The 57,671-nt window shown below is 52.2% G+C and carries 51 protein-coding genes, 1 tRNA gene, 1 other RNA gene and 1 pseudogene (2 of these 54 cut by a window edge); 36 read left to right on the forward strand and 18 right to left on the reverse strand.

Annotated elements, in window-relative coordinates; genetic code table 11:
* From endA to metK, 4 genes are all read right to left on the reverse strand, one after another.
* On the reverse strand, window positions 1–415 hold the 5' portion of the coding sequence (gene endA / locus SK35_RS04135) for a deoxyribonuclease I (RefSeq protein WP_008785767.1). 293 nt of this gene lie to the left of the window's left edge; only the first 415 of its 708 coding nucleotides appear in the window; its start codon is at window positions 413–415; the stop codon falls past the left edge of the window.
* Between the two features lie 94 nt (window positions 416–509).
* Window positions 510–1,007 (reverse strand): SprT family zinc-dependent metalloprotease, encoded by a 498-nt coding sequence (locus tag SK35_RS04140; protein ID WP_003825440.1) that lies wholly within the window; start codon window positions 1,005–1,007, stop codon window positions 510–512.
* A 76-nt stretch (window positions 1,008–1,083) separates the two neighbouring features.
* The gene (gene galP, locus SK35_RS04145; protein WP_008785766.1) at window positions 1,084–2,478 is read right to left on the reverse strand and encodes a galactose/proton symporter; all 1,395 of its coding nucleotides are present in this window, start codon (window positions 2,476–2,478) and stop codon (window positions 1,084–1,086) included.
* A 398-nt stretch (window positions 2,479–2,876) separates the two neighbouring features.
* The gene (metK, locus tag SK35_RS04150) at window positions 2,877–4,031 is read right to left on the reverse strand and encodes a methionine adenosyltransferase (protein WP_020996311.1); all 1,155 of its coding nucleotides are present in this window, start codon (window positions 4,029–4,031) and stop codon (window positions 2,877–2,879) included.
* A gap of 418 nt (window positions 4,032–4,449) precedes the next feature.
* Here metK and SK35_RS27045 point away from each other — a divergent pair.
* The 4 genes and pseudogenes from SK35_RS27045 to speB all read left to right on the forward strand — a co-directional run.
* Window positions 4,450–4,551: pseudogene (locus tag SK35_RS27045) on the forward strand (hypothetical protein); the annotation flags it as partial.
* Window positions 4,552–4,809: 258 nt separating this feature from the next.
* Entirely contained in the window at window positions 4,810–4,956 is a 147-nt protein-coding gene (gene yqgB, locus SK35_RS04160) for an acid stress response protein YqgB (protein ID WP_071692618.1), read from the forward strand.
* A complete protein-coding gene (gene speA, locus SK35_RS04165) occupies window positions 4,949–6,925 on the forward strand; it encodes a biosynthetic arginine decarboxylase (RefSeq protein ID WP_075551233.1) in 1,977 nt (658 codons plus the stop codon). Before yqgB ends, speA begins: the two co-directional genes overlap by 8 nt.
* 207 nt (window positions 6,926–7,132) lie before the next feature.
* On the forward strand, window positions 7,133–8,053 hold the full coding sequence (speB, locus tag SK35_RS04170) for an agmatinase (RefSeq protein WP_048215576.1): 921 nt from the start codon (window positions 7,133–7,135) through the stop codon (window positions 8,051–8,053).
* A gap of 99 nt (window positions 8,054–8,152) precedes the next feature.
* Here the strand turns inward: speB and SK35_RS04175 are convergent, their stop codons facing one another.
* The gene (locus SK35_RS04175) at window positions 8,153–8,911 is read right to left on the reverse strand and encodes a M48 family metallopeptidase (protein WP_003825452.1); all 759 of its coding nucleotides are present in this window, start codon (window positions 8,909–8,911) and stop codon (window positions 8,153–8,155) included.
* 279 nt (window positions 8,912–9,190) lie between these two features.
* Here SK35_RS04175 and tkt point away from each other — a divergent pair, with 279 nt between their 5' ends.
* From tkt to srsR, 8 genes are all read left to right on the forward strand, one after another.
* A complete protein-coding gene (tkt, locus tag SK35_RS04180; RefSeq protein WP_048215577.1) occupies window positions 9,191–11,182 on the forward strand; it encodes a transketolase in 1,992 nt (663 codons plus the stop codon).
* A gap of 492 nt (window positions 11,183–11,674) precedes the next feature.
* Entirely contained in the window at window positions 11,675–12,703 is a 1,029-nt protein-coding gene (gene epd, locus SK35_RS04185) for an erythrose-4-phosphate dehydrogenase (RefSeq protein ID WP_008785759.1), read from the forward strand.
* 39 nt (window positions 12,704–12,742) lie between these two features.
* Complete coding sequence (pgk, locus tag SK35_RS04190; RefSeq protein WP_003027032.1) at window positions 12,743–13,906, forward strand: phosphoglycerate kinase; 1,164 nt, start codon at window positions 12,743–12,745, stop codon at window positions 13,904–13,906.
* 88 nt (window positions 13,907–13,994) lie between these two features.
* Entirely contained in the window at window positions 13,995–15,074 is a 1,080-nt protein-coding gene (fbaA, locus tag SK35_RS04195; RefSeq protein WP_003027029.1) for a class II fructose-bisphosphate aldolase, read from the forward strand.
* A gap of 191 nt (window positions 15,075–15,265) precedes the next feature.
* Complete coding sequence (locus tag SK35_RS04200) at window positions 15,266–16,126, forward strand: small-conductance mechanosensitive channel MscS (protein ID WP_003825461.1); 861 nt, start codon at window positions 15,266–15,268, stop codon at window positions 16,124–16,126.
* Between the two features lie 192 nt (window positions 16,127–16,318).
* The gene (gene argO / locus SK35_RS04205) at window positions 16,319–16,954 is read left to right on the forward strand and encodes an arginine exporter ArgO (protein ID WP_003027005.1); all 636 of its coding nucleotides are present in this window, start codon (window positions 16,319–16,321) and stop codon (window positions 16,952–16,954) included.
* Window positions 16,955–17,047: 93 nt separating this feature from the next.
* Window positions 17,048–17,794 (forward strand): oxidative stress defense protein, encoded by a 747-nt coding sequence (locus tag SK35_RS04210; RefSeq protein WP_048215578.1) that lies wholly within the window; start codon window positions 17,048–17,050, stop codon window positions 17,792–17,794.
* A 123-nt stretch (window positions 17,795–17,917) separates the two neighbouring features.
* Complete coding sequence (gene srsR, locus SK35_RS04215) at window positions 17,918–18,814, forward strand: LysR family transcriptional regulator SrsR (protein ID WP_003026999.1); 897 nt, start codon at window positions 17,918–17,920, stop codon at window positions 18,812–18,814.
* Here srsR and SK35_RS04220 read toward each other — a convergent pair.
* From SK35_RS04220 to argP, 5 genes are all read right to left on the reverse strand, one after another.
* Window positions 18,811–20,277: an acetyl-CoA hydrolase/transferase family protein gene (locus tag SK35_RS04220; protein WP_048215579.1), complete on the reverse strand. Its 1,467-nt coding sequence runs from the start codon at window positions 20,275–20,277 to the stop codon at window positions 18,811–18,813. The genes srsR and SK35_RS04220 overlap by 4 nt on opposite strands.
* 24 nt (window positions 20,278–20,301) lie before the next feature.
* Window positions 20,302–21,087: a methylmalonyl-CoA decarboxylase gene (gene scpB, locus SK35_RS04225; protein WP_008785757.1), complete on the reverse strand. Its 786-nt coding sequence runs from the start codon at window positions 21,085–21,087 to the stop codon at window positions 20,302–20,304.
* A gap of 10 nt (window positions 21,088–21,097) precedes the next feature.
* A complete protein-coding gene (gene meaB / locus SK35_RS04230) occupies window positions 21,098–22,093 on the reverse strand; it encodes a methylmalonyl Co-A mutase-associated GTPase MeaB (RefSeq protein WP_048215580.1) in 996 nt (331 codons plus the stop codon).
* Entirely contained in the window at window positions 22,086–24,230 is a 2,145-nt protein-coding gene (gene scpA, locus SK35_RS04235; RefSeq protein WP_048215581.1) for a methylmalonyl-CoA mutase, read from the reverse strand. Before scpA ends, meaB begins: the two co-directional genes overlap by 8 nt.
* Before the next feature lie 233 nt (window positions 24,231–24,463).
* Window positions 24,464–25,357, reverse strand: coding sequence for a DNA-binding transcriptional regulator ArgP (argP, locus tag SK35_RS04240; RefSeq protein WP_003825477.1), 894 nt, complete (start codon window positions 25,355–25,357; stop codon window positions 24,464–24,466).
* Between the two features lie 170 nt (window positions 25,358–25,527).
* On the opposite strand from argP, the gene rpiA reads away from it, so the two are divergent.
* Complete coding sequence (gene rpiA / locus SK35_RS04245) at window positions 25,528–26,187, forward strand: ribose-5-phosphate isomerase RpiA (RefSeq protein WP_003825479.1); 660 nt, start codon at window positions 25,528–25,530, stop codon at window positions 26,185–26,187.
* 271 nt (window positions 26,188–26,458) lie between these two features.
* Window positions 26,459–27,691 (forward strand): phosphoglycerate dehydrogenase, encoded by a 1,233-nt coding sequence (gene serA, locus SK35_RS04250; protein WP_003825480.1) that lies wholly within the window; start codon window positions 26,459–26,461, stop codon window positions 27,689–27,691.
* Between the two features lie 119 nt (window positions 27,692–27,810).
* Here serA and SK35_RS04255 read toward each other — a convergent pair whose 3' ends face one another.
* The 3 genes from SK35_RS04255 to zapA form a co-directional block, all read right to left on the reverse strand.
* Entirely contained in the window at window positions 27,811–28,407 is a 597-nt protein-coding gene (locus SK35_RS04255; protein ID WP_003825482.1) for a 5-formyltetrahydrofolate cyclo-ligase, read from the reverse strand.
* A 19-nt stretch (window positions 28,408–28,426) separates the two neighbouring features.
* Window positions 28,427–28,610: non-coding RNA, 6S RNA (gene ssrS, locus SK35_RS04260), on the reverse strand.
* A 41-nt stretch (window positions 28,611–28,651) separates the two neighbouring features.
* A complete protein-coding gene (gene zapA, locus SK35_RS04265; protein WP_003026980.1) occupies window positions 28,652–28,981 on the reverse strand; it encodes a cell division protein ZapA in 330 nt (109 codons plus the stop codon).
* Window positions 28,982–29,148: 167 nt separating this feature from the next.
* On the opposite strand from zapA, the gene SK35_RS04270 reads away from it, so the two are divergent.
* The 8 genes from SK35_RS04270 to SK35_RS04305 all read left to right on the forward strand — a co-directional run bounded on the left by SK35_RS04270 (window position 29,149) and on the right by SK35_RS04305 (window position 39,354).
* A complete protein-coding gene (locus tag SK35_RS04270) occupies window positions 29,149–29,727 on the forward strand; it encodes a YecA/YgfB family protein (protein WP_003026978.1) in 579 nt (192 codons plus the stop codon).
* A gap of 24 nt (window positions 29,728–29,751) precedes the next feature.
* Window positions 29,752–31,077 carry a Xaa-Pro aminopeptidase gene (gene pepP, locus SK35_RS04275; protein ID WP_048215582.1) on the forward strand — a complete coding sequence of 442 codons (1,326 nt, stop codon included), beginning with the start codon at window positions 29,752–29,754 and terminating at the stop codon, window positions 31,075–31,077.
* The gene (gene ubiH, locus SK35_RS04280; protein WP_048215583.1) at window positions 31,074–32,252 is read left to right on the forward strand and encodes a 2-octaprenyl-6-methoxyphenyl hydroxylase; all 1,179 of its coding nucleotides are present in this window, start codon (window positions 31,074–31,076) and stop codon (window positions 32,250–32,252) included. The genes pepP and ubiH overlap by 4 nt, the downstream gene beginning before the upstream one ends.
* Before the next feature lie 115 nt (window positions 32,253–32,367).
* Window positions 32,368–33,570 carry an FAD-dependent 2-octaprenylphenol hydroxylase gene (gene ubiI / locus SK35_RS04285; protein ID WP_048215584.1) on the forward strand — a complete coding sequence of 401 codons (1,203 nt, stop codon included), beginning with the start codon at window positions 32,368–32,370 and terminating at the stop codon, window positions 33,568–33,570.
* 452 nt (window positions 33,571–34,022) lie between these two features.
* Window positions 34,023–35,117, forward strand: coding sequence for a glycine cleavage system aminomethyltransferase GcvT (gene gcvT / locus SK35_RS04290; protein WP_048215585.1), 1,095 nt, complete (start codon window positions 34,023–34,025; stop codon window positions 35,115–35,117).
* Between the two features lie 25 nt (window positions 35,118–35,142).
* Entirely contained in the window at window positions 35,143–35,532 is a 390-nt protein-coding gene (gene gcvH, locus SK35_RS04295; RefSeq protein ID WP_003026965.1) for a glycine cleavage system protein GcvH, read from the forward strand.
* Between the two features lie 127 nt (window positions 35,533–35,659).
* Window positions 35,660–38,533 carry an aminomethyl-transferring glycine dehydrogenase gene (gcvP, locus tag SK35_RS04300; protein ID WP_048215586.1) on the forward strand — a complete coding sequence of 958 codons (2,874 nt, stop codon included), beginning with the start codon at window positions 35,660–35,662 and terminating at the stop codon, window positions 38,531–38,533.
* A gap of 77 nt (window positions 38,534–38,610) precedes the next feature.
* Window positions 38,611–39,354 (forward strand): SDR family oxidoreductase, encoded by a 744-nt coding sequence (locus SK35_RS04305; protein ID WP_048215587.1) that lies wholly within the window; start codon window positions 38,611–38,613, stop codon window positions 39,352–39,354.
* Between the two features lie 93 nt (window positions 39,355–39,447).
* Here the strand turns inward: SK35_RS04305 and bglA are convergent, their stop codons facing one another.
* Both bglA and SK35_RS04315 read right to left on the reverse strand, forming a co-directional pair.
* Window positions 39,448–40,881, reverse strand: coding sequence for a 6-phospho-beta-glucosidase BglA (gene bglA / locus SK35_RS04310; RefSeq protein ID WP_008785745.1), 1,434 nt, complete (start codon window positions 40,879–40,881; stop codon window positions 39,448–39,450).
* Between the two features lie 120 nt (window positions 40,882–41,001).
* Entirely contained in the window at window positions 41,002–41,730 is a 729-nt protein-coding gene (locus SK35_RS04315) for a MurR/RpiR family transcriptional regulator (protein ID WP_008785744.1), read from the reverse strand.
* Window positions 41,731–41,782: 52 nt separating this feature from the next.
* Here SK35_RS04315 and yqfB point away from each other — a divergent pair, with 52 nt between their 5' ends.
* Together yqfB and trhA are read left to right on the forward strand one after the other, a co-directional pair.
* A complete protein-coding gene (yqfB, locus tag SK35_RS04320; RefSeq protein WP_008785743.1) occupies window positions 41,783–42,094 on the forward strand; it encodes a N(4)-acetylcytidine aminohydrolase in 312 nt (103 codons plus the stop codon).
* Between the two features lie 163 nt (window positions 42,095–42,257).
* Entirely contained in the window at window positions 42,258–42,920 is a 663-nt protein-coding gene (gene trhA / locus SK35_RS04325; protein WP_006686898.1) for a PAQR family membrane homeostasis protein TrhA, read from the forward strand.
* Window positions 42,921–43,051: 131 nt separating this feature from the next.
* On the opposite strand, the gene ygfZ is transcribed toward trhA, so the two are convergent.
* Window positions 43,052–44,035 (reverse strand): tRNA-modifying protein YgfZ, encoded by a 984-nt coding sequence (gene ygfZ, locus SK35_RS04330; protein ID WP_008785741.1) that lies wholly within the window; start codon window positions 44,033–44,035, stop codon window positions 43,052–43,054.
* Between the two features lie 257 nt (window positions 44,036–44,292).
* Between ygfZ and sdhE the strand changes: the two genes are divergently transcribed.
* Window positions 44,293–44,559 carry an FAD assembly factor SdhE gene (gene sdhE, locus SK35_RS04335; protein ID WP_003825514.1) on the forward strand — a complete coding sequence of 89 codons (267 nt, stop codon included), beginning with the start codon at window positions 44,293–44,295 and terminating at the stop codon, window positions 44,557–44,559.
* Window positions 44,540–44,947, forward strand: coding sequence for a protein YgfX (locus SK35_RS04340; protein WP_048215588.1), 408 nt, complete (start codon window positions 44,540–44,542; stop codon window positions 44,945–44,947). The genes sdhE and SK35_RS04340 overlap by 20 nt, the downstream gene beginning before the upstream one ends.
* Window positions 44,948–45,048: 101 nt before the next feature.
* Here the strand turns inward: SK35_RS04340 and fldB are convergent, their stop codons facing one another.
* Window positions 45,049–45,570, reverse strand: coding sequence for a flavodoxin FldB (fldB, locus tag SK35_RS04345; RefSeq protein ID WP_048215589.1), 522 nt, complete (start codon window positions 45,568–45,570; stop codon window positions 45,049–45,051).
* A gap of 113 nt (window positions 45,571–45,683) precedes the next feature.
* On the opposite strand from fldB, the gene xerD reads away from it, so the two are divergent.
* From xerD to lysS, 5 genes are all read left to right on the forward strand, one after another.
* On the forward strand, window positions 45,684–46,580 hold the full coding sequence (gene xerD / locus SK35_RS04350) for a site-specific tyrosine recombinase XerD (protein WP_003825519.1): 897 nt from the start codon (window positions 45,684–45,686) through the stop codon (window positions 46,578–46,580).
* 23 nt (window positions 46,581–46,603) lie between these two features.
* Window positions 46,604–47,317, forward strand: coding sequence for a bifunctional protein-disulfide isomerase/oxidoreductase DsbC (gene dsbC / locus SK35_RS04355; RefSeq protein WP_048215590.1), 714 nt, complete (start codon window positions 46,604–46,606; stop codon window positions 47,315–47,317).
* A gap of 5 nt (window positions 47,318–47,322) precedes the next feature.
* Window positions 47,323–49,056, forward strand: a complete 1,734-nt coding sequence (gene recJ, locus SK35_RS04360; RefSeq protein ID WP_048215591.1) for a single-stranded-DNA-specific exonuclease RecJ — start codon at window positions 47,323–47,325, stop codon at window positions 49,054–49,056.
* A gap of 91 nt (window positions 49,057–49,147) precedes the next feature.
* Window positions 49,148–50,246, forward strand: a protein-coding gene (gene prfB, locus SK35_RS04365; RefSeq protein WP_100194817.1) for a peptide chain release factor 2 whose coding sequence is annotated in 2 segments (ribosomal slippage) — window positions 49,148–49,222 and window positions 49,224–50,246 — 1,098 coding nt in all. Because the reading frame shifts where the segments join, the coding sequence is not laid out codon by codon here.
* Between the two features lie 9 nt (window positions 50,247–50,255).
* Window positions 50,256–51,773, forward strand: a complete 1,518-nt coding sequence (gene lysS, locus SK35_RS04370) for a lysine--tRNA ligase (RefSeq protein WP_005123357.1) — start codon at window positions 50,256–50,258, stop codon at window positions 51,771–51,773.
* A gap of 77 nt (window positions 51,774–51,850) precedes the next feature.
* Here the strand turns inward: lysS and idi are convergent, their stop codons facing one another.
* Entirely contained in the window at window positions 51,851–52,405 is a 555-nt protein-coding gene (gene idi, locus SK35_RS04375) for an isopentenyl-diphosphate Delta-isomerase (protein ID WP_048215592.1), read from the reverse strand.
* A gap of 166 nt (window positions 52,406–52,571) precedes the next feature.
* Between idi and actS the strand changes: the two genes are divergently transcribed.
* The 5 genes from actS to SK35_RS04400 all read left to right on the forward strand — a co-directional run.
* Window positions 52,572–53,330 carry an amidase activator ActS gene (actS, locus tag SK35_RS04380; protein ID WP_020996306.1) on the forward strand — a complete coding sequence of 253 codons (759 nt, stop codon included), beginning with the start codon at window positions 52,572–52,574 and terminating at the stop codon, window positions 53,328–53,330.
* A 79-nt stretch (window positions 53,331–53,409) separates the two neighbouring features.
* Window positions 53,410–53,483 (forward strand) — tRNA-Gly (locus SK35_RS04385).
* Between the two features lie 164 nt (window positions 53,484–53,647).
* The gene (locus SK35_RS04390) at window positions 53,648–54,832 is read left to right on the forward strand and encodes a tyrosine-type recombinase/integrase (protein WP_048215593.1); all 1,185 of its coding nucleotides are present in this window, start codon (window positions 53,648–53,650) and stop codon (window positions 54,830–54,832) included.
* A 224-nt stretch (window positions 54,833–55,056) separates the two neighbouring features.
* Window positions 55,057–56,166: a dsDNA nuclease domain-containing protein gene (locus SK35_RS04395; protein ID WP_039290551.1), complete on the forward strand. Its 1,110-nt coding sequence runs from the start codon at window positions 55,057–55,059 to the stop codon at window positions 56,164–56,166.
* A gap of 8 nt (window positions 56,167–56,174) precedes the next feature.
* A protein-coding gene (locus SK35_RS04400; RefSeq protein WP_048215594.1) for a hypothetical protein crosses the window boundary here: on the forward strand, window positions 56,175–57,671 show its 5' portion. 267 nt of this gene lie beyond the right edge of the window; only the first 1,497 of its 1,764 coding nucleotides appear in the window; the start codon lies at window positions 56,175–56,177; the stop codon falls past the right edge of the window.

Raw genomic sequence — 57,671 nt, forward strand, 5'->3', positions numbered from 1 at the left:
TGTACATGAAGTTAGCGCGATCGCCATTTACCTCACCCACAGCAGGTTGCAGGTTATGCATGTCGCTTTCCATTTTGCGATAGACCGGATCTTTGGCGCAGTTTTTACGCCCTCCGTCCTGCCAGCACTGACGCTGATGACCAAATTGCCAGGCGGGGACAACGTGTTCCCATTCAATTCGACTGGCGCGGTTTTCATTTTTTCGCACTTTATAGCCGCAGGATTCGAGGTCAACGACCCCTTTTTTGCCTTGCCAGTTAATTTTACAACCGCAGTAGAAATCGCCCGGCGCATCGGCGTTAACCTTGACGCCTGCTGCTTTTGCCTGAGAAAAACTGTTGATGCCTTCGGCTAAAACCGGGCCTGAAAACGCAGCGGCTAACAGGGCCGCAGCAAAAGAAAAATGACGGTACATCACAAACTCCGTGTCAAAACGAGCCCGCAACGTAGCGAAAGTTATTCCAGTATGCAATCAGTTAGGTCAGAAAAGTTCCTGATAATTCTGAAGATTATTCTGCAACCAGTGGTTCGCCGCAGTGAACACAGCGGTAGGTGGCCTCACCGCGCACAACGCGGTTATGGCGGCGGACGGTCAGTTGGTGCTCCTGACACTTACAGCGGTAAGTAAAGGTCTTGCGCTGCACCGATTGCAGTTCAAACTGATGCGTGCGCCGGGCCGGTACGCCCAGAACGCTTTCCATCATCCATTTCCACTCTTTCCCGTGTGGCGGCACGCGCCCAAAGTGCTTCCACACCAGTAAATGCGCCAGTTCATGGGGTACCACTTCATTAATGAATGCGTCGACGTTTTCCATCAGCAGGACGGGATTAAGGCGAATTTCATAGGTTTGTAGCCACGCAGTGCCCGCGGCGGTGCCGCGCTGTTGGTAAACCAGCTTTGGCTCCGGGTATTGGCGTTCGAGCTTGAGATTGGCCTGGGCGAGTTTTTCCCGCAGGCTACGCATAACGGCTTGCTGGATGGCGATAGGGAGACGGGAGGTTTTCATAACGCCAGAGGATAGTGCGACAGGGAAGGGACTGCAAGAGGAAGGCTTCCTCCGCAGGGGAGGAAGCCTTTGGTGATTAGTCGTGTGCGCCAATTTCGCGCAGTTTACGACCTTTCATCAGGTTACGCTCAATGTGTTCCAGAGAGACGTTTTTAGTTTCAGGGATCAGCCACAGAGTCAGGAAGATGAACAGTACGTTCAGGCCGCCGTATACCCAGAAGGTGTTGGCGCTGCCCAGTGAGTTCAGCATCGTCAGGAAGGTTGCGCCGACGATCATGTTGGCAATCCAGTTGGTTGCAGTAGAGCAGGTGATGCCGAAATCGCGGCCTTTCAGCGGCTGGATTTCAGAGCACAGTACCCAAATCAGCGGACCGGCGCTCATGGCAAAGCCAACGATAAACATCAGCAGCATCAGTACTGCGAAGTATTGTGCGGATGCCGAGTGAATACCCACGTGCATCATTGTACCCAGCACGCCCATACCAACAGCCATCACGATAAAGCCAAGGATCAGCGTAGGCTTGCGGCCCCAACGGTCAACCAGGCCAATGGCGATAAAGGTTGCCAGCACGTTGGTCAGACCGACGATAACAGTCCCCCACATCTGCTCGGTGGTGTTGGTGTAGCCCGCCAGCTCAAAGATTTTCGGTGCGTAATACATGATGACGTTCATCCCGGTGAACTGCTGCATCACCTGTAACAGAACGCCAAGGAATACTGCGCGACGGAAGTTGCTGTTTTCTTTAAACAACGCCCAGCCACTCTGCTTTACCTGCAGGCTTTCACGGATTTCATCCAGCTCGCGTTTGGCTTCTGCGCTGGTGTCACGCAGACGCAACAGGACGCGTTCGGCATCAACAAAACGACGTTTAGCTGCAAACCAACGTGGGCTGTCCGGCAGGAAGATAACGCCAACCAGCAGCAGCAGGGCAGGGATGATGATTACACCCAGCATCCAGCGCCATGCGCCGCTGTAGCTAAACGCTGTATCGGAAAGATACGCGCCCAAAATACCGATGGTGATCATCAGCTGATACATGGAGATCATGCTGCCACGAATCTTTTCCGGGGCAATTTCGGACAGGTACAGCGGCGCGGTATAAGACGCAACACCTACAGCCAGGCCGAGCAGCACGCGGGAAACCAGCAGGACTTCAACGTTTGGCGCAGCGGCGGAGAACAGTGAACCCGCAACAAACAAGATCGCACCGATCATCAGGCTTTTTTTGCGTCCCAGTTTGAAGGAGAGCCAACCGCTGCCGACAGCACCTACCGCCGCACCAAACATCATGGAACTCACCACCCATTCCTGAGTGTGCGGGGTAATTTGAAACTCGTCGGTGATGAACGGTAAAGCACCGGCAATAACACCGATATCCAGCCCAAAAAGTAATCCAGCCAGGGCTGCCAGAAAGCAGACAAAAAATGTCATGGCTTTGTTGGAACGCCCCGTTTTTTTATTGTCAGGCATGATGCCCTCCGGTTGGGTAGCTAGTTTTGTTGATGTTAAGGGTAGGTGAGTACGGGGTAAAAAAATGCGAATCACATCACATTAGTGTAATCGCTTACACTATCATTCATGCGGATTATTAGTTAATTCATTGAAAGTTAACATTATTTATTGGGATTAAATAATGTTTGTCGTCTGAATTTAAGACAATGATGAAAGATAATGTAACAGTGATGCAAGTGTGCTGGCTAAGAGATGTTAATTCAAGGTAGAGGGAAATATGGTGTGATGTAATCGCTTTCATTTTCATTTAAAGCAATAGTAATCAGCGCGGTTTGGTGATGGATGTGGGAGAGGAAATAGGTATAAAAAAAGACCAGCGCGAGGCTGGTCTTCATAAGCGTTAAGTCTGGTTTAAATTACTTCAGACCGGCAGCGTCGCGCAGCAACTGTGCTTTGTCGGTTTTTTCCCATGGGAAATGTTCGCGACCAAAGTGACCGTAAGCAGCGGTTTCTTTGTAAATCGGGTGCAGCAGATCCAGCATCTGAATCAGGCCATACGGGCGCAAGTCGAAGAACTCACGCACCAAAAGGGTCAGCTGCTCTGAAGGCACTTTTTCAGTACCGAACGTTTCCACCATGATAGATGTCGGTTCTGCCACGCCGATTGCGTAGGAAACCTGAATCTCACAACGGTCAGCCAGGCCTGCGGCAACGATGTTTTTCGCTACGTAACGGGCTGCATAGGCTGCGGAACGGTCAACTTTAGACGGATCTTTACCAGAGAATGCACCGCCGCCGTGACGCGCCATGCCGCCGTAGGTATCAACGATGATTTTACGACCGGTCAGACCGCAGTCGCCCATCGGGCCGCCGATAACGAAACGACCAGTTGGGTTGATGAAGAATTTGGTCGAAGCGGTCAGCCATTCAGTCGGCAGTACCGGCTTGATGATCTCTTCCATAACGGCTTCTTGCAGCGATTTCTGGTCGATATCTTCAGAGTGCTGAGTAGACAGAACAACCGCATCAATACCGACGATTTTGCCGTCGTCATACTGGAAGGTTACCTGGCTTTTGGCATCCGGACGCAGCCAGGATAAGGTGCCGTTTTTACGCACTTCAGCCTGACGCTGCACCAGACGGTGAGCATAGGTAATAGGTGCTGGCATCAGCACGTCGGTTTCGTTGGTTGCATAACCAAACATCAGGCCCTGGTCGCCTGCGCCCTGTTCCAGCGGATCGGCACGGTCAACACCCTGGTTGATGTCCGGAGACTGTTTACCAATCGCGCTCAGTACCGCGCAAGAGTTGGCGTCAAAGCCCATGTCGGAATGCACATAGCCAATTTCGCGAACCGTGTTACGGGTGATCTCTTCGATATCAACCCATGCGCTGGTGGTGATCTCACCGCCAACTAAAACCATACCGGTTTTGACGTAGGTTTCGCAGGCAACGCGTGCTTTTGGATCCTGTTCCAGGATTGCATCCAGCACAGCATCAGAGATTTGGTCAGCGATTTTGTCAGGATGCCCTTCTGATACGGACTCGGACGTAAAAAGGTGTTTTGCCATATTTAATTTCACCTAAGGAGAATTTGGTTAGCTCAAACTGTCGAGTGGAATAGTCATGTGTAGAAGATTCTACCATGAGTCTGCATATGACGGACACTGGCAGTCTGAGTGTTAATCGGTATAGATGGATTAACATCTGGACGGCTATTTTAGGACAGTTCTTCGCCTGATTTCCAGCTTTTTTTGATTGAGGTCGCATTGTACTGAAAATGTAACTGGAAATTTTTCCTGACGGTGCTGGCAATGTGCATATTTATCTTTTGCATTTTCGTACTGTTGTCGGTATAAAACGCGGCGCGCGGCTCATACAAAAGCACACGACGTTTTCATCGTGTTGCCACTTCCAGCCGGGTTAAAACTTTAGCTTTGGTTTGTGGGTTCGTTCCGTAAGGAGCAACCGTGGAGGTGATACGAGATAATGAACCGTTGTATTCTGCAGAATCTGTCGCACCGTTCTGGTGTACATATGTCCCCCGCAATCTGCATCTCTGCTTTGCATACCTGTCGATGTTATATACACAAAATCATTTATGCTGCGTCGAGGCGGCAAGTGAATGAGTCCCCTGAACGTACGAGTAGTACGTGACTGGGGCGAATGAGCGTAGCCAACAAAGAGGCTGCATGAAGGATGAAGTGTATACCCATCTCGGCGTATCTCAGGACTCAAGAGCCGGTAACGGTCACTAAGAACTGAACAAGGGCGCTCTTGGTAAACAAGAGTTTTCTCGTGGTTTCGCCGAACCGTCAGCATTAAGTTCGGTTACGTGTTTACATTGATATGAAAAAGAAACCGGTCGCACAGTCGGAGCGTCAGCACTATCTGCTGCAAATTCTGCCTGTATTTGGGTTGTTATCGCGTCTTCGGATTGCGATAGTAGTCAACTGTTTTACACTTGTTAATAAAATTGAGGTTCGCTATGTCTGACGACATTTCTTTGGGTTCGCCTTCGTCAGCAGGCGAACACGGTGTACTACGCTCCATGCAGGAGGTTGCAATGAGTTCCCAGGAAGCCAGCAAGATGCTGCGTACTTACAATATTGCCTGGTGGGGTAATAACTACTACGACGTCAATGAACTGGGTCACATTAGCGTGTGCCCGGATCCGGACGTACCCGAAGCGCGCGTTGACCTTGCTGAGTTGGTGAAAGCCCGTGAAGCGCAGGGCCAGCGTTTGCCTGCATTGTTCTGCTTCCCGCAGATCCTGCAACACCGTCTGCGTTCGATTAACGCCGCGTTTAAACGTGCCCGTGAATCTTACGGTTACAACGGTGACTATTTCCTCGTTTACCCGATCAAGGTCAACCAGCACCGCCGCGTGATTGAATCGCTGATCCACTCTGGCGAACCGCTGGGACTGGAAGCGGGTTCCAAAGCTGAACTGATGGCCGTTCTGGCCCATGCCGGAATGACCCGTAGCGTGATCGTGTGTAACGGTTATAAAGACCGCGAATATATCCGTCTGGCGCTGATTGGCGAGAAGATGGGCCATAAGGTCTATCTGGTCATCGAGAAGATGTCTGAAATTGCAATCGTGCTGGATGAAGCTGAACGCCTGAATGTCGTTCCGCGTCTGGGCGTGCGTGCGCGTCTGGCGTCGCAGGGCTCTGGCAAGTGGCAGTCCTCCGGCGGGGAAAAATCGAAATTCGGCCTGGCGGCAAACCAGGTGCTGCAACTGGTCGAAATTCTGCGCGAGCGCGGTCGTCTGGACAGCATTCAGTTGCTGCACTTCCACCTTGGCTCGCAGATGGCGAACATTCGTGATATTGCCACCGGCGTACGTGAATCGGCGCGTTTCTACGTTGAGCTGCACAAGCTTGGCGTCAATATCCAGTGCTTCGACGTGGGCGGTGGTCTGGGCGTGGATTACGAAGGTACCCGTTCGCAGTCTGACTGTTCCGTAAACTACGGCCTGAACGAATACGCCAACAACATCATCTGGGCTATTGGCGACGCCTGCGAAGAACACGGTCTGCCGCATCCGACGGTAATCACCGAGTCTGGCCGCGCGGTGACCGCGCACCATACCGTGCTGGTATCAAACATTATCGGCGTTGAGCGTAGCGAACACACAGAAGCAACGCCTCCGGCTGATGATGCGCCGCGTGCTTTGCAAAGCATGTGGGAAACCTGGCAAGAAATGCATGAACCGGGAACCCGTCGTTCACTGCGTGAATGGCTGCACGACAGCCAAATGGATCTGCACGATATTCACGTTGGTTACTCTTCAGGTACCTTTAGCCTGCAAGAGCGCGCGTGGGCTGAGCAGCTTTATCTGAACATGTGCCATGAAGTGCAAAAACAACTCGACCCGAGCAACCGTGCGCACCGTCCGATTATCGACGAGCTGCAGGAGCGAATGGCGGATAAGATTTACGTCAACTTCTCGCTGTTCCAGTCGATGCCGGATGCGTGGGGGATCGATCAGCTGTTCCCGGTAATGCCGCTGGAAGGGTTGAACCAGGTGCCTGAACGCCGAGCGGTGCTGTTGGATATCACCTGCGACTCTGATGGTGCTATCGACCACTACGTTGACGGTGATGGCATCGCGACCACGATGCCGATGCCGGAATATGACCCGGAGAACCCGCCGATGCTGGGCTTCTTTATGGTGGGGGCGTACCAGGAGATCCTCGGCAACATGCACAACCTGTTTGGTGATACCGAAGCGGTTGACGTGTTCGTCTTCCCTGACGGCAGCGTAGAAGTGGAATTGTCCGACGAAGGGGATACCGTGGCGGATATGCTGCAGTACGTGCAGTTGGATCCGAACACCCTGCTGACGCAGTTCCGTGACCAGGTGAAAAAGACCGATCTGGATACTGAGCTGCAGCAACAGTTTCTCGAAGAGTTTGAGGCCGGTCTGTACGGTTATACTTATCTGGAAGATGAGTAACGATAAATGCCTGCTGGCGCTACGCTTACCGGGCCTACGGAAGTAGGCCGGATAAGGCGAAGCCGCATTTGTGGCACTTACTTGAATCCGTACAAAATAACGGCGATAATTTGCCGTAAATATGCAGCTACCAAATCAATCCCTTCCTCGTCGGGCTTAACGACGCGGAGGGGATTTTTTTTCATCGATTTTTAAAGAGGTCAGTACATGAGCACCTTAGGTCATCAATACGACAACTCCCTGGTTTCTAACGCCTTTGGTTTTTTACGTCTGCCGATGAACTTCATGCCGTACGACAGCGACGCCGACTGGGTGATCACCGGTGTACCGTTTGATATGGCAACGTCTGGCCGCGCGGGCGGGCGTCATGGTCCGGCGGCGATCCGTCAGGTGTCCACTAACCTGGCGTGGGAGCATAACCGCTTCCCGTGGAACTTCGATATGCGCGAGCGCCTGAACGTGGTGGACTGCGGCGATCTGGTCTATGCCTTCGGTGATGCGCGTGAAATGAGTGAAAAACTGCAGGCTCATGCTGAGAAGCTGCTTTCTGCCGGTAAGCGCATGCTCTCCTTCGGCGGCGACCACTTCGTCACGCTGCCGCTGCTGCGCGCGCACGCTAAGCATTTTGGTAAAATGGCGCTGGTGCACTTTGATGCCCACACCGACACCTACGCTAACGGCTGTGAATTCGACCACGGCACCATGTTCTACACTGCGCCGAACGAAGGTCTGATCGATCCGAATCACTCAGTGCAGATTGGTATCCGTACCGAGTTCGACAAAGATAACGGCTTTACCGTGCTGGATGCCTGCCAGGTGAACGATCGCGGCGTAGATGACATCATCGCCCAGGTTAAGCAGATTGTCGGTGATATGCCGGTGTATCTGACCTTTGATATCGACTGTCTGGATCCAGCGTTTGCGCCGGGTACCGGTACGCCAGTGATTGGCGGTCTGACTTCCGACCGCGCGATCAAGCTGGTACGTGGTATGAAAGATCTGAACATCGTCGGGATGGACGTCGTTGAAGTGGCTCCGGCCTACGATCAGTCAGAGATCACCGCGCTGGCGGCGGCTACGCTGGCTCTGGAAATGCTGTACATCCAGGCAGCGAAAAAAGGCGAGTAAGTTGTTTTGCCGGATGGCGCTAACGCTTATCCGGCCTACAGCTGGTTGATGTTTGTAGGCCGGATAAGGCGTTCACGCCGCATCCGGCACGATTAACGGTTATTTGATCCCGTCGGCGCTCATGCGATCGCGAATATGTTGCGCACGTTCTGCGGATGCCGGGTGATCGTCAAACATTGAGCTTTGACGTCCAGCTTCCAGTTTGGCCAGTTTCTCAAAGCTGGTGGCTAAACCTGCCGGATTGATCCCGCGTTTGCGCAACAAATCATACGAGTAATCATCCGCCTCGGATTCCTGACGCTGGGAGAACTGCGAGTTCACCAGTTTCTCGCCAAGATCGCCCAATTGCGACTGTGACAGGCTGCCGACAATGCCGCCAGCTGACGCCGCCGCTGCACGTACGGCGTTTGTACCCAGCGCAACCTGCATGCCTTTTTTCACGTGGCCCAGCGCGACGTGGCCCATTTCATGGCCGATCACCGCTTCGACTTCGTTGTCGGTCATCATATCCATCAGGCCGCTGTACACGCGGATACAGCCGTTTGCCATGGCAAAGGCATTCACATCTTTCGCCATATAGACTTTGTAGTTCACCGGCTGGCCGTTTATGTTATCGCCAAGCGCGGCGGCGATTTTGCCAAGACGCGTTGCGTACTCGCTGCTGGCCGGAGCGATAGTAGCCTTGCTGTCCATATCTTTACAGGCCTGATCGCTCAGCGCTTTTACCTGAGCATCGCTCAGACTGTAGGCCTGAAAAGCCTCCGCGCCAGAAGAAAGCAGTCCGTTGGAGTCCATGTTCTGGCAGCCGGTCAATGCCGCAGCCATGCTCGTAGCAAGCAGTAAAGCGCGAATTTTCATTTTTTCTCTTCCGCACAAAGTCAGGATTATTCTAAAAATTACGTCGTTTGCAGGTGAACCGACGCTCGGCCTAAGTATAAAGAAAAGAACAATACGCGGGCGAGAAGATTGCGCAACTTGCGCGCATGATCCAGAGATTTCTGAAGCGGCAAAAGGATGCTCCATGTACATGACACGCGGCTTGGGTTACATTGTTGGCACTTTTTTCCGGCGTAGCCCAAAACGCGCTGTCGTCAAGTCGTTAAGGGCTCAGCCTTCATTATCCGATCTGGAGTCAAAATGTCCTCACGTAAAGAGCTTGCCAATGCTATTCGTGCGCTGAGCATGGACGCAGTACAGAAAGCCAAATCCGGTCACCCGGGTGCCCCGATGGGTATGGCTGACATTGCCGAAGTCCTGTGGCGTGATTTCCTGAACCACAACCCGACTAACCCGTCCTGGGCTGACCGTGACCGCTTCGTGCTGTCCAACGGTCACGGCTCCATGCTGATTTATAGCCTGCTGCACCTCACCGGCTACGATCTGCCGATGTCCGAGCTGCAGAACTTCCGTCAGCTGCACTCCAAAACTCCGGGTCACCCGGAAGTGGGTTACACCGCCGGTGTTGAAACCACTACAGGTCCTCTGGGTCAGGGCATTGCGAATGCAGTGGGTATGGCTATCGCTGAAAAAACGCTGGCGGCGCAGTTTAACCGTCCAGGTCACGACATCGTTGACCACTTCACCTATGCTTTCATGGGCGACGGCTGCATGATGGAAGGTATCTCTCACGAGGTATGTTCCCTGGCCGGTACGCTGAAGCTGGGTAAACTGGTTGCGTTCTACGATGACAACGGCATCTCTATCGATGGCCACGTTGAAGGCTGGTTCACCGATGACACCGCGAAGCGTTTTGAAGCTTACGGCTGGCATGTGGTTCGTGGCGTTGATGGCCACGATGCTGACGCCATTAAACGTGCAGTAGAAGAAGCACGCGCAGTGACCGACAAACCGTCCCTGCTGATGTGCAAAACCATCATCGGTTTCGGTTCTCCGAACAAAGCGGGTACTCACGACTCTCACGGTGCACCGCTGGGCGATGCAGAAATCGCACTGACCCGTGAACAGCTGGGCTGGAAATACGCGCCGTTCGAAATCCCGTCTGAAATCTACGCGCAGTGGGATGCGAAAGAAGCAGGCCAGGCAAAAGAAGCTGCATGGAACGAGAAGTTCGCTGCTTATGCGAAAGCCTTCCCGCAGGAAGCGGCTGAATTCACCCGTCGTATGAAAGGTGAAATGCCGTCTGACTTCGACGCAAAAGCGAACGAGTTCATTGCTAAGCTGCAGGCTAATCCGGCGAAAATCGCCAGCCGTAAAGCTTCTCAGAACGCGATTGAAGCCTTCGGTCCTCTGCTGCCTGAATTCCTCGGCGGCTCCGCTGACCTGGCACCGTCGAACCTGACGCTGTGGTCTGGTTCGAAAGCGATTAACGAAGATACTGCCGGTAACTACATCCATTACGGTGTGCGTGAATTCGGTATGACCGCTATCGCGAACGGTATCTCCCTGCACGGTGGTTTCCTGCCGTACACCTCCACCTTCCTGATGTTTGTGGAATATGCCCGTAACGCGGTGCGTATGGCTGCGCTGATGAAACAGCGTCAGGTCATGGTCTACACCCACGACTCCATCGGTCTGGGCGAAGACGGCCCGACTCACCAGCCGGTAGAGCAGGTTGCTTCTCTGCGTGTGACCCCGAACATGAGCACATGGCGTCCGTGTGACCAGGTTGAATCCGCCGTTGCGTGGAAATACGGTGTTGAGCGTCAGGACGGCCCGACCGCGCTGATCCTCTCCCGCCAGAACCTGGCACAGCAGGAGCGTACCGAAGAGCAACTGGCAAACATCGCTCGCGGTGGTTACGTGCTGAAAGACTGCGACGGTCAGCCGGAACTGATCTTCATCGCAACTGGTTCTGAAGTTGAGCTGGCTGTGGCTGCGTGGGACAAACTGACTGCCGAAGGCGTGAAGGCTCGCGTGGTTTCCATGCCGTCTACCGACGCGTTCGACAAACAGGATGCCGCTTACCGTGAGTCTGTGCTGCCGAAAGCGGTTTCCGCTCGCGTTGCAGTGGAAGCAGGTATCGCGGACTACTGGTTCAAATACGTGGGCCTGAACGGCGCAATCGTCGGTATGACCACCTTTGGTGAGTCTGCTCCGGCAGAGCTGCTGTTTGAAGAGTTCGGCTTCACCGTAGACAACGTTGTCGCGAAAGCAAAAGAACTGCTGTAATTTCGATTACAGGTGAAAACGGGTCGCTCAGGCGGCCCGTTTTTTTTTTGCTTTTCCGGAACGCGCCGCGCGTTGCGCAATCGCACGGTTCAGTCTGCTATCCAGACCGTCTGCGGCATCATTGAAGGGCTCCGGGACTCGGACCTCGCGCTGGTGATTAGATGCAGGTTAGGGGGCTTTCTGATTTAAATCAGGGTGTGTAACACGACAATGAAATAATTTTGCTACGGTTATTCGTCATTCTGGAATATGGAATAAATTTAGCGTTGAATGGCGTTAAAATGTGACGCAAGTCAGATAACTGTGTTCTGTTGCTGGACAATCATTCCTTTTATTCCTCGTTTCGCTTATTCTAGCTGAAGCGTTTCAGTCGATTAAATGTTCGACAATTAACCAATTAGTCGCAGTTTGCGACAGGTAAGGTTTCCCTGAGCGATTTGCTGCATTACTCTGTCTGCCACATCGTTTCTGAGAAATCCTTGCAGGAGACCTATGACCGTACGCGTAGCGATTAATGGTTTCGGTCGCATCGGACGCAACGTGGTTCGTGCTTTGTATGAATCCGGGCGTCGGGCGGAAATCACCGTGGTGGCAATCAACGAACTTGCGGATGCTGCAGGCATGGCGCATTTGTTGAAATATGACACCAGCCATGGACGTTTTGCCTGGGATGTTCGTCAGGAACGTGACCAGCTCATCGTTGGCGATGACGCTATCCGCATTCTGCATGAGCGAACACTCGATGCACTTCCATGGCGCGAACTGGGTGTCGACATCGTGCTGGATTGTACGGGGGTCTTCGGCAATCGCGAACACGGCGAGGCGCATATTGCCGCTGGTGCAAAAAAAGTGCTCTTTTCACATCCTGGTAGTCACGACATCGACGCAACCGTTGTGTATGGCGTTAATCAGGATCAGCTGCGCGCTGAGCACCGGATCGTTTCCAACGCTTCCTGCACCACGAATTGCATAATACCCGTCATTAAATTGCTGGATGATGCTTACGGCATTGAGTCTGGTACCGTCACCACGATCCACTCCGCGATGCACGATCAGCAGGTTATTGATGCTTATCATCCTGACCTGCGTCGCACGCGAGCGGCCAGCCAGTCGATTATTCCGGTTGATACCAAACTGGCGGCGGGCATCACGCGAATTTTTCCGCAGTTTAACGATCGTTTTGAAGCGATAGCGGTGCGTGTACCAACCATAAATGTGACGGCGATCGACTTAAGCGTGACGGTGAAAAAACCAGTAAAAGCCAGTGAAGTCAACCAGTTGCTGCAAAAAGCAGCACAAGGTGCATTTCATGGTATAGTTGACTATACGGAATTACCGTTGGTCTCTGTAGATTTTAACCACGACCCGCACAGTGCCATCGTTGATGGTACGCAAACGCGTGTGAGTGGCGCTCACCTGATCAAAACGCTGGTCTGGTGTGATAATGAATGGGGCTTTGCTAACCGTATGCTCGACACTACGTTAGCGATGGCTGCTATTGGTTTCAGGCTCGACGCTTGAGCGTCGACAAAACTTTATGAATCAACGAGAGGATTCACCATGTCTGTAATTAAGATGACCGATCTGGATCTGGCTGGTAAACGCGTTTTTATCCGTGCGGACCTGAACGTACCAGTTAAAGAAGGGAAAGTAACCAGCGATGCGCGTATCCGTGCTTCTCTGCCGACCATCGAACTGGCCCTGAAACAGGGTGCGAAAGTGATGGTAACTTCCCACCTGGGTCGTCCTACCGAAGGCGAGTACAACGAAGAATTCTCTCTGCTGCCGGTTGTTAACTACCTGAAAGACAAACTGTCTGCTCCGGTTCGCCTGGTAAAAGATTACCTGGACGGCGTTGAAGTCGCTGCCGGTGAACTGGTGGTTCTGGAAAACGTTCGCTTCAACAAAGGCGAGAAGAAAGACGACGAAGCACTGTCCAAAAAATATGCTGCGCTGTGCGACGTATTCGTAATGGATGCTTTCGGTACAGCTCACCGTGCACAGGCTTCTACTCACGGTATCGGTAAATTCGCTGATGTAGCTTGCGCAGGCCCGCTGCTGGCTGCTGAGCTGGATGCGCTGGGTAAAGCACTGAAAGAACCTGCTCGTCCGATGGTTGCTATCGTTGGCGGTTCTAAAGTTTCCACCAAACTGACCGTTCTGGATTCTCTGTCAAAAATCGCTGACCAGCTGATCGTTGGCGGTGGTATCGCGAACACCTTCGTTGCCGCTCAAGGCCACAACGTGGGTAAATCCCTGTACGAAGCTGACCTGGTTGACGAAGCTAAGCGTCTGCTGACCACTTGCGACATCCCGGTCCCGACTGACGTTCGCGTAGCGACTGAATTCTCTGAAACTGCACCGGCTACTCTGAAGTCCGTAAGCGATGTGAAAGAAGACGAGCAGATCCTGGACATCGGCGACGCTTCTGCACAGCAGCTGGCTGACATCCTGAAAAATGCGAAAACCATTCTGTGGAACGGCCCGGTTGGCGTGTTCGAATTCCCGAACTTCCGCAAAGGTACTGAAATCGTTGCTAACGCTATCGCAGACAGCGAAGCGTTCTCTATCGCAGGCGGCGGTGACACCCTGGCAGCAATCGACCTGTTCGGCATTGCTGACAAAATCTCCTACATCTCCACTGGCGGCGGCGCTTTCCTCGAATTCGTGGAAGGTAAAGTATTGCCAGCAGTAGCGATGCTCGAAGAGCGCGCTAAAAAGTAAGCATTTAATGGGCAGGGAAACCTGCCCAATTATTAGCGCGCTTTAGAGCGCGCGCCCTTTCCAAGGCCGAAGATACAGGATTCGTAATATGTCTAAAATTTTTGATTTCGTAAAACCAGGCGTAATCACTGGTGATGACGTACAGAAAGTTTTCCAGGTAGCAAAAGAAAACAACTTTGCTCTGCCAGCTGTTAACTGCGTGGGTACCGACTCCATCAACGCCGTTCTGGAAACCGCTGCAAAAGTTAAAGCGCCGGTAATCGTACAGTTCTCCAACGGTGGTGCTTCTTTCATCGCGGGTAAAGGCGTGAAGTCTGACGTTCCTCAGGGCGCTGCAATCCTGGGTGCTATCTCTGGCGCGCATCACGTTCACCAGATGGCTGAACACTACGGTGTTCCGGTTATCCTGCACACTGACCACTGCGCGAAGAAACTACTGCCGTGGATCGACGGTCTGCTGGACGCGGGTGAAAAACACTTCGCAGCAACCGGCAAACCGCTGTTCTCTTCTCACATGATCGACCTGTCTGAAGAGTCTCTGGAAGAGAACATCGAAATCTGCTCCAAATACCTGGCGCGCATGTCCAAAATGGGCATGACCCTGGAAATCGAACTGGGTTGCACCGGTGGCGAAGAAGACGGCGTGGACAACAGCCACATGGACGCTTCTGCACTGTACACCCAGCCGGAAGACGTTGATTACGCATACACCGAGCTGAGCAAAATCAGCCCGCGTTTCACCATCGCAGCTTCCTTCGGTAACGTTCACGGCGTTTACAAGCCGGGTAACGTTGTTCTGACCCCGACCATCCTGCGCGACTCTCAGGACTATGTTTCTAAGAAACATAACCTGCCGCACAACAGCCTGAACTTCGTCTTCCACGGCGGTTCCGGTTCTACTGCTCAGGAAATCAAAGACTCCGTAAGCTACGGCGTAGTGAAAATGAACATCGACACCGATACCCAATGGGCTACCTGGGAAGGCGTTCTGAACTACTACAAAGCGAACGAAGCTTACCTGCAGGGCCAGCTGGGCAACCCGAAAGGCGAAGATCAGCCGAACAAGAAATACTACGATCCGCGCGTATGGCTGCGTGCTGGTCAGGCAACCATGATCACCCGTCTGGAACAGGCTTTCAAAGAACTGAACGCGGTTGACGTTCTGTAATTTACGCCGTTCTACGTGACATGAGGCCCGCAAATGCGGGCCTTTTTTATTGCCATTTCAATATGCTGCTGGCAGAGAATTCTGTGATCTGTTTGGCAAAATCCAGGTTTATTGTTTACCCTTGTCAGATTGCCAGTCCCGTTGGGACGGCTTTATTTTTCCCATTTGGGTAAGCAAAAAAGGAATATTGAATGGAAGATTTGAATGTTGTCGACAGCATAAATGGTGCGGGCACCTGGCTGGTCCGCAATCAGGAGCTGCTGTTAAGCTATGCCGTCAACATCGTTGCGGCCATCGCCATTGTCATTATCGGTATGATTGTGGCGCGCATCGTATCAAACACCGTTAACCGCCTGATGGTGGCACGTAAAATTGATGCAACCGTTGCTGACTTCCTCTCCGCACTGGTGCGCTACGGGATTATCGCGTTCACGCTGATTGCCGCTCTGGGTCGCGTTGGGGTACAAACCGCTTCTGTGATTGCCGTTCTCGGTGCCGCAGGTTTAGCCGTTGGTCTGGCGCTGCAAGGTTCGCTGTCTAACCTCGCCGCTGGCGTGCTGCTGGTGATGTTCCGTCCGTTCCGCGCAGGTGAGTATGTAGACCTCGGCGGCGTAGCGGGAACCGTACTCAACGTGCAGATTTTCTCCACGACTATGCGTACCGTAGACGGTAAGATTGTTGTGATCCCAAACGGTAAAATCATTGCCGGGAACATCATTAACTTCTCTCGTGAGCCGGTTCGTCGTAACGAATTTATCATCGGCGTGGCTTACGACTCCGATATCGATCAGGTGAAAAAAATCCTCACCGATATCATTCAGTCTGACGAGCGTATCCTTAAAGATCGTGAAATGACGGTGCGCCTGAATGAGCTGGGCGCTTCCTCGATCAATTTTGTGGTACGCGTCTGGAGCAACAGTAGCGATCTGCAAAGCGTCTACTGGGACGTACTGGAGCGTATTAAACGCGAGTTTGACGCCAACGGTATCAGCTTCCCGTACCCGCAGATGGATGTGAACTTCAAGCGTGTGAAAGAGAGCGCGGCAGAGTAATCGCGTGCCCGGTGGCGCTATCGCTTACCGGGCCCGCAGGTTTTGTAGGCCGGATAAGGCGTCAGCCGTCATCCGGCATTTCCCCCCCCTTGGTATTAATTCTTCTTATCCCTGATTAAAATTATCCATTTCCGCTAATGTTTTCCCCGCGCTATAGTCTGCTCCTAAGAGAAACAGTTCGGGATGATTAACGTGTTATCGTATTATTTTCAAGGGCTTGCACTTGGTGCGGCTATGATACTTCCGCTCGGTCCGCAAAACGCCTTCGTGATGAATCAGGGGATCCGTCGCCAGTATCACATCATGATTGCTTTACTCTGCGCTATCAGCGACTTAGTGCTGATTTGCGCGGGGATCTTTGGCGGTAGCGCCTTGCTGATGCAGTCACCATGGCTGATGGCGCTTGTCACCTGGGGTGGGGTGGCATTTTTACTCTGGTACGGTTTCGGGGCGTTAAAAACGGCGATGAGCAGTAACCTGGAACTGGCCAGCGCCGAGGTGATGAAGCAGGGCCGCTGGAAAATTATCGCTACTATGCTGGCGGTGACATGGCTCAACCCCCATGTTTACCTGGATACCTTTGTGGTGCTGGGGAGTCTGGGAGGCCAACTGGACGTTGAGCCTAAGCGCTGGTTTGCGCTGGGTACCGTCAGCGCTTCGTTCCTGTGGTTCTTCGGCCTGGCATTGCTGGCGGCCTGGCTCGCTCCGCGTTTGCGCACTGCTAAAGCACAGCGGATCATCAATACCCTGGTAGGATTGGTGATGTGGTTTATCGCTTTTCAGTTGGCAAAAGAAGGTGTTGCGCACGTTCATGCGTTGTTCAACTAAGTGTTGTCTGATGGACAACGCAGCGAGATCGGCTAAGCTTGCCTGCATGTGCCCTGAGTTTCGGGGTAATTAATGAAACATGGAGGAACGACCGTGAAGTTCAAAATAATGGCCCTGGCGGCATTAGTCGGATTCAGCGCACTATCGGTACAGGCAAATGAGTTGCCAAATGGACCGCACATCGTGACTTCCGGAACGGCAAGCGTGGATGCGGCACCAGACATCGCTACTCTGGCGATTGAAGTGAACGTTGCTGCAAAGGATGCGGCTTCAGCGAAGAAGCAGGCAGATGAGCGCGTGGCGCAATATCTGTCCTTCCTTGAACAGAACCAGATAGCGAAGAAAGATATTAGCGCGGCAAACCTGCGCACCCAGCCGGACTACGACTACCAGAATGGTAAAAGCGTCCTTAAAGGCTATCGTGCGGTACGTACCGTTGAGGTCACGCTGCGTCAGTTGGACAAACTCAACGCGCTGCTTGATGGTGCGCTGAAGGCCGGTCTGAATGAGATCCGTTCGGTATCGCTTGGCGTTGCCCAGCCGGATACTTACAAAGATAAAGCGCGTAAAGCAGCAATTGATGATGCTATTCATCAGGCTGAGCAGTTAGCTGCGGGCTTTAACAGCAAATTGGGGCCCGTTTACAGCGTGCGTTACCACGTTTCCAATTATCAACCGAGCCCGATGGTACGGATGATGAAAGCAGATGCAGCGCCTGCGACATCCGCTCAGGAAACCTACGAACAGCCGGTTATTCAGTTTGACGATCAGGTTGATGTGGTCTTCCAGATTGAGCCGACGGCGGGGCAGCCAGCAGCAACGCCAGCCAAAACCCAGTAATCATTGCAGACCCGGCTTTCCAGCCGGGTTTTTTCTGTGAGCAACTGTAAAAATGAGACCCCACATCCAGTCTTTTTTTTCGCCGTAATGAGGATAGGCCATAGCGATTTTTAAGGGGACGCTATGGATATTTTTATCTCGAAAAAGATGCGTAATTTCATTCTGCTGGCGCAAACCAATAACATTGCCAGAGCGGCAGAAAAAATACATATGACCGCATCGCCTTTCGGTAAAAGCATTGCCGCACTGGAGGATCAAATCGGCTATACGCTGTTTACCCGCAAAGATAACAACATCAGTCTGAATAAAGCCGGACAGGAACTGTATCAGAAGCTGTTTCCCGTTTATCAGCGCCTTTCTGCCATTGATAACGAAATCCATAACGCCTCTCGCCGCTCGCGGGAAATCGTCATCGGTATCGACAATACCTACCCAACGATTATTTTTGACCAGTTGATTAGCCTTGGTGACAAGTATGACGGCGTGACGGCTCAGGCCGTTGAATTCAGCGAGAATGGGGTGATTGATAACCTGTTCGATCGCAAACTGGATTTTATTATCTCGCCGCAGCACGTTTCCCCCCGCGTCCAGGAACTGGAGAATCTGGCGATTAGCGAGCTGCCCCCGCTGCGTCTGGGGTTTCTCGTTTCCCGTCGCTACGAAGAAAAACAGCCGCAGGATCTGCTGCGCGAGCTGCCCTGGCTGCAAATGCGCTTCCAGAATCGCGCCAACTTTGAGGCGATGCTGGATGCATACATGCGGCCCTGTGGGATCAACCCGACGATTATCTACCGTCCGTACAGCTTTATGGCCAAGATCAGCGCGGTAGAGCGCGGGCAGTTTTTGACGGTGATTCCTCACTTCGCCTGGCGGCTGGTGAACCCGTCGACGCTAAAGTATTTCGATGCGCCCGGCAGCCCCATGTATATGCAGGAGTTTCTCTATTCGCTGAAAAACCATCGTTATACCGCCACGATGCTTCAGCATATTGCTGAAGATCGTGACGGTAGCGCAAGTTAACCGAGCATCGATCCTGTTTCGAGAAGATTACGATGCAGATCGAACGCATGGCTGAGATCGTGATGGATATGTCCGCCGGGTGCTTTCTCCAGATAGCGGTGCAGATAATCCCGGTAAAGAGGGTGCGCACAGTTATCGATAATCGTGTGCGCCCGCTGCATCGGAGATAGCCCACGCAGATCGGCAATCCCTTGTTCGGTCACGATCACTTTAACGCTATGTTCGCTGTGGTCGACATGGCTGCACATTGGTACGATGGTGGAGATTTTCCCGCCTTTGGCAATCGACGGCGCCATAAAGATAGACAGGTAGGCATTGCGCTCGAAATCCCCGCTGCCGCCGATGCCATTCATCAGGTTCACCCCCGCAACGTGCGTGGAATTGGCATGGCCGTAGATATCAAACTCCAGACCGACGTTGAGCGCAATAACCCCCAGCCGACGGATGATCTCCGGGTTATTGGAGATCTCCTGCGGGCGCAGCACAATCCGGCTGGCGAAGAAGTCCATGTTGTCGTAAATCTTCTGTAGCGACGGGGCTGAAATGGTCAGGCTGGAGGCGCTGGCACCTGTTATCTTGCCCGTTTCCAGCAGATGCACCACCGACTCCTGCAACACTTCCGAATACATCATAAAGGGCGGGATATCCGGGTTCTCGCCCAGTCGCGCCATTACCGCGTTGTTGATATTGCCCACGCCGCTTTGTAAGGGTAGAAACTCAGCTGGAATACGTTTGTGAGCCATTTCTGCCAGCAAGAAAGTGACGACGTTATCGGCAATTTGCTGGCTGACCGGATTGGTTTTATCCGCCGCATTTCCGGCATCGGGCAGCTCGGTATCCACCACCGCAACCACCTTTTTGGGATCTATCTGCACGCACTGGCTGCCCACGCGATCCATGGTATGAAAAATGGGTACGCTGTTACGCCGCGGCGGCGCACCGGGTATCACGATGTCGGCAAACTCCGCCACGCGCGGATTATGGTAATGATTCAATTCAATGATCACTTGTTTCGCCCGCAGCAGCCAGGTCGGCGCATTACCAATACCGCTGGAAAGCCAAATCCGGCCATCTGGCGCAATGGCGGAGGCTTCAATGACGGCAACATCGATCTCGCCAAAAAAGCCGTAATTAACCATTTGCGCCACTTCACTCAAATGGAGATCGACAAACCTCACCTGGCCCTGATTAATTTTCTCGCGCAGGCCCGATGACGTTTGATAAGGCGCCCGCCAGGAAACGGCATCCGCCGCGGATAGAACATCATCAGCGGCGGCGCCAATTGATGCTCCGGTCAGCAGGCGGATCTGAAAAGGCTGCCCGTTCTGATGCCGTTCGCAGGCGCGTTGGGCAATTGCGCTGGGTAACGCTTTGGGTGAACCCGCAGGGGTAAAGCCGCTAAACGCCACCATATCATCGTGCTGGATAATTTCTGCCGCCTGTTCGGCGCTCATCCGTTTCATGGCCGTCTCCTTCCTCGGACGTGATTAATGGCCAACAAAATTTGGTTTACGTTTTTCCATAAACGCGTTCATCCCTTCCTGATAATCCTCGCTGTCGTACACCGCGCGGCGCATGCCCTGAATACGCTCGAACTCATCGGAATTCATGGTGTGCGCTTCACCCAGCACGCGCAGTTCTTCTTTGATGACGGCGATGGCCAGCGGCGCTTTTTCCGAGATGTGGTGCGCCATTTGCAGAGTGAAATCTTCCAGTTCCTCAACGGGCACGACATGGTTAAGGATCCCGACCGCCATGGCGCGTTGAGCGGTGATGGGCGAAGCGGTAAAAATCAGCTCTTTCACGATGTGAAAACCAGCGTCGCGGGTCAGGTTGTGGATGCCCACCAGGTTATACGGCACACCGAGGTTGACCGGGGTCATCGAGAAAGTGGAGGTACTGGCTGCAATGATAAGATCGGAACTCATGATCATCTCAAACGCGCCGCCCCAGACGCTGCCTTCGACCATGGAGATCACCGGCTTCGGGTATTTTTGGATCATACGGGTTATCTGACGCAGCGGATCGTCATAAGAGAGCGGATCGCGACGTCCGGTCGGGAGTTCATGAATATCATGCCCGGCAGAAAACACTTTGGCCCCGCTTGGAGCGCGCAGAATGATGCAGCGAATGTCTGCACGATTGAGATCGCTCAGCGCCTGCATCAGATCGTCAATAAACACTTTACTCAGGGCATTGAGCTTGCGGGCGTAATTGAACTCAATAACCGCGACTTTCTGGATGATGACCACGTTGACGTATTGATAAGACATAATGTTCTCTTTATTGAAAGTAATGATGCTGAATAAATTCGCTGATGTGCCGCAGACCGGTGCGCGGCGAAAGATCATTGTTTTTGACGGCCTGAAGCGTCTGCTGGAAATAGCGGTCGAAATCAGTGCGGGCAAACAACAGATGCAGGGCTTCTTCTTCAGCCTGTTGGTGTAACCAGTCCACCGCCTGCTGCTGGCGAACTTTTTCCAGTCGACCGCTGGCGGTCAGGCACGTTTTAAAGTCGGTTATCGCCTGCCAAACCTCCTCGATACCGCGTTTTTCCAGGGCGCTACAGGTCAGAACCCGCGGCTGCCACTCGTCATATTTGCGGCGCAGAATATGCAGGGCGGACTCGTACATATGGCGGGCAATGGCAACGCTGGTATGGTTATCACCGTCGTCCTTATTGATGACGACCAGATCCGCCATTTCCATCAGGCCTTTTTTGATGCCCTGTAAATCGTCGCCACCGCCAGCGATTTGCAGTGAGATAAAGCAATCCACCATGCCTGCGACTTCGGTTTCTGACTGCCCAACGCCGACGGTTTCTACAATCACCACGTCAAAGCCAGCCGCTTCGCACAGCAGCATTAATTCGCGGGCACGCTGGCTGGCACCGCCTAAATGACCGCTGGAAGGGACCGGTCGAATAAACGCAGATTCGGCGCGGGCCAGCTCCGTCATGCGGGTTTTATCGCCAAGAATGCTGCCGCCGCTGACCGGGCTGCTGGGATCGACGGCGATCACCGCCACCCGTAATCCGTGGTGGATGAGCAACATGCCGAATGCTTCCAGGAAAGTGCTTTTGCCCGCGCCCGGCGTACCGGTGATCCCCAAACGCAGGGCGTTACCGGTGAACGGCATTATCGCGTCCAGCAATTGCGTACTCAGTGGCTGGTGGCGCGGGTGGTTGCTTTCGACCAGCGTCATCGCCTGGGCGAGCGTAGCCCGTTCACCGAGTCGCAAACGGCGGACGGTATCTTCAAGCGTGGCGGCGTTAATCATGATGCTGACTGATACGGGTTAACACATCGCGGACGCTGTCGAGCATTGGCGTGCCGGGACCATAAATGGCTGCCACGCCATGTTCGTGCAGGAAGGCGTAATCCTGTGGCGGAATAACGCCTCCTGCTACCACGCAGATATCTTCACGCCCCCATTTTTTGAGTGCGGTAACCAGTTCCGGGATCAGCGTTTTATGGCCCGCCGCCAGTGACGATGCGCCTATTACATGCACATCGTTTTCTACCGCCAGACGGGCGATCTCTTCCGGAGTGGAGAACATCGGGCTGAGATCGACATCGAAACCGAGATCGGAATAGGCGCTGGCGATCACCTTCGCGCCGCGATCGTGGCCGTCCTGACCCATCTTGGCGATCAGAATACGCGGGCGGCGTCCATTTTCCGCGAGGAACTGTTCGGTTTGCGCAACAATGGCATCGAACTCGTCGGCGGATTTGTCTGACTGGTGATAGCTTTGCGCAATCACCCCGGTGACGCACTGGCTGGGAACCAGATACCGGTCAAAGGCGACCTCCAGCGCGTCGGAGATTTCACCGAGCGTGGCGCGAACGCGAGCGGCGCTGACGGCGGCGGCCAGCAGGTTTTCATTATGCTGCGCGGCGTGGGTCAGCGCGGATAGCGCGGTCTTGACGGCATCGTTGTCGCGGGTGGTGCGGATATGCTGCAGCGAGGCAATCTGCTCGTTGCGCACCTTCACGTTGTCGATCTCCAGTACCGACGTCTCGTCTTCTTTATCCAGTTTGTACTTATTGACGCCGACGATAACGCGCTTACCCTGGTCGATCAGCGATTGTTCACGCGCGGAAGCTTCTTCGATCATCCGTTTAGGGAGTCCGGCTTCGATTGCTTTCGCCATGCCGCCTGCCTCATCAATCTGTTTGATGATCGTGCGTGCCTGCTTCACAATTTGATCGGTGAGTGACTCGACGTAATACGATCCGGCCAGCGGATCAACGGTGCGGCAGATCTCTGATTCTTCCTGAATGATGATCTGCGTATTACGCGCAATACGGGCGGAGAAATCGGTGGGCAGACCGAGCGCTTCATCAAAAGCATTGGTATGCAGCGACTGGGTGCCGCCAAGCGTAGCGCCGAGTGCTTCAATAGTGGTTCGTACCACGTTGTTGTACGGGTCCTGCTCGGTCAGGCTCCAGCCGGACGTCTGGCAGTGGGTACGCAGAGCGAGAGATTTCGGGTTGGTCGCGCCAAAGCTGCTGACCGCTTCACTCCACAAATAGCGCGCCGCGCGCAGCATGGCGACGTTCATAAACAGATCCATGCCGATACCGAAGAAGAACGACAGGCGCGGGGCGAAGTCATCAATTTTCAGTCCGGCGGAGAGTGCAGCTTTGATGTATTCAATACCGTCTGCCAGCGTAAACGCTACCTGCTGCACGCAGTTCGCTCCGGCTTCCCCCATGTGATAGCCGCTGATGCTGATGGTGTTAAAGCGCGGCATGTTGCCAGAGCACCAGGCGATGATGTCGGCGATAATGCGCATGGACGGTTTTGGGGGATAAATGTAGGTGTTGCGGCACAGGTACTCTTTCAGAATATCGTTCTGAATGGTCCCGGTGAGTTGTTCCGGCGCTACGCCTTGTTCTTCTGCAGCGACGATATAAAACGCCAGCACAGGTAGAACCGCGCCGTTCATGGTCATCGATACTGACATCTTATCCAGCGGGATCTGGTCGAACAGTATCTTCATATCTTCGACGGTATCGATCGCCACGCCTGCTTTACCGACGTCACCCGCCACGCGTGGGTTGTCAGAGTCATAGCCACGATGGGTGGCAAGGTCAAAGGCGACGGAAAGTCCTTTTTGTCCGGCGGCGAGGTTGCGGCGGTAAAAGGCGTTGGACTCTTTGGCGGTTGAGAAACCGGCGTACTGACGAATGGTCCATGGCTGCGCGGTATACATGGTGGCGCGCGGGCCGCGCACATACGGCGGCAGGCCGGGGAGAGTACCGGTTACTTCCAGATTATCGAGGTCTTCTTCGGTGTACAGCGGCTTGATGGCAATCCCTTCCGCCGTCTGTCTTTCCAGCGACTCGACGGTTTTTTCTCGGCGACTGAGTTCTTTATTGGCGAGTGTTTGCCACTCCTGCACGTTTGCCATTTTTTGCTCCGTATTACGCAATAAGTTGAATCTTTGCGAATACGGTGAGCTTTTTCATTTGGCTTGTCGCCAGCAAAAAATAGCCAACAGGACGTCGTTTTTTGCCGCGTGGCATGTTTGATTTTGTGATTTATTTCAAAGACGTGGCGGGAATAGCATGAAAAGAGGGTAAAAGGCTTGTCGGCCGGATAGGGCGTTACGCCACCATCCGGCACTCAGAGGTTATGAGCGGTTTAATCCTGACGCAGTACGTTGTGACCATAGGCCAGCAGCGCATCGGTGACGTTGCGCATCATGCGGCTTTCCGGTGCAAAACGGTGCCAGTACAGCATCCGGCGCTGGAACAGGCCCGGTGTTAAGTCGATAAGCTCGCCGCTTTCCAGTTCTTTCTCAATCTGCAAGTGGGGGATCATGCAGCAAGTGGTTCCCTGACGCGCCAATTGAACAAAGGCTTCAGACGAGTTAACGATATGGCACGGCACGCTGCCCGGCGGCAGGTCGAAGTTTTGTTGCAGGAACGCCTGGTGCATATCATCAAGATGGTCAAACGCTACCGCTGGGGCTTTCAGCAGGGCCGAGCGGGTGACGCCGTTAGGGAAATAGCGCTCGGCGAAAGGTTTAGAGCCAACAAACAGGTAGTCCAGCGCGCCGAGTTTATCCACCAGACAGCTTGGCAGCGCCTGATGCTGAATACTCACCGCACCGACCACCTCACCACGACGCAGACGCTCCTGAGTGCGCGTTTCATCCTCAACCTGCAGGTTCAGCCGAATCGGCGAATTTGCCAGTACCGGAGCCAGCGCAGGAAGTAACCAGGTCGCCAGACTGTCGGCGTTCACCGCCAGTGAGAGCAGCAGTGGCGTCGAGCCGGTTTGTTCATCACCCAGCCACTCGTCTTCCAGCAGTTCAACCTGACGCAAAAGCGCCAGTAGTTTCTGCCCCTGTTCGGTTGGGCGTGGTGGTACGGTACGCACCAGCAGCGGTTGTCCGAACATATTCTCAAGCTGTTTTATGCGCTGTGAAACCGCGGATTGCGTGATGCACAGCTTCTGCGCCGCGCGCTCAAATCCTCGTTCACGAATAACCGCATCCAGTGCTTGTAGTGTTCTGTAGTCCGGACGTTTCATTGCTTTGACGCACTCCTGAAAATTTTGCTTGTTCTGCACTATGACACAAATTTAGGTTGGGTAAAGACGAAATCCGCCGCTTGCGAGCGGGTGTGGGGACATTTTTCTGCACAATGTTCTATAATGCGCGTGAATTTTCCCACCATATTCACACCACAGGCGAAACGATCATGACGCAGGATGAACTGAAAAAAGCAGTAGGATGGGCGGCACTTCAGTATGTACAGCCCGGTACCATTGTGGGCGTAGGTACAGGTTCAACAGCCGCACACTTTATTGATGCGCTGGGCACAATGAAAGGTCAGATTGAAGGTGCGGTATCCAGTTCGGACGCTTCAACCGAAAAACTCAAAAGCCTCGGTATCCACGTGTTCGATCTTAACGAAGTGGACAGCCTCGGCGTATACGTTGACGGCGCGGATGAAATCAACGGCCACATGCAGATGATCAAGGGCGGCGGCGCAGCGTTGACCCGTGAAAAAATTATTGCTTCCGTGGCGAAGAAATTTATCTGCATTGCCGACGCGTCCAAAGAAGTCGATATTCTCGGTAACTTCCCACTGCCGGTTGAAGTGATCCCAATGGCGCGCAGCGCTGTGGCTCGCCAGTTGGTGAAGCTGGGCGGTCGTCCTGAATACCGTCAGGGCGTAGTGACGGACAATGGTAACGTGATCCTTGATGTACACGGTCTGGAGATCCTCGATGCCATCGCGATGGAAAACGCCATCAATGCGATTCCGGGCGTGGTAACCGTCGGTCTGTTTGCCAACCGTGGTGCGGATGTCGCGCTGATCGGTACACCAGACGGCGTGAAAACTATCGTAAAATGATCTGACGGGAGTGTCTTCTCCCGTTAAAAAAATTCTGGCAGGGCAAATTTGGTGACTTGTGTCACGTTTATAATATTGTCCTGCCGATCTCTCCAAAGAAAAAGTTATCGCCAGTATTTTCCTCTGACATTTCTCTCTGAATGACATTTCTTCAGCACGGCGACGCAAACGTTCATATTGCCGCAATATTATTTTTTGATATGTTGAAGAGACGGATGAAAATCCCACACACAACACATCAGTTTGAACAAAAAAAGACAGGGTCGGGGAAATGGCAAAGGTATCACTGGAGAAAGATAAGATTAAATTTCTGCTGGTTGAAGGCGTGCATCAAAAAGCGCTCGAAAGCCTTCGTGCAGCAGGTTATACCAACATCGAGTTTCATAAAGGCGCTCTGGACACTGAACAACTGAAAGAGTCCATCCGTGATGCCCACTTCATTGGCCTGCGATCCCGTACCCATCTGACTGAAGATGTGATTGACGCCGCAGAGAAACTGGTCGCGATTGGCTGCTTCTGTATCGGCACCAACCAGGTTGATCTCAGCGCTGCGGCAAAGCGCGGTATCCCCGTGTTTAACGCACCATTCTCTAACACACGTTCCGTTGCGGAACTGGTGATTGGCGAACTGCTGCTCCTGCTACGCGGCGTACCCGAAGCAAACGCCAAAGCACACCGCGGCGTGTGGAATAAACTGGCTACCGGCTCGTTTGAAGCGCGTGGCAAAAAACTGGGGATCATCGGCTACGGCCACATTGGTACTCAGCTAGGCATTCTGGCGGAATCGCTGGGGATGCACGTCTATTTCTATGATATTGAAAATAAACTCCCGCTCGGCAACGCCACGCAGGTGCAGCATCTTTCCGACCTGCTCAATATGAGCGACGTGGTCAGTTTGCACGTACCGGAAAATGCCTCCACCAAAAATCTGATGGGCGCGCGTGAGATTGCGTTGATGAAACCAGGCGCGCTGCTGATTAACGCCGCACGCGGCACAGTTGTTGATATTCCTGCGCTGTGCGACGCGTTAGCGACCAAGCACCTGGCAGGGGCAGCAATCGACGTATTCCCAACCGAGCCGGCAACCAACAGCGATCCTTTCACTTCGCCGCTGTGTGATTTCGACAACGTGATCCTGACGCCGCACATTGGTGGTTCAACGCTGGAAGCACAGGAAAACATCGGTCTGGAAGTGGCTGGGAAACTGACCAAGTATTCCGACAACGGCTCTACGCTGTCTGCAGTTAACTTCCCGGAAGTTTCGCTGCCGCTGCACGGCGGTCGTCGTCTGATGCACATTCACGAAAACCGTCCGGGCGTACTGACTGCGCTGAACCAGATTTTTGCCGAGCAGGGCGTCAACATTGCCGCGCAGTATCTGCAGACTTCCGCACAGGTAGGTTACGTGGTTATTGATATTGAAGCGGATGAAGATGTGGCAGAGAAAGCGCTGCTGGCGATGAAAGCCCTTCCGGGAACCATTCGCGCTCGTCTGCTGTACTGATTTCCTCTACATGGGCAGGCGGTTGACCTGCCCATCCTTCCTCTGATTTTCCGGCCTCAAAATCTCTTCCTGTCACGCATACATTCTGTTTTCGAGCCTTGCCGCAATTGGCAAAAAAGCTACCACTCCCAGATTTTGGACGGCGTCACCACCGCAGGCAGCGGGATATCCCATTCTTCGACAGGTAGCTTTTCCACTCGCTGACAATCGTGCGCGTAGCCTACGGGCTGGATCTTATGCTGCTGCCAGTTTTGAAGCGTTCGATCGTAAAATCCACCGCCCATACCCAGGCGTTGCCCGACCTCATCAAATGCCACTAACGGCGTAATCAGTACATCCAGCTGTGAGAGCGGCAATACGTCACGTACATCAAGCCGTGGTTCCTGGATCTTTAAGCGATTGGTTACCAGGTCGCTGTGCGGATGATAGTGCAGGAACAGCAGGTTGCCAGGGCTGAAGGGGTGAAGAACTGGAAGATAGACGCGCTTGCCTGCTCGCCACAGCTGATCTATTAGCGGCTGGGTATCGAGTTCGCCATCGAACGAGAGGAATACCGCCACGGTATGAGCGAGTACAACAGGGGGATAACTGAGCATTCGGGTCGCGGCTTGCTGACCGTATTGTCGTTGCTGTTCGGAAGTAAGCGCGCGACGACGCTGCCGAATCAGTTGACGGATTTCTTGCCGAGATAAAGGGAGTTCAGAAAGTAATGTCATGGCTGTTGCCAGGTAGAAGGGAATCTCCGAGATGCCGCCGCAGGCTGTAACCCTTGAACCCTTGGTTCAAGGTGAATGCGTCGTCACAGTTTTAAGGCTTCTCGGACGGGCCGAGCATGCTCACCAACCGTGGAGCGCCACATTCTTGTGGTATGAAATATCGGCTCAGGGGACTGGCCCGCTTGCAAACATCTCAGAGAAATTTTGTCTTCACGGTCACTCTACCACAGTAAACCGAAAAGTGTTATTCAAAGTTTTGGCCCGTTTTTTCGGTTATGCGACCCTGATCAAGCAACGCCTGTTCGATGGTCTGTTGTAGCATCCGAATACGTTGTTCCATGCTCGCCGCGTACTCACGCGTCTTCGCTTTTTCCTGAGTTAATTCATAGCTGATGTTCAACGCGGCGATGAAAACCAACTGCTCAGTATTTGTGACTCTAGTGCGAACTTTCAGATCTTGCAATCGCTGATTGAGATCGTCCGCAGCCTGATTCAACGCATCCCTTTGTTCAGGCGGGCAATTCACTCGCAGTGAACGGCCAAATATTTGGATATCGACGGGTTGTGCAGACATGCCACCTTCCTGCTGATTGACTGCGCTGCCTTCGTCTCCAGACCGTGGGTCCGCGAAGGGGCGACACTATAGCTACCCTGGTATCAAGATACAAGCCCTTTTCTGGTCCACCAGGGTCCAAAGTGGTAGCATATCATGAATATTCCTCCCTTTGATGACGAATGCTTATGTCTATACAGAACGAAATGCCTGGTTACAACGAAGTTAGCCAGTTTTTGAACCAACAAGGGGCTGGATTAACCCCGGCCGAAATGCACGGCTTGATAAGCGGAATGATTTGCGGCGGAAACAACGACAGCTCATGGCAGCCGCTGCTGCACGACCTGACGAACGAAGGTCTGGCCTTTGGTCACGAGCTGGCTCAGGCGCTGCTGAAAATGCACTCAGCCACCAGTGATGCCCTCGAAGACGACGGCTTCCTTTTTCAGCTTTATCTGCCTGAAGGGGATGACGTCAGCGTTTTCGATCGCGCCGATGCGCTGGCGGGGTGGGTAAACCACTTTTTACTGGGCCTTGGCGTCACGCAGCCGAAGCTCGACAAAGTGACCGGCGAAACCGGGGAAGCGATTGACGACCTGCGCAATATCGCTCAATTAGGATATGACGAAGACGAAGATCAGGAAGAGCTGGAAATGTCGCTCGAAGAGATCATCGAATACGTGCGCGTAGCCGCCTTGCTGTGCCATGACACGTTTACGCGTCAGCAGCCGACCGCGCCGGAAGTCCGTAAACCGACTCTGCACTAAGAACGAAACGCAAAGGAGAGTGTGATGAGCGAGATATCTCAGCAAGAATTCCAGCGTCGTCGCCAGGCTTTACTGGCACAAATGCAGCCCGGCAGCGCCGCGCTGATTTTTGCCGCACCGGAAGCGACGCGTAGTGCGGACAGTGAATACCCTTACCGCCAAAGCAGTGATTTCTGGTACTTCACCGGTTTTAACGAACCTGAAGCCGTGCTGGTGCTGATTAAAAGTGATGACACTCATAACCACAGCGTTTTGTTCAATCGGGTTCGCGATCTGACGGCGGAGATCTGGTTTGGCCGCCGTCTGGGTCAGGATGCTGCCCCGGCAAAACTTGGCGTTGACCGGGCGCTGGCCTTCAGTGAAATCAACCAACAGCTGTATTTGCTGCTCAATGGTCTGGACGCGGTATACCACGCCCAGGGCGAGTATGCCTGGGCAGACGAGATTGTGTGCACGGCGCTGGATAAACTGCGCAAAGGCTCCAGACAAAATCTGCACGCGCCTGCCGCGATTATCGACTGGCGTCCGATGGTGCATGAAATGCGCCTGTTCAAATCACCAGAAGAAATTGCGGTCATGCGTCGTGCCGGAGAAATCACCGCACTGGCGCATACCCGCGCGATGGAAAAATGCCGTCCAGGAATGTTTGAATACCAGTTAGAAGGGGAGATTCACCATGAATTTACCCGTCATGGCGCGCGTTATCCGTCCTATAACACGATTGTCGGCAGCGGTGAAAACGGCTGTATTCTGCATTACACCGAAAATGAAAGTGAAATGCGCGATGGCGATCTGGTGCTAATCGACGCTGGCTGTGAATACAAAGGCTATGCGGGTGACATTACGCGAACCTTCCCGGTAAACGGTAAATTTACCCCAGCACAGCGTGAAATCTACGATATCGTACTGGAATCCTTAGAGACCAGCCTGCGTCTGTATCGTCCCGGAACGTCCATTCAGGAAGTCACTGGCGAAGTGGTGCGCATCATGATTACGGGCCTGGTGAAGCTTGGTATTCTGCACGGTGATGTCGATCAGTTGATTACCGAAAATGCGCACCGCCCATTCTTTATGCATGGTCTAAGTCACTGGCTTGGGCTGGATGTGCACGACGTCGGCGTTTATGGTCAGGACCGCTCACGTATTCTTGAGCCGGGAATGGTACTCACCGTCGAACCGGGACTGTATATCGCGCCGGATGCCGATGTACCGCCGGCCTATCGTGGTATCGGCATTCGTATTGAGGATGACATCCTCATCACCGAGGACGGCAATGAAAACCTGACCGCCAGCGTAGTGAAGAAAGCCGATGATATTGAAGCCTTAATGGCTGCGGCGCGACTGCAATGAGCGTGATTATCGTTGGTGGTGGTATGGTTGGCGCGACGCTGGCGCTGGCCATTTCTCAGCTCAGCCATGGGACTCTGCCGGTTCATCTGATAGAAGCGAGCGAACCTGAAACTGACCGCCATCCAGGGTTTGACGCCCGGGCGATCGCGCTGGCGGCAGGAACCTGCCAACAGCTGGCGAGAATTGGCGTATGGCAGGCGATTGCCGATTGCGCAACGGCCATTAAAACGGTTCACGTCAGCGATCGCGGCCATGCCGGATTTGTGACGCTGGATGCGCAGGAATACCGTATTCCGGCTCTGGGCCAGGTGGTAGAACTGCACGACGTCGGGCTGCGTCTGTTTGCGCTGCTGCGCAAAGCACCGGGTGTCACATTGCACTGCCCCGACCGCGTAGCCAGCGTGTCGCGCACGCAGGAGCGCGTTGAAGTGACGCTGGAGAATGGCGAGATGATTACCGGTCGCCTGCTGGTGGCTGCTGACGGCACGCGTTCCGCACTGGCGACTGCCTGCGGTGTTGACTGGCTGCAACAGCCTTATGAGCAACTGGCGATGATTGCCAACGTCACGACCTCTGTACCGCACGATGGGCGAGCGTTTGAACGCTTCACGCAATATGGCCCGCTGGCAATGCTGCCAATGTCTGACGGTCGCTGCTCGCTGGTGTGGTGCCATCCGCTGGAGCAGCGTGATGAGATCATGGCCTTGTCCGACGAACAGTTTTGCCGTGAACTGCAAACCGCTTTTGGCTGGCGACTGGGACGTATTACCCAGGCTGGTAAACGCAGCGCTTATCCGCTTTCGTTAACTACGGCGCTGAAAGCGATTACCCATCGTACCGTGCTGGTAGGGAACGCCGCCCAGACGCTGCACCCCATTGCCGGGCAAGGTTTCAACCTTGGCCTGCGCGATGTAATGAGCCTTGCTGAGACGTTGACGCAGGCGCAAAACGGCGCGGAAGATGTGGGTGATTATGCGGTGCTGGCACGTTATCAGCAGCGCCGCGAGCGCGATCGCGAGACGACGATTGGTGTGACCAACAATTTAGTGTATTTGTTTGCCAATCACTGGGCCCCGCTGGTTGTTGGGCGCAATGTCGGGTTGATGGCGATGGAATTATTCACCCCTGCGCGCGATGCGCTGGCGGAGCGGACCCTGGGTTGGGTTGCACGATAAATATGACCTGTAGGCCGGATAAGGCAACGCCGACATCCGGCAAGGGTCCCCGCAAAAATGCCTGATGGCACTGCGCTTATCAGGCCTACGGATTACAGGTTTCGAGGTATAAACAGTGCAAAGTGTTGATGTAGCAATTGTTGGTGGCGGCATGGTGGGACTGGCGGTTGCCTGCGGCCTGCAGGGCAGTGGGTTGCGCGTTGCTGTATTAGAACAACATGTTCCGCAGCCGTTGGCGGCGGATGCACCTCCTCAGCTTCGCGTTTCGGCCATTAATGCAGCCAGCGAAAAACTGCTTACCCGTCTTGGCGTCTGGTCCGACATTGTTGCTCGTCGCGCTTGCTGCTACCACGGCATGGAAGTCTGGGACAAAGACAGCTTTGGACGTATTGCGTTTGATGACCAGAGCATGGGCTACAGCCATTTGGGCCACATCGTTGAAAACTCAGAAATCCATTATGCACTGTGGCAAAAGGCACAGCGTTCAGCGGATATTACGCTGATGGCGCCAGCTGAAATACAGCAGGTGGCCTGGGGCGAGAACGAAGCATTTCTGAGCCTCAAAGATGGCGCAATGCTGACGGCGCGTCTGGTCGTCGGTGCCGATGGCGCTAATTCCTGGCTGCGCAATAAAGCGGACATTCCGCTCACCTTCTGGGACTACCGTCATCATGCGCTGGTGGCGACTATCCGTACGCAGGAAGCTCACGGTGCGGTTGCGCGTCAGGCGTTTCATGGCGAGGGGATCCTGGCATTCCTGCCACTCAGCGATCCACACCTGTGTTCTATCGTCTGGTCGCTCTCGCCGCAGGAAGCAGAACGTATGCAGCAGGCAAGCGTTGACGAGTTTAATCAGGCGCTGAATATCGCCTTTGATAATCGTCTGGGGCTGTGCAGCCTTGAAAGCGAACGTCAGGCGTTTCCGCTGACGGGACGTTATGCTCGCCAGTTCGCGGCCCATCGTCTGGCGCTGGTGGGGGATGCGGCGCATACCATCCACCCGCTGGCGGGTCAGGGGGTTAACCTTGGCTTTATGGATGCGGCGGAGCTGATCGATGAACTTAAGCGGCTACAACGTCAGGGTAAAGATATTGGGCAGTATCTCTATTTACGCCGCTACGAGCGCAGCCGTAAGCACAGCGCAGCGCTGATGCTGGCGGGGATGCAGGGTTTCCGTGAACTGTTTGCAGGCGAGAATCCGGCGAAAAAACTGCTACGCGATATTGGGCTGAAACTGGCCGATACCCTCCCGGGCGTAAAACCACAACTCATCCGTCAGGCGATGGGACTGAACGATCTTCCCGAGTGGTTACGTTAGTGTCCGTAAGGACAATCTTAAGAGTTTGAGACCCGTCACACTTTCCTCTCCCGGCCTTCGCGCCGGGGTGCTTCTCTCATTTGAAATAATCTAATTCCACGCCTTTTTTCGCATTAGTTTTTCTAATATTGTGTTTTTTTCATAACGCCATTTTTGACATTTTTTCCACATTTAATGTGGATTGGTGCTGTGATTTTACGCTTACCTTTGTTTGTTGTTCTGATTAATTGCTATATGTATGGAGTTTTATTCTGTTGGCGATCTGGCTGTTTTTCGCCATAAGCTAATGTGATGGTTAATTTTGACTTATGGTTTAGCGTCTGTTTCGGTGGTAAGTTCAGGACAAAGAGAACGTTTGCGTCGTAGCCCCTGGAGCGGCTGCGGTGCTGGGTTTCGTGGCGAAAATTTCACCGCGAAAGAGTTGGTAGCCCCGCTTATTCAACGAGGAAAAGATGGCTCAACAGACTCCTTTGTACGAACAACACACGCTATGTGGCGCGCGCATGGTCGATTTCCATGGCTGGATGATGCCACTGCATTACGGTTCTCAGCTCGATGAACACCATGCTGTTCGCACCGACGCCGGAATGTTTGATGTGTCGCATATGACCATCGTCGACCTGCGCGGTAGCCGCACCCGGGAGTTCTTGCGTTATCTGCTGGCAAACGACGTCGCGAAGCTAACGAAGACGGGTAAAGCCCTCTACTCCGGGATGCTCAACGCTTCGGGCGGCGTGATAGATGACCTGATTGTCTACTACTTCACTGAAGATTTCTTCCGCCTCGTTGTAAACTCCGCCACCCGCGAAAAAGACCTATCCTGGATTACCCAACACGCTGAACCTTACGCCATCGACATCACCGTTCGTGACGACCTGTCGCTGATTGCGGTGCAGGGGCCAAATGCGCAGGAAAAAGCAGCTACGTTGTTTACTGACGAGCAGCGCCATGCGGTTGAAGGCATGAAGCCGTTTTTCGGCGTTCAGGCAGGTGATTTGTTTATCGCAACCACCGGTTATACCGGCGAAGCAGGTTATGAAATTGCCATGCCGAATGAAAAGGCGGCAGATTTCTGGCGTGCGCTGGTACAGGCTGGCGTCAAACCTTGTGGTCTCGGCGCGCGCGACACCCTGCGTCTGGAAGCGGGTATGAACCTGTACGGTCAGGAGATGGACGAAGGGATTTCTCCGCTGGAAGCCAATATGGGTTGGACCATTGCGTGGGAACCTGCCGACCGCGACTTTATTGGTCGTGAAGCACTGGAAATGCAGCGCGAAAAAGGCCACGAACAGCTGGTCGGGCTGGTGATGACTGAGAAGGGCGTGCTGCGTAATGAACTGCCGGTGCGTTTCACCGATGCTTCTGGCAACCAGCATGAAGGCATTATCACCAGTGGCACATTCTCCCCAACCCTGGGTTACAGCATCGCGTTGGCGCGCGTGCCTGCGGGTATCGGTGAGACTGCGATCGTACAGATCCGTAACCGTGAAATGCCGGTAAAAGTGACTAAACCTGTTTTTGTGCGTAACGGCAAAGCCGTCGCGTAATTCATCCTTTTTTGGAGATTGATTGATGAGCAACGTACCTGCAGAACTGAAATACAGCAAAGAACACGAATGGCTGCGCAAAGAAGCTGACGGCTCTTACACCGTTGGTATCACCGAACACGCTCAGGAGCTGTTAGGTGACATGGTTTTCGTTGACCTGCCAGAAGTTGGCGCCACCGTCAGCGCGGGCGATGATTGCGCCGTTGCGGAGTCCGTAAAAGCGGCATCCGATATCTATGCGCCAGTAGGCGGTGAGATTGTTGCGGTTAACGATGCGCTCAGCGACTCCCCGGAACTGGTCAACAGCGAACCGTATGCGGGCGGCTGGATTTTCAAAATCAAAGCCAGCGATGAAAGCGAAATTGAATCGCTGTTGGATGCCACTGCGTACGAGGCATTACTGGAAGACGAATAAGATTGTGCCGGATGGCACTGCGTTTATCCGGCCTACGGTTTTATGTAGGCCCGGTAAGCGTCAGCGCCACCGGGCAATTGAGTTAGAGACCATCACGATTCACTGCACGTTTCAGGAACCATCGCCCATGACACAGACGTTAAGCCAGCTTGAAAACAGCGGCGCTTTCATTGAACGCCACATCGGACCGGACGCCGCGCAGCAGCAAGAGATGCTGAATGCGGTTGGCGCCGAGTCGTTAAACGCGCTGATCGGCCAGATTGTGCCGAAAGACATTCAGCTCGCAACCCCGCCACAGGTGGGCGAGGCGGCGACCGAATACGCTGCGCTGGCTGAATTAAAAGCCATCGCCGGGCGTAACAAGCGCTTCACGTCCTACATTGGCATGGGCTACACCGCCGTGCAGTTGCCACCGGTTATTCTGCGTAACATGCTGGAAAACCCAGGTTGGTACACCGCATATACGCCGTATCAGCCGGAAGTATCCCAGGGACGACTGGAAGCTCTGCTGAACTTCCAACAGGTCACGCTGGACCTGACGGGCCTGGATATGGCTTCTGCTTCTCTGCTGGATGAAGCCACTGCGGCTGCTGAAGCCATGGCGATGGCCAAACGTGTCAGCAAACTGAAAAATGCTAACCGTTTCTTTGTGGCGGCTGATGTTCACCCGCAAACGCTGGACGTGGTTCGCACCCGTGCAGAAACCTTTGGCTTTGACGTCATTGTTGATGACGCGGCGAAAGCACTGGATCACCAGGATGTGTTTGGCGTGCTGTTGCAGCAGGTTGGCACCACCGGTGAAGTGCATGACTACAGCAAACTGATTGCCGAGCTGAAATCCCGTAAAGTTGTGGTCAGTGTCGCTGCCGACTTTATGGCGCTGGTACTGCTGACTGCGCCGGGCAAACAGGGCGCGGATATTGTTTTCGGCTCTGCGCAACGCTTCGGCGTACCGATGGGTTACGGCGGCCCACACGCGGCATTCTTCGCCGCTAAAGACGAATTCAAACGCTCCATGCCAGGCCGTATTATCGGCGTATCGAAAGATGCGGCGGGCAATACCGCACTGCGCATGGCGATGCAGACTCGCGAGCAGCATATCCGCCGTGAGAAAGCGAACTCCAACATTTGTACCTCGCAGGTTCTGCTGGCCAACATCGCCAGCCTGTATGCCGTTTATCATGGTCCGGTTGGCCTGAAACGTATCGCTAATCGCATCCACCGCCTGACTGATATTCTGGCGGCCGGTCTGCAACAGAAAGGGCTGAAGCTGCGCCATGCGCACTACTTCGACACTCTGTGTGTTGAAGTGGCCGACAAAGCGGCTGTTCTGGCGCGTGCCGAAGCGGCAGAAATCAACCTGCGTAGCGATATCCATAACGCGGTAGGTATTACGCTCGATGAAACCACCACCCGTGAAAACGTGGTGCAGTTGTTCAATGTTCTGCTGGGCGACAGCCACGGTTTGAATATCGATACGCTGGATAAAGATGTGGCGCTCGACAGCCGTTCCATTCAGGACAGCATGCTGCGTGACGATGCGATCCTCAGCCATCCGGTGTTTAATCGCTATCACAGCGAAACCGAAATGATGCGCTACATGCACTCGCTGGAGCGCAAAGATCTGGCGCTGAACCAGGCAATGATCCCGCTGGGTTCTTGCACCATGAAGCTGAACGCTGCCGCCGAGATGATCCCTATCACCTGGCCGGAATTCGCTGAACTTCACCCGTTCTGCCCGCCAGAGCAGGCAGAAGGTTATCACCAGATGATCGGCCAGCTTTCCGAGTGGCTGGTAAAACTGACCGGTTATGACGCCGTCTGCATGCAGCCGAACTCCGGCGCGCAGGGCGAGTATGCGGGTCTGCTGGCGATTCGTCACTATCACGAAAGCCGTAACGAAGGCCATCGCGATATCTGTCTGATCCCGGCTTCTGCCCACGGCACCAATCCGGCATCTGCACAGATGGCGGGGATGCAGGTTGTGGTTGTCGCGTGTGATAAGAACGGCAACATCGACCTGGACGATCTGCGAGCAAAAGCAGAACAACATGCTGCGAATCTCTCCTGCATCATGGTGACCTATCCGTCTACTCACGGCGTGTATGAAGAAACGATCCGTGAAGTGTGCGACGTTGTGCACCAGTTTGGCGGCCAGGTTTACCTTGATGGCGCGAACATGAACGCTCAGGTTGGGATCACCACGCCGGGCTTTATCGGCGCAGATGTCTCGCACCTCAACCTGCATAAAACATTCTGCATTCCGCACGGCGGCGGCGGCCCAGGTATGGGACCGATTGGCGTCAAATCACATCTGGCACCGTTTGTACCGGGTCACAGCGTAGTGCAGATTGAAGGAATGCTCACCCGTCAGGGCGCAGTTTCAGCGGCGCCGTTCGGTAGCGCATCCATTCTGCCAATCAGCTGGATGTACATCCGTATGATGGGTGCAGAAGGTCTGAAGCAGGCAAGCCAGGTAGCTATCCTTAACGCTAACTACATTGCCAGCCGTCTGAAAGATGCTTATCCGGTACTGTATACCGGTCGCGACGGTCGCGTGGCGCATGAATGTATTCTCGACATTCGCCCACTGAAAGAAGAGACCGGCATCAGCGAACTGGATATTGCCAAGCGTCTGATCGATTACGGTTTCCATGCGCCGACCATGTCATTCCCGGTCGCGGGTACCCTGATGGTTGAACCGACTGAATCTGAAAGCAAAGTGGAACTTGATCGCTTTATCAATGCGATGCTGGCAATCCGCGCTGAAATCGATCGCGTGAAAGCCGGTGAATGGTCACTGGAAGATAACCCGCTGGTTAACTCACCGCACACGCAAAACGAGCTGGTCGCGGAGTGGAATCACGGTTATAGCCGAGAAATCGCCGTCTTCCCGGCTGGTGTGGTGAACAAATACTGGCCGACCGTGAAACGCCTTGATGATGTTTACGGTGACCGTAACCTGTTCTGCTCCTGCGTGCCGATGAGCGAATATCAGTAACTTTTCCGCGCAGTAAAGCTTTTGTAGGCCGGGTAAGGCGAAGACGCCTCCCGGCTTTTTCATATCTGGAGGTATCCATGGGAATCGCATTGGTTACTGGCGGCAGTCGCGGCATCGGGCGGGCAACCGCGCTGCAGTTAGCGCAAGAGGGTTACACGGTTGCGGTTAACTTTCATCACAATATCCGTGCAGCAACGGAGGTGGTGAATACCATTGCCGCTACCGGGGGAAAGGCGTTTGCTCTACGGGCTGATATCAGCGATGAAAGCCAGGTTGTGGCAATGTTTGAATCCATTGACCGCGAAGGTGAACCACTGTCTGCGTTAGTGAATAATGCCGGGATTTTGTTTGAACAGAGCACGGTGGAAAGCCTAACCGCCGAAAGAATTAACCGCGTGCTGGCGACCAATGTTACCGGCTATTTTTTGTGCTGTCGGGAAGCGGTAAAGCGCATGTCTTTCAAACACGGAGGGCAAGGCGGGGCGATTGTGAATGTGTCTTCGGCGGCATCGCGGCTTGGTGCGCCATTCGAATATGTTGATTACGCGGCCTCAAAAGGCGCTGTGGACACGCTCACCACCGGCCTTGCGCTGGAGGTTGCGGCGCAAGGGATCCGCGTAAACTGCGTGCGACCTGGTCTTATCTACACTGAAATGCACGCTTCAGGCGGCGAGCCGGGAAGGGTCGATCGCGTGAAATCGATGTTGCCTATGCAGCGCGGCGGACAACCGGAGGAGGTCGCGCAGGCGATTACCTGGCTGCTGAGCGAGAAGGCGTCGTACGTAACGGGCAGTTTTCTGGAGCTGGCTGGCGGGAAGTAGGGTTTAATCGCCGGTTGGCGCTACGCTTATCCGGCCTACGGGAATTTAATCTGTAGGCTGGATAAGGCGTTTACGCCGCCATCCGGCAAAAAATCAAAGTTTCTCGCCGTTGCTGGCAATCACCGCTTTGTACCAGTTAAAACTTTTCTTGCGTGAACGCGACATATCGCCGGTGCCGTCGTCGTGTTTGTTCACGTAGATAAAGCCGTAACGTTTGCTGTACTGACCGGTGGTGAACGAGACACAGTCGATGCAGCCCCACGGAGTGTAGCCCATCAGGTCTACGCCATCATACGTTACCGCTTTCATCATCTCTTCAACGTGGGCGCGCAAATAGTCGATGCGATAGTCGTCGTTGATGCTGCCGTCTTCTTCCACTTTGTCGTAGGCACCAAATCCGTTTTCTACGATAAATAGCGGTTTCTGATAGCGCTCATACAGTTCGCATAAGGCGTAACGCAGACCGACCGGATCAATCTGCCAGCCCCAGTCGGACGCTTTCACGTGCGGGTTCGGTACGCTGCCCTCAAAACCAGAAATGGCATCGCCGCTGCCGCCTTCCGCTTTTACCGCGTTGGTCATGTAGTAACTGAATCCGAGATAGTCACAGGTGCCTTCACGCAGGATTTGCTCATCTCCGGCTTCCATTCGGATGTTGAATTCGCGGCGTTCCCACTCGTTCAGTACATATGATGGATAGTAGCCGCGCAGTTGAACGTCGGTGAAAACGTAGCGCTCACGCATCGATTCCTGCGCGAACATCACATCTTCAGGCTTACAGGAGAACGGGTAAAGTGGCACCATCGCCAGCATGCAGCCGACTTTCATTTCCGGGTTGATGCGACGTGCGGCTTTCACTGCCAGAGCGCTGGCCACGAACTGGTGATGCAGCACCTGGTACATGGTTTCTTCCGGGTTTTCATGCTCGGTATACACCACGCCGGAGCAGCAATAACCAAACAGCGGTGCGCGCCAGTTGCGCTGGTTGTTGATCTCGTTAAAGGTCATCCAGTATTTGACCTTGTGCTTGTAGCGCTCAAAAACGACTTCAGCAAATCGGACAAAGAAATCGACGACTTTACGATTGGTCCAGCTGCCGTACTGTTGAACAAGGTGCAGCGGCATTTCAAAGTGGGAAAGGGTGATGACCGGTTCGATGTTGTACTTCAGCAGTTCATCGAACATGTCGTCGTAGAACTTTAGCCCTTCTTCATTCGGCTGGCTTTCGTCCCCTTTGGGGAAGATACGGGTCCAGGCGATTGAGGTACGGAAGCATTTGAAGCCCATCTCGGCAAACAGCTTGATGTCTTCTTTGTAATGACTGTAAAAATCGACGGCTTCGTGGTTGGGGTAGTACTTACCGGGCTCAACTTCCTGAGTGATTTCTCGCGGAACGCCGTGCGCACCACCGGTCAGTACATCGCAAATGCTGGGGCCTTTGCCACCTTTGTTCCAGCCGCCTTCAACCTGGTGCGCCGCAACCGCGCCACCCCATAAAAAATCTTTCGGTAAGGTAAGTTTTTTCATCTGCGCTCAGTCTCAAATTAATACAATCTGATTTTGAGTCTAACAAAGGAAAGATAAATGTCACGATATAACAAAATAGCGCTAATGTGATTTGTTACATCCAAAAAACAGATTGTTTTTTTACGCTATTCTTTTCGCCAACTTGCGGCCGAGTGATTCCAGAATATAAATAACAGGGATCTGCGTAGTTATATCGTATACCCCGGCAATGCGCGTCTGTGGAACGTGCCAGGAGAGATTAAAGTCAGCCAATTTGGCCAGCCGCGAATGTTCATGACTGGTGACAGACAGAACCTTACAGTTATGCAGGCTGAACTGGCTGGCAAAGCGCAGGATCTCTTCTGTTTCACCGGAAACAGAAAGCACGATCGCCAGCGCGTTTCTGGCCATGTCATTCGTTACCGGGAAATAAGGATCATCAATGTGATTACTGAATTTTCCAACGTTTGAGAAAAAACGTGCGCCATATTTGGCTAAGGCTCCGGATGTTCCCGCTCCGACGAATATAATACGTTCGGAAGATAATATAATATCAACAGCCTGATCGAGCAGGTTATCGAACTCATCATTATTAACGCCTTTAAAGAAGCTGATAATTTCGCTGGCACCGAAATTAGCCTGTTGCGGTTCATTCTGCTCTAAATATAATTTGAAGCGCACGCGAAATTCTGAGTAACCTTCACACTTAAGCTTGCGGCAAAAGCGCAGTACGGTGGTAGTGGAAACACCCACGGCATCGGCCAGTTCGCGAATGGTCATGTACATGACTTTGTCACGGTTTTTGATGACATAGTTGTAGACCAGCATCTCAAGATTGTTGAGACTGGCGATGGCAGCGTGGGAGAACATACTCACAATGGCAAAACTCACTCATCAGACTTCATCTACAGGGAATAATAACATGCAGCCAAATGACATCACTTTTTTTCAGCGTTTCCAGGATGACATTCTGGCCGGACGCAAGACCATCACTATTCGTGACGAGTCTGAATCACACTTCAAAGCCGGGGACATTTTACGGGTTGGGCGCTTCGAAGATGACGGTTACTTCTGCACGATTGAGGTTGTTGGCACCTCAACCGTCACGCTGGATACGCTGACGGATAAACATGCCCAGCAGGAAAACATGACGCTTGAAGAACTTAAACGTGTCATTGCCGAGATTTACCCGGATCAGACGCAATTTTATGTGATTGATTTTAAATGCCTTTGATTTTAATAGTACGCATGTTAGCTGAAATTTAAAAACTAAAACCATGATTTTTAATGGTAAATATTTGTCTGGTAATTATTTTAGCTAACAGGTGTTCACTGGAACCATTCTCAGTTACGCTAGAGGAGCAATCACGATAGGGTTCGTTTCTCGGGAGTAAGTTATGGTTCAGAAGCCATTAATCGCGCAGGGATATTCGCTGGCAGAGGAAATAGCCAACAGCATCAGTCACGGTATCGGGCTGGTGTTTGGGATTGTCGGACTGGTGTTGTTGCTGGTTCAGGCAGTGGATACCAATGCCAGCGCTATGGCGATTACCAGCTATAGCCTGTACGGCGGCAGCATGATCCTGCTGTTCCTCGCCTCAACCTTGTATCACGCGATCCCCCATCAGAGAGCGAAAGTCTGGCTGAAAAAATTCGACCACTGTGCGATTTATCTGCTGATTGCCGGGACCTATACGCCATTTCTGCTGGTGGGGCTTGATTCGCCGCTGGCTCGTGGGTTGATGATTGTTATCTGGAGCCTGGCGCTGCTCGGTATTTTATTCAAACTGACCATCGCACACCGGTTTAAAATTCTGTCGCTGGTGACTTACCTGACAATGGGCTGGCTTTCGCTGATTGTGGTGTATCAACTGGCGGTGAAGTTGGCGGCGGGAGGCGTGACGTTGCTGGCTGTTGGCGGTGTGGTGTATTCGCTGGGCGTAATTTTCTACGTCTGTAAGCGTATTCCTTATAACCATGCGATCTGGCACGGTTTTGTGCTGGGCGGCAGCGTTTGCCACTTCCTGGCGATCTATCTGTACGTGGGGCAACACGCATAGATTCAGTGCAACCCCGGGGGCGGCGTAAACGCCTCGCCCGGGCTGTATTTTGTTGGCCGGACGAGGCAATGCCGCAATCCGGCGGCCTGTGCCGAATTGCCTAATGGCGCTGCGCTTATCAGGCCGACCAATTACTCTTCGTCTAACGAATATGGCAGCGGTACGATACGCAGCGTTTTTGCGTCGTCACGGACGCGGAACACGCTGTCGGCCTCCATGTCGTTATTCATCACAACCTGCACCAGTACCTGACCATCGGCCAGTTGTACTGCGGCAAGTACGGTACCAGTACGACGCCAGTTCTCGCCCATTTTTAATTCAAGGTCTTCGCCAGCTTCCGGTACTCGACCGGCGGCACCCGCCAAAGTCCACATGGCGCGTTTGTTGGCTCCGCGGAATTTTGCACGAGCCACCATTTCCTGACCGGTGTAGCAGCCTTTTTTAAAGCTGATCCCGCCCAGAGCCTGCAGATTGGTAGCCTGTGGAATAAACTGTGCACTGTTGGCTGTATCAATAACGGGGATACCCGCTTCGATATCCAGCGCCAGCCACTGCTGGCTGTTATTTAACTCAGCTTCGCCACGCAGCTTTTCAACCAAGGTTTCTGCTGTGGTGGCATCAACGATCAGCAGAAAACGTTCGGCAGGGTGTTCGAACCACAATACCGTGGAGGCACCTTCGGTAATGACCTGCTTATCACTGTTCGGTAATTCGCTAAAGAGATTGGCCAGCGCTGCACGTGCCTGGAATCCCGCTACGCCCAGCAAGACGCGCTCGTCGTCTGGGGCGATCGCCACCTTCGAGAAGACCGCGTATTTTTTCAGCTCAGTGAGCTGCGCATCACGCAGGCTACGGCGCTCAAGCCATGCAAAACCGTCACCCTGGCGGAACAGACGCAGGTTGCTCCACATTTTACCTTTGGCGTCACAATGTGCAGCCAACAGGTGCTGATGCTCGGTCATCTGGCTGACATCCGCCGTGACCTGACCCTGAATATACTTCTCACTGTCGACACCGGTGATGGTGGCGAGCGCCCAGTCATCGAGCGTCATTAGCGTCAGAGGTAAACGCGTTGACGCAAAAGGCTGGCGAGGAGGAAAAGATGTAAAAGCCATAATAATGTCCTGATTTGCTTAACGCAGTGATGATGACTAATGGTAAAAGAGCTATGGACCATTGCAAGCGGTTTAAACAGGCTATTTGTGCCATATATTGTGCTTTGCGAGGAGACATCCAAAATTGGTGAATCCTTTGGCTTAATAAGGTTTTATTTAGCGAGCGAGCTTCAGTTTACTGATATTCCCGTAAAAAGAGCGGGAAAAACACGTTACAATAGCGGGATACTTCGTTTTCGCGAGACAGGGAGAAGAACATGGATATTAACAACAAAGCACGTATTCATTGGGCATGCCGCCGCGGTATGCGCGAGCTGGACATCTCGATCATGCCGTTTTTTGAACATGAATATGACAGCTTAAGTGACGAAGAAAAACGTATCTTCATCCGTCTGCTAGAATGTGATGATCCAGATTTATTTAACTGGTTGATGAATCATGGGAAACCAGCTGATGAGCAGCTGGAACAGATGGTGCGACTTATCCAGACACGGAATCGGGAACGTGGTCCAGTGGCAATCTGATTTACGCGTATCATGGCGCGCGCAGTGGCTTTCACTGCTAATTCATGGGCTGGTCGCGGTGTTTATTTTATTGATGCCCTGGCCATTGAGCTACACCCCATTATGGCTGGTTTTGCTCTCTCTGGTGGTGTTCGATAGCGTTCGCAGTCAGCGTCGAATCAACGCCTGTCAGGGTGAGATTCGGCTATTGATGGATGGCCGTCTGCGCTGGCAAGGGCAAGAGTGGTCTATCGTTAGCGCCCCCTGGATGGTTAAAACAGGTATGATGCTACGCTTGCGATCTGATGCCGGAAAACGTCAACATTTGTGGCTGGCAGCAGACAGTATGGATGATGCAGAGTGGCGGGATTTACGGCGGTTGATGCTGCAAAAGGCGAGGCAAGGGTAACGCATGACACATGCCTGATGGCGCGCAGCTTGAAGGCCAACAGTTAGGTGCGTCATGCAGGCCGGATAAGGCATTTACGCCGTCATCCGGCAAATCGGTTATCAGGACCAGTGCTCGGCCATTTCCCCAAGAATTTGCTCGCACCAGGCCTGAATGCGTTCATCGCTGAGATCGTACTGGTTCGTCTCATCCAGCGCCAGGCCAACAAACAGCTCTCCATCAGCAATGACGGGTTTATCGCTGGTGAATTCGTAGCCTTCTGTGGGCCAGTAGCCGACAAACTTTACACCTTTGGTGATCAGTTTATCGTGCAGCATACCCAACGCATCCAGGAACCATTCGCCGTATCCCAACTGATCGCCCATACCGTAAAGCGCGACAATCTTGCCCTCCAGGTTGAGGTCGTCCAGTTGCTCCCAGACCGCTTCCCAGTCCTCCTGAATTTCACCGAAATCCCAGGTTGGGATGCCCAAAATGAGCACGTCATATTGCTCCATTAGGGTCGGAGAATCGTCTTTGAGGTTGTGCAGTGTCACCAGTTCGGGACCCAGGATATCGCGGATTTTTTCTGCTGCCATTTCGGTGTAGCAGGTGCTGGAACCGTAAAAAAGACCCATGTTCATGACGTAAACATCTCAATTCTGCTGTAGCGTTGCGGGTAGTGTAACAGAATCGCCGCATTCTCGGCACAATGAGGCATAATGCATCAAAAATGAGAGTGGAATAAGGGGCGCGAGTGGAACAGGATCTGGCGCGCATCGAGCAGTTTCTTGATGCCCTGTGGCTGGAACGAAATCTGGCGGAAAACACATTAAGTGCGTATCGTCGCGATCTGACCATGCTTGTGGAATGGTTACATCACCGCGGCGCTTCGCTTGCGACCGCGCAAAGTGATGATCTGCAAGCCTTGCTGGCTGAGCGGATGGATGGAGGGTATAAAGCCACCAGTTCCGCACGTTTGCTCAGTGCGACGCGACGTTTTTTTCAGCATCTGTACCGCGAAAAATATCGCGAAGATGACCCCAGCGCCTCGCTTGCATCACCTAAACTTCCGCAGCGCCTGCCTAAAGATCTCAGCGAAGCGCAGGTTGAGCGACTGCTACAAGCGCCGCTTATTGAGCAACCGCTGGAGCTACGCGACAAAGCCATGCTGGAAGTGCTGTATGCAACAGGCCTGCGCGTGTCTGAACTGGTAGGACTGACGATGAGTGACGTCAGCCTGCGTCAGGGTGTGGTACGGGTGATCGGTAAAGGTAACAAAGAGCGCCTTGTCCCGTTGGGTGAGGAGGCTGTGTACTGGCTGGAAACTTACCTGGAGCATGGGCGTCCATGGTTGCTCAACGGCGTATCGATTGATGTGCTGTTTCCTAGTCAGCGGGCGCAACAGATGACCCGTCAGACCTTCTGGCATCGTATCAAACACTATGCTGTGTTGGCGGGAATCGACAGCGAAAAGCTGTCACCGCACGTCCTGCGGCACGCGTTTGCCACGCATCTGCTCAACCATGGCGCAGACCTGCGCGTGGTGCAGATGCTACTGGGGCATAGCGATCTCTCGACAACGCAGATTTATACTCATGTCGCAACGGAGCGCTTGCGGCAACTACATCAACAGCATCACCCGCGAGCGTGAGTGCTGACAGGATAGGATAGGCTATGAAAAAACGTTTTATGATGTTCACCCTTCTGGCGACGGCGTTTTCCGGCATGGTACATGCAGACGACGCGGCAATTCGTCAGTCATTAGCAAAGCTGGGTGTGCAGAGCACCGAGATTCAACCTGCTCCGATTGCGGGCATGAAAACCGTACTGACCAATAGCGGCGTGCTGTACGTAACTGAAGACGGTAAACATATTATTCAGGGACCGATGTACGACGTGAGCGGCGCAAGTCCGGTGAATGTCACCAACCAACTGCTGATGAAGCATCTGAACGCGCTGGAAAAAGAGATGATCATCTACAAAGCGCCGCAGGAAAAACACGTCATTACCGTTTTCACCGACATCACTTGTGGTTACTGCCACAAGCTGCATGAAGAGATGAAAGATTACAATGCGTTGGGGATCACCGTTCGTTATCTGGCCTTCCCACGTCAGGGGCTGGACAGCCAGGCTGAGCAGGACATGAAGTCTATCTGGTGTGCTAAGGACAAAAACAAAGCCTTTGATGATGCGATGGCAGGCAAGGGCGTGAAAGCGGCGACCTGTGATGTGGATATCGCTAACCACTATGCGCTGGGCGTACAGTTTGGCGTCAGCGGTACACCGGCGATTGTGCTGAGCAATGGCTATGTCGTACCTGGTTATCAGGGCCCGAAAGAGATGAAAGAATTCCTCGACGCACATGCAAAACAGACCAGCGGTAAATAATTCGCGTGAAACAACAGATACAACTTCGTCGGCGTGAAGCCGACGAGACAGCCGAGCTGCCTGATGACTTGCCGCCATTGTTGCGTCGTTTATACGCCAGTCGCGGTGTACGTAGCGCGCAGGAGCTTGAGCGTAGCGTCAAAGGAATGCTGCCGTGGCAGCATTTAAACGGTGTCGAAAAGGCGGTTGAGATCCTCTACAACGCCTTTCGTGCGGGAACTCGTATCATCGTTGTCGGCGATTTCGATGCCGATGGCGCGACCAGCACGGCGCTAAGCATCCTTGCGATGCGCGCGTTGGGCTGCAGTAACGTTGACTACCTGGTGCCAAATCGTTTTGAGGACGGTTATGGTTTAAGCCCGGAAGTCGTTGATCAGGCCCATGCCCGTGGTGCTCAGCTGATTGTCACCGTAGACAACGGCATCTCGTCTCACGCGGGTGTCGAACATGCCAGAACGTTGGGGATCCCGGTCGTTGTGACCGATCACCACCTGCCAGGGGATACGCTGCCGGGCGCAGAGGCGATTATCAATCCTAACCTGCACGACTGTGAGTTCCCGTCGAAATCGCTGGCAGGCGTTGGTGTAGCCTTCTATCTGATGCTGGCGCTGCGCACTTTCCTGCGTGACAAAGGCTGGTTTGATGAGCGAGGCATTGCACCGCCGAACCTGGCGGATTTGCTCGATCTGGTTGCGCTTGGCACGGTGGCGGACGTGGTACCGCTGGATGCCAATAACCGCATTCTGACGTGGCAAGGCTTAAGCCGTATCCGTGCTGGAAAATGCCGCCCTGGTATTAAAGCGCTGCTGGAGATTTCCAATCGCGACCCCCTAAAGCTGGCAGCCAGTGATTTAGGTTTTGCCCTCGGGCCACGGCTGAATGCGGCGGGGCGTCTGGACGATATGTCCGTTGGCGTAGCGCTGTTGCTGTGCGACAACATTGGTGAAGCGCGCGTGCTGGCCAATGAGCTGGACGCACTCAACCAGACGCGCAAAGAGATTGAGCAGGGTATGCAGGCCGAAGCGCTGACCCTTTGTGAAAAGCTGGAACGCAGTAGCGATACGCTTCCGGGCGGCCTGGCAATGTATCATCCCGAGTGGCATCAGGGCGTTGTGGGGATTCTGGCATCGCGCATTAAAGAACGATTCCATCGCCCGGTGATAGCGTTTGCCCCGGCAGGTGATGGTACTCTCAAAGGCTCCGGGCGTTCGATTCAGGGGCTGCACATGCGCGATGCGCTGGAGCGCCTGGACACCCTTCATCCGGGCATGATCATCAAGTTTGGCGGTCACGCCATGGCGGCGGGGTTATCGCTTGAAGAGGCGCAGTTTGAGCGTTTCCAGCAGCGTTTTGGCGAACTGGTTACCGAGTGGCTGGATCCCGCCTTACTGCAAGGTGAAGTGGTGTCGGATGGCCCACTGAGCGCAGCGGAGATGACCATGGAGGTCGCACAAATGCTGCGCGATGCCGGACCGTGGGGACAAATGTTCCCGGAACCGCTGTTTGACGGGCATTTCCGTTTGCTCCAGCAGCGTCTGGTCGGTGAGCGTCATCTGAAGGTAATGGTCGAGCCCGTAGGCGGTGGTCCGCTGCTGGACGGCATTGCGTTTAACATCGATACCACCTGCTGGCCGGACAACGGCGTGCGCGAAGTTCAGCTTGCCTACAAACTGGATATTAATGAGTTTCGCGGCAACCGTAGTTTGCAGATTATAATCGACAATATCTGGCCACTTTAGCGTCACTAATCGCTATAAAAAAGGGCGTGGATTAGTTACAATCCCGCTCTTATCACCGCATTTTGACTAGTCCAATAAAAGAAATCAGACAATGTTTGAAATTAATCCGGTAAATAACCGCATTCAGGACCTCACGGAGCGCTCTGACGTTCTTAGGGGGTATCTTTGACTATGATGCCAAGAAAGAGCGTCTGGAAGAAGTAAACGCCGAGCTGGAACAGCCGGACGTATGGAACGAACCCGAACGCGCGCAGGCGCTGGGTAAAGAGCGTTCTTCTCTTGAAGCCATCGTTGATACGCTCGATCAGATGAGCCAGGGCCTGGAAGATGTCTCCGGCCTGCTGGAACTGGCTGTAGAAGCCGACGACGAAGAAACCTTTAACGAAGCCGTAGCAGAACTCGACACGCTGGAAGATAAGCTGGCCCAGCTGGAATTCCGTCGTATGTTCTCCGGTGAATATGACAGCGCAGATTGCTATCTCGATATTCAGGCAGGTTCTGGCGGTACGGAAGCGCAGGACTGGGCAAGCATGCTGATGCGCATGTATCTGCGTTGGGCTGAAGCGCGCGGCTTTAAGACTGAAATTATTGAAGAGTCTGAAGGTGAAGTGGCGGGTATTAAATCCGTAACCATCAGAATTGCTGGCGAATATGCGTACGGTTGGCTGCGTACTGAAACCGGCGTACACCGTCTGGTTCGTAAGAGTCCGTTCGACTCCGGCGGACGTCGCCATACGTCGTTCAGTTCTGCGTTTGTTTATCCGGAAGTTGATGATGATATTGATATCGATATCAACCCGGCGGATCTGCGTATTGACGTTTACCGTGCCTCCGGTGCGGGTGGTCAGCACGTTAACCGTACGGAATCTGCGGTGCGTATTACCCACATCCCGACTGGGATTGTGACGCAGTGTCAGAACGACCGTTCCCAGCACAAGAACAAAGACCAGGCCATGAAGCAGATGAAAGCGAAGCTTTATGAACTGGAAATGCAGAAGAAGAATGCCGAGAAACAGGCGATGGAAGACAACAAGTCAGATATCGGCTGGGGTAGCCAGATTCGTTCTTATGTCCTTGATGACTCCCGCATCAAAGATCTGCGTACCGGGGTTGAAACCCGTAACACGCAGGCGGTGCTGGATGGCAGCCTGGATCAATTTATCGAAGCAAGTTTGAAAGCAGGGTTATGAGGAACCAACATGTCTGAACAACACGTACAGGGCGCTGACGCGGTAGCCGACCTTAACAATGAACTGAAAACGCGCCGTGAGAAGCTGGCGAGCCTGCGTGAGCAGGGGATCCCGTTCCCGAACGATTTCCGTCGCGATCATACCTCAGACCAACTGCATGCTGACTTCGACGCGAAAGAAAACGAAGAGCTGGAAGCGCTGAACATTGAGGTATCCGTTGCTGGCCGTATGATGACCCGTCGTATTATGGGTAAAGCATCATTCGTTACGCTGCAGGACGTTGGCGGCCGTATTCAGCTGTACGTTGCTCGCGATGACCTGCCGGAAGGCGTCTACAACGAGCAGTTCAAAAAATGGGATCTGGGCGATATCCTCGGCGCGAAAGGTAAGTTGTTCAAGACCAAGACCGGTGAGTTGTCTATCCACTGCACCGAACTGCGTCTGCTGACCAAAGCGCTGCGCCCGCTGCCGGACAAATTCCACGGTCTGCAGGATCAGGAAGCGCGCTATCGTCAACGTTACCTGGATCTCATCTCTAACGATGAATCCCGCAATACCTTTAAAGTGCGTTCACAGATTATGGCTGGCATCCGTCAGTTCATGGTGGGTCGCGGCTTTATGGAAGTGGAAACCCCGATGATGCAGGTGATCCCTGGCGGTGCCGCTGCGCGTCCGTTCATCACCCATCATAACGCGCTGGATCTGGATATGTACCTGCGTATCGCGCCGGAACTGTACCTCAAGCGTCTGGTGGTTGGCGGCTTCGAACGCGTGTTCGAAATTAACCGTAACTTCCGTAACGAAGGCATCTCTGTTCGCCATAACCCAGAGTTCACCATGATGGAACTCTACATGGCTTATGCGGACTACAAAGATCTGATCGAACTGACCGAATCGCTGTTCCGTACGCTGGCGCAGAACGTTCTGGGAACGACTGAAGTGCCTTACGGTGAAGAAGTCTTCGACTTCGGTAAACCGTTCGAAAAACTGACCATGCGCGAAGCGATTCAGAAATACCGTCCGGAAACCAACATGGCCGATCTGGATAACTTCGACTCTGCAAAAGCGATTGCTGAATCTATCGGCATCAAAGTTGAGAAGAGCTGGGGTCTGGGCCGTATCGTGACCGAGATCTTTGAAGAAGTTGCGGAAGCGCACCTGATTCAACCGACCTTCATTACCGAGTACCCGGCAGAAGTTTCTCCGCTGGCGCGTCGTAATGACGAAAACCCGGAAATCACTGACCGCTTCGAATTCTTCATCGGCGGACGTGAAATCGGTAACGGTTTCAGCGAGCTGAACGATGCGGAAGATCAGGCGCAGCGTTTCCAGGATCAGGTTAACGCTAAAGATGCGGGTGATGACGAAGCAATGTTCTATGACGAAGACTACGTTACCGCTCTGGAACACGGTCTGCCGCCGACTGCGGGTCTGGGCATTGGTATCGACCGTATGGTTATGCTGTTCACCAACAGCCACACTATCCGCGACGTGATCCTGTTCCCGGCGATGCGCCCGGTTAAGTAAGATGTGAAATGCCGGATGGCGGCTGACGCCTTATCCGGCCTACGATTCGTTATGTAGGCCAGATAAGCGTAGCGCCATCAGGCAATAATTTGTTGGCAGTAATTCCGCAACAGCGCACGCGCTTCTTTGTCTGCAACCTGCATTACCATCCACGGGCTAAAAGCCCACGGCGTCGCGTCAATCCCGCTTAAGACATCCTCAAGACTGCTCCACTGGCAATCCATCACTTCATCTGGGTTTAGCTGTAGCGGACTCACGATATGTGCGGCATAAACCGGGCACACTTCGTTTTCCACAATTCCACTCGGGTCTGTAGCGCGATAACGAAAGTCAGCATACACGGGGCTGAGCGAGTCGATGTCTGCACCCAGTTCGAAGCGAGCCCGGCGGACAATAGCGGCTTCGTGGGTTTCACCCAACTGCGGGTGACCACAGACAGAGTTGGTCCAGACGCCAGGCCAGGCTTTTTTGTGCAGCGAGCGGCGGGTGACCAGCAGTTGGCCCAGCTCGTTAAATATCCAGCACGAGAAAGCGGAATGCAGGGGGGTTGTGGCGGTATGCGCCGCATATTTTTCCAGCGTTCCGCAGGGTTGGTCCTGCTCATTCAATAAAATGACATGTTCCTGTCGCATAGCGTCCACCATCAATCTTAAGCATCCATATTATATGCTTAATTAAGTCAGATTGATTAACAGAGGGTGTGAAATGCCAGGGCCGACGGTTCGTTGCGCGATATGATTTGGCATCCGGTTTCTGGCTGCTATGATAAAGCGTCTGAAAATGTTGCGAGGTATTGTTTTGAGTGCAGGACGCCTGAAGAAAAATGGCCTGGGTATCGTGATGTTGCTGTGCGTCGGTCTGCTGTTAGCAGGGTGTTCCGGGAGCAAGTCGTCTGATACAGGAAGTTATTCCGGCTCCGTGTATACCGTGAAGCGGGGGGATACGCTATACCGTATTTCGCGCGCTACCGGGACCAGCGTGAAAGAAATCGCCCGCCTGAATAATATTTCACCGCCCTATACCATTGAAGTAGGGCAAAAACTGAAGGTTAGCGGTGGTGCGAAAACCAGTTCTAACTCTGGCAAAACAACCAAGAAATCCTCAACCAAAACGGCAGCTGTCAGACCGTCTTCGTCCGTACCGCAGTCTTCCTGGCCTCCGGTAGGGCAACGTTGCTGGCTGTGGCCTGCCAGCGGTAAGGTGATCCTGCCTTATTCAACCGCGGACGGCGGCAACAAGGGCATTGATATCTCGGCTGCGCGCGGTACACCGATTTATGCCGCCGGCGCTGGGAAGGTGGTTTACGTCGGTAATCAGCTGCGGGGCTATGGTAATCTCATCATGATTAAGCACAGTGAGGACTACATCACTGCGTATGCGCATAATGACACCATGCTGGTGAACAACGGTCAAAACGTGAAGGCCGGGCAGAAAATCGCGACGATGGGCAGCTCGGATGCGACTACGGTGCGGCTGCATTTCCAAATCCGCTACCGGGCGACGGCTATCGATCCGCTGCGTTATTTGCCGCCGCAGGGCAGTAAGCCAAAATGCTGACGGTGATTTAATCGCCAGTCAGTCGGTTAGTCCCTTGCCAAGAAGAGCGTAAGGTTTATAATCCCTTACGCACTTCGATGCGGGCGTAGTTCAATGGTAGAACGAGAGCTTCCCAAGCTCTATACGAGGGTTCGATTCCCTTCGCCCGCTCCAAACTCAAGTCTCCTGAAGTCTACCAAACTCAATTTTCCCTTGATAAATCAGCAGTTATAGCATTCTATTAGTCTATTGAACTCAATTGTACTCCCCCAGGGTCAAGCTCAATGTGGGGGTATGGATGGGGGTATAATTGTACCCCCTGCTGAGAGGTACCCCCAATGAAGCTGACTGCTCGTCAGGTTGAAACTGCGAAACCCAAAGAGAAGCCCTACAAACTGGCCGATGGTGGTGGGCTTTACCTGCTGGTTAATCCCAACGGTAAAAGATACTGGCGTCTCAAATACCGTTCGTTAGGTAAAGAGAAGCTGCTCGCTATTGGCGTTTATCCCGATGTTTCTTTAGCTGAAGCCCGAAGTAAGCGTGAGGATGCTAAAAGAACATTAGCGGCTGGCAACGATCCCTCTCTTGAACGAAAAATTGAGAAACTTAGTCGTCAACAAGACGCTGAAAACTCGTTTGAGGCTATCACACGGGAGTGGTATCAGCGTCGCTATGACCGCTGGTCTGTCTCCTACCGCGAAGAAATGCTGAGAACCTTTGAGAAAGATGTATTTCCTTATATCGGTCACAGGCCAATCAAAGATATCAAGCCGATGGAGTTGCTTGCAGTTCTTTCAAAAATAGAAGCACGAGGAGCAACTGAGAAGGTCCGTAAGGTTCGCCAGCGTTGTGGAGAAGTCTGGAAGTATGCCGTTGTGACTGGCAGGGCCGAGTACAATCCAGCACCAGATCTAGCCAGCGCCGTGACTCCTCATGAGAAAGAGCACTATGCTTTTTTAACCCAGGATGAATTGCCAGAGTTTCTTCGGACTCTGAACACCTATGCCGGTAGTGTGCTTGTTAAGATTGCGATGCAATTACTTATTCTGACAGGAGTAAGGCCTGGGGAGTTGAGGCAAGCGGAGTGGCAGGAATTTGATTTTGAGCGGAAGGTTTGGAACGTGCCAGCAGAGCGAATGAAAATGCGCCGACCTCATCTGGTTCCGTTATCAAGCCAGGCAATTGACCTGCTTAATCAGCTTAAACCCATGACTGGAGCAGGAACGTTGCTGTTCCCAGGACGTAATAATCCTAAGAAACCGATGAGTGATATGGCATTAACTGTGTTGGTAAGGCGTATCGGCTATGCCGGGCGCGTTACAGGGCATGGATTCCGCCACACGATGAGTACCATTTTGCATGAGCAGGGATTCAACTCAGCATGGATTGAGTTACAACTGGCTCACGTCGATAAGAACTCAATTCGTGGAACGTATAACCATGCTCAATATCTGGAGGGGAGGAAGGAGATGATGCAGTGGTATGCGGATTATATTGAAGCATCTTTAACTAAGGTTGTATAAGTCTGTAAATAGGGAAAACTAATTTTTAAAGTTTTCCCTAGAAGTACTATCTTTTGACTGTATAAAAAAACAGTATGTAAAACAGTGCATTAGATCACTAAAAGTGATCTTACAAATTTATTTTTTTTGATTTTCGTGATAAACATCGCCTTAAATGGTTTAATTTGCATCCACATCCATCACTGGATGACGATGGAAATTTTTAGCTGTTGTAGGAGAGCAGGGTGGCTAAAAATAAAGCGGCAAACGCCGGGGTTGATGCGTTAACTGGTTTTGAGTTTCAAAGAAACTGTGCATTGTATCTTTTGTTAGATAATTTCAATTCTTTTATCAATAAAGAGTTCTTTATTTGTATCGAACATCACGATGATTTTCTATTTTGTTATAAAACTGATTGCTTAAGTTATATAAACGAGATACATGCCTATCAAGCAAAGAAACTTAGCGGGAAAATATGGACTATCGATTCTAGGTTTTCTGAGATGGTATCTAAAATACTATTGGTGGGCGAAAACTTAAGAAATGATGCTTTTGAAAAAAGTGAAGATTATAAACACCAGCTAACATTTATATCAAATACAGAAATAGAATTAAAATACTCACCGTCAAAGGCTTTAAAAAAAGAAGGTATTACTGAGCAGATATTAAGGATTAATGAGCAAAACTCTATCTGTGCTTATGATGAATTACATAAAAACATTCAGAATAAAATTGAAGAGAAAGTTACAGATATTTGTAATGAAGAATCTTCTGTTTTCCATCGTAAAGAACTAAGTAACCTAAAAATTCAGTGGGTAGATTTTCCAAGAACAGCTGCAAAACAAAAAGAATCGCTTATTGGACTTATGTCTAGAAAGTTTTCTCATATAGCTGACCCGAAAGCAGCCATCGAGGTAATACTTGCTCTTTTTAGAAATGTGGAAACTGTATATAATCAAGGGCAGGAAATATGTCTACTCGATCCAACAAAAAGGGTTGAAGGCGAAGATGTTAAGAAAGTTATGAATATAATTGATTCACAGCAAAAGGCATTCGACTATTGGCGTGACGAAGCACAGCAATTCTCAATGAAATTCAGAATACCACTTAGCATACAGAAAAATCATGAAAACTATATACTTAACTCTTTTGAACTACTCAAGGATATGAGTAATTACGATTATCAAATCATTAAAGACTTTGTTAGAAATAATGATTACACAACTCAATATTTTTCTCTTCAAGACGCATTAACTGCATATGTTGATAATGTTAGAAAATCTCATTCTATAAACCTAGATAATATTGATACATTTTTTGCAGTTCTGTGTTCATACGTTGAGTGCTACGATTAAGGTAAACCATGAAGACAATTATAAAATTTGATAGATTGTTTGTTGTCTCTGAAAGTCATAATTTATATTTCGACCAAAAGTTTTCAAATAAAATAAACATAATAAGTGGGTGTAATACCTCAGGTAAAAGTACTTTAATACAGAGTATTTTATTTACCTTTGGAATTAACGATGTTAAAGATGGCTTGAGCGAAATTATTCGATACAACCCTACGTTCAGATTGGATTTCAGCATCACTAAAGGAGGCGTAGATAAAAAATATATAATAGTAAGAGAGCTTGGTAGCATATATTTAAAAGAGGATGGGGGAAATGTTTTTAGTTTTCATGGAATTGACTCTGATGGTCGAGTTGAACATGTGAAGCTTAAGGAGATGTTATCTCAATTATTTGATTTTAACATGCTTTTAGAACAGAAGGGTGAGCTAAAAAAAGCATCGATAGAATGCATGTTCCTGCCTTATTATATTTCTCAATCTGTAGGGTGGGTTTATTTGAGAGAGTCATTCTCTAATCTTGGTTTTTATAAAGACTTTAAAGATACGTATCTTGATTATTATCTTGGCATAGAAAATTCTTTTGATAAAGAATATTTTTATAAATTAACAAAAGAGCGGGCACAACTTCAGTCGAAGATCTCCTCATTGAATAAATATAGCGCCGAGCCTCACTTTGTTGTTTCTAAATTACTGGATGAAGAGTTTGGTGATGAGGCTCAGAAGTATATAGATGGTTATATTAAATTAGTAGCATCATTAGATGAAGAACGTGATGTATATACTGGTTTGTGTAATAAGTTATCCTTAACTAAAAATCATGTCAAGATACTAAGAAGAACTAAAAGAAATATTAAAAACCAAAACTATAACAATATTGATCGTTGTCCTGCATGTACGCAAATACTTCCTTATTCCTTAGAAGGGTTATATGGTTATTATCAAAACATCAATGATACTGATAAACTATCGGAGCAAATAAATAATAAAATACAAAAAATACAGTCTGACATTAATAGTTCACTTGCGAAGATTAAAAAGTTAGAAATTGATATATCTTCAAAGTATTCATATTTTCTTGAGAAAAAATCACAAAATTTATCTGTCAACACATGGATCGATAATAAAGCAAACATACGTCTGTTAGGCAATATTCATGAAGAGATAGAAGAATATACAAAAAGGTCTGATGAAATTAAAGGATTAATTGATGGGATGGGAGAGGAGCAGTCTCTTTTTGTCGAGCGGTTTAACAAAGAAAAAGATTTCAAGGAAATATTTAAAAAATATCTTAATGATATGCAGTTGTTCAATGTAACAGAACCTAGATATACAGAACTTTATAAAATAAATTCATTTCCTTTTCAAGGGGTTGAACTTCATAAAACTGTAATGTCATATCATTTTGCATTAAATTCTTTAATAAGAAAAACAGACAATATACATCGACTTCCATTTATGCTTGACGCAATTCTTAAGGAAGATATCGATGACAGAAATTTTGATCTC

This window comes from Citrobacter sp. MGH105 (assembly GCF_001037485.2).
GTDB classification, from domain to species: Bacteria; Pseudomonadota; Gammaproteobacteria; order Enterobacterales; family Enterobacteriaceae; genus Citrobacter; species Citrobacter portucalensis.

Coding starts and splice junctions, on each gene's coding strand:
- pepP (WP_048215582.1), top strand. CDS start 29,752: ATGAGCGAGATATCTCAGCAAGAATTCCAGCGTCGTCGCCAGGCTTTA.
- idi (WP_048215592.1), bottom strand. CDS start 52,405: ATGCGACAGGAACATGTCATTTTATTGAATGAGCAGGACCAACCCTGC.
- galP (WP_008785766.1), bottom strand. CDS start 2,478: ATGCCTGACAATAAAAAAACGGGGCGTTCCAACAAAGCCATGACATTT.
- sdhE (WP_003825514.1), top strand. CDS start 44,293: ATGGATATTAACAACAAAGCACGTATTCATTGGGCATGCCGCCGCGGT.
- yqfB (WP_008785743.1), top strand. CDS start 41,783: ATGCAGCCAAATGACATCACTTTTTTTCAGCGTTTCCAGGATGACATT.
- pgk (WP_003027032.1), top strand. CDS start 12,743: ATGTCTGTAATTAAGATGACCGATCTGGATCTGGCTGGTAAACGCGTT.
- SK35_RS04270 (WP_003026978.1), top strand. CDS start 29,149: ATGTCTATACAGAACGAAATGCCTGGTTACAACGAAGTTAGCCAGTTT.
- ygfZ (WP_008785741.1), bottom strand. CDS start 44,035: ATGGCTTTTACATCTTTTCCTCCTCGCCAGCCTTTTGCGTCAACGCGT.
- fbaA (WP_003027029.1), top strand. CDS start 13,995: ATGTCTAAAATTTTTGATTTCGTAAAACCAGGCGTAATCACTGGTGAT.
- SK35_RS04175 (WP_003825452.1), bottom strand. CDS start 8,911: ATGAAAATTCGCGCTTTACTGCTTGCTACGAGCATGGCTGCGGCATTG.
- SK35_RS04220 (WP_048215579.1), bottom strand. CDS start 20,277: ATGAAACGGATGAGCGCCGAACAGGCGGCAGAAATTATCCAGCACGAT.
- scpA (WP_048215581.1), bottom strand. CDS start 24,230: ATGGCAAACGTGCAGGAGTGGCAAACACTCGCCAATAAAGAACTCAGT.
- gcvT (WP_048215585.1), top strand. CDS start 34,023: ATGGCTCAACAGACTCCTTTGTACGAACAACACACGCTATGTGGCGCG.
- SK35_RS04315 (WP_008785744.1), bottom strand. CDS start 41,730: ATGTTCTCCCACGCTGCCATCGCCAGTCTCAACAATCTTGAGATGCTG.
- SK35_RS04200 (WP_003825461.1), top strand. CDS start 15,266: ATGGAAGATTTGAATGTTGTCGACAGCATAAATGGTGCGGGCACCTGG.
- trhA (WP_006686898.1), top strand. CDS start 42,258: ATGGTTCAGAAGCCATTAATCGCGCAGGGATATTCGCTGGCAGAGGAA.
- rpiA (WP_003825479.1), top strand. CDS start 25,528: ATGACGCAGGATGAACTGAAAAAAGCAGTAGGATGGGCGGCACTTCAG.
- metK (WP_020996311.1), bottom strand. CDS start 4,031: ATGGCAAAACACCTTTTTACGTCCGAGTCCGTATCAGAAGGGCATCCT.
- SK35_RS04255 (WP_003825482.1), bottom strand. CDS start 28,407: ATGACATTACTTTCTGAACTCCCTTTATCTCGGCAAGAAATCCGTCAA.
- fldB (WP_048215589.1), bottom strand. CDS start 45,570: ATGAACATGGGTCTTTTTTACGGTTCCAGCACCTGCTACACCGAAATG.
- SK35_RS04305 (WP_048215587.1), top strand. CDS start 38,611: ATGGGAATCGCATTGGTTACTGGCGGCAGTCGCGGCATCGGGCGGGCA.
- gcvH (WP_003026965.1), top strand. CDS start 35,143: ATGAGCAACGTACCTGCAGAACTGAAATACAGCAAAGAACACGAATGG.
- speB (WP_048215576.1), top strand. CDS start 7,133: ATGAGCACCTTAGGTCATCAATACGACAACTCCCTGGTTTCTAACGCC.
- gcvP (WP_048215586.1), top strand. CDS start 35,660: ATGACACAGACGTTAAGCCAGCTTGAAAACAGCGGCGCTTTCATTGAA.
- ubiH (WP_048215583.1), top strand. CDS start 31,074: ATGAGCGTGATTATCGTTGGTGGTGGTATGGTTGGCGCGACGCTGGCG.
- epd (WP_008785759.1), top strand. CDS start 11,675: ATGACCGTACGCGTAGCGATTAATGGTTTCGGTCGCATCGGACGCAAC.
- meaB (WP_048215580.1), bottom strand. CDS start 22,093: ATGATTAACGCCGCCACGCTTGAAGATACCGTCCGCCGTTTGCGACTC.
- SK35_RS04390 (WP_048215593.1), top strand. CDS start 53,648: ATGAAGCTGACTGCTCGTCAGGTTGAAACTGCGAAACCCAAAGAGAAG.
- srsR (WP_003026999.1), top strand. CDS start 17,918: ATGGATATTTTTATCTCGAAAAAGATGCGTAATTTCATTCTGCTGGCG.
- argP (WP_003825477.1), bottom strand. CDS start 25,357: ATGAAACGTCCGGACTACAGAACACTACAAGCACTGGATGCGGTTATT.
- bglA (WP_008785745.1), bottom strand. CDS start 40,881: ATGAAAAAACTTACCTTACCGAAAGATTTTTTATGGGGTGGCGCGGTT.
- zapA (WP_003026980.1), bottom strand. CDS start 28,981: ATGTCTGCACAACCCGTCGATATCCAAATATTTGGCCGTTCACTGCGA.
- scpB (WP_008785757.1), bottom strand. CDS start 21,087: ATGTCTTATCAATACGTCAACGTGGTCATCATCCAGAAAGTCGCGGTT.
- speA (WP_075551233.1), top strand. CDS start 4,949: ATGTCTGACGACATTTCTTTGGGTTCGCCTTCGTCAGCAGGCGAACAC.
- SK35_RS04140 (WP_003825440.1), bottom strand. CDS start 1,007: ATGAAAACCTCCCGTCTCCCTATCGCCATCCAGCAAGCCGTTATGCGT.
- lysS (WP_005123357.1), top strand. CDS start 50,256: ATGTCTGAACAACACGTACAGGGCGCTGACGCGGTAGCCGACCTTAAC.
- dsbC (WP_048215590.1), top strand. CDS start 46,604: ATGAAAAAACGTTTTATGATGTTCACCCTTCTGGCGACGGCGTTTTCC.
- tkt (WP_048215577.1), top strand. CDS start 9,191: ATGTCCTCACGTAAAGAGCTTGCCAATGCTATTCGTGCGCTGAGCATG.
- serA (WP_003825480.1), top strand. CDS start 26,459: ATGGCAAAGGTATCACTGGAGAAAGATAAGATTAAATTTCTGCTGGTT.
- yqgB (WP_071692618.1), top strand. CDS start 4,810: ATGAAAAAGAAACCGGTCGCACAGTCGGAGCGTCAGCACTATCTGCTG.